Source organism: Bradyrhizobium sp. USDA 3397, assembly GCF_054060965.1.
Window position 1 is genome coordinate 5,964,880 of record NZ_JBSSDS010000001.1, and the last position, 56,000, is coordinate 6,020,879.

General features: G+C 64.5%; 51 protein-coding genes and 3 pseudogenes (2 of these 54 only partly in view). 36 read left to right on the forward strand and 18 right to left on the reverse strand.

All coding sequences use genetic code 11. The annotated features are described in order from the left end of the window. Both ACVWYQ_RS27560 and ACVWYQ_RS27565 read right to left on the reverse strand, forming a co-directional pair. Positions 1-1,423: the 5' portion of a pyridoxal phosphate-dependent decarboxylase family protein gene (locus ACVWYQ_RS27560; protein WP_404545763.1), read on the reverse strand. It extends 8 nt beyond the left edge of the window; only the first 1,423 of its 1,431 coding nucleotides appear in the window; the start codon lies at positions 1,421-1,423; its stop codon lies off the left edge, out of view. A gap of 1,251 nt (positions 1,424-2,674) precedes the next feature. Further along, a complete protein-coding gene (locus ACVWYQ_RS27565; RefSeq protein ID WP_246732191.1) occupies positions 2,675-3,283 on the reverse strand; it encodes a TetR/AcrR family transcriptional regulator in 609 nt (202 codons plus the stop codon). Positions 3,284-3,546: 263 nt separating this feature from the next. On the opposite strand from ACVWYQ_RS27565, the gene ACVWYQ_RS27570 reads away from it, so the two are divergent. Both ACVWYQ_RS27570 and ACVWYQ_RS27575 read left to right on the forward strand, forming a co-directional pair. Continuing rightward, positions 3,547-4,461 (forward strand): SDR family oxidoreductase, encoded by a 915-nt coding sequence (locus tag ACVWYQ_RS27570; RefSeq protein ID WP_404545765.1) that lies wholly within the window; start codon positions 3,547-3,549, stop codon positions 4,459-4,461. Positions 4,462-4,475: 14 nt separating this feature from the next. Further along, on the forward strand, positions 4,476-5,135 hold the full coding sequence (locus tag ACVWYQ_RS27575) for an SRPBCC family protein (RefSeq protein ID WP_404545767.1): 660 nt from the start codon (positions 4,476-4,478) through the stop codon (positions 5,133-5,135). 254 nt (positions 5,136-5,389) lie between these two features. Here the strand turns inward: ACVWYQ_RS27575 and ACVWYQ_RS27580 are convergent, their stop codons facing one another. After that, entirely contained in the window at positions 5,390-6,337 is a 948-nt protein-coding gene (locus tag ACVWYQ_RS27580; RefSeq protein WP_404545769.1) for a LysR family transcriptional regulator, read from the reverse strand. A gap of 202 nt (positions 6,338-6,539) precedes the next feature. Between ACVWYQ_RS27580 and ACVWYQ_RS27585 the strand changes: the two genes are divergently transcribed. From ACVWYQ_RS27585 to ACVWYQ_RS27630, 10 genes are all read left to right on the forward strand, one after another. After that, entirely contained in the window at positions 6,540-7,487 is a 948-nt protein-coding gene (locus ACVWYQ_RS27585; protein WP_275498098.1) for an MBL fold metallo-hydrolase, read from the forward strand. 310 nt (positions 7,488-7,797) lie between these two features. Next, the gene (locus tag ACVWYQ_RS27590) at positions 7,798-8,220 is read left to right on the forward strand and encodes a hypothetical protein (protein WP_404545770.1); all 423 of its coding nucleotides are present in this window, start codon (positions 7,798-7,800) and stop codon (positions 8,218-8,220) included. A gap of 108 nt (positions 8,221-8,328) precedes the next feature. Then, positions 8,329-10,206: a molecular chaperone HtpG gene (gene htpG / locus ACVWYQ_RS27595; RefSeq protein ID WP_456726570.1), complete on the forward strand. Its 1,878-nt coding sequence runs from the start codon at positions 8,329-8,331 to the stop codon at positions 10,204-10,206. Between the two features lie 177 nt (positions 10,207-10,383). After that, complete coding sequence (locus tag ACVWYQ_RS27600; RefSeq protein ID WP_271545764.1) at positions 10,384-10,659, forward strand: DUF3551 domain-containing protein; 276 nt, start codon at positions 10,384-10,386, stop codon at positions 10,657-10,659. A 210-nt stretch (positions 10,660-10,869) separates the two neighbouring features. After that, entirely contained in the window at positions 10,870-12,675 is a 1,806-nt protein-coding gene (locus ACVWYQ_RS27605) for a long-chain-acyl-CoA synthetase (protein WP_404545773.1), read from the forward strand. Between the two features lie 143 nt (positions 12,676-12,818). Beyond that, positions 12,819-13,064 (forward strand): acyl carrier protein, encoded by a 246-nt coding sequence (locus tag ACVWYQ_RS27610; RefSeq protein ID WP_015688794.1) that lies wholly within the window; start codon positions 12,819-12,821, stop codon positions 13,062-13,064. After that, entirely contained in the window at positions 13,051-14,433 is a 1,383-nt protein-coding gene (locus ACVWYQ_RS27615) for a class I adenylate-forming enzyme family protein (protein ID WP_404545776.1), read from the forward strand. Before ACVWYQ_RS27610 ends, ACVWYQ_RS27615 begins: the two co-directional genes overlap by 14 nt. Then, a complete protein-coding gene (locus tag ACVWYQ_RS27620; RefSeq protein WP_157282950.1) occupies positions 14,426-15,148 on the forward strand; it encodes an SDR family NAD(P)-dependent oxidoreductase in 723 nt (240 codons plus the stop codon). Before ACVWYQ_RS27615 ends, ACVWYQ_RS27620 begins: the two co-directional genes overlap by 8 nt. 126 nt (positions 15,149-15,274) lie before the next feature. After that, entirely contained in the window at positions 15,275-15,484 is a 210-nt protein-coding gene (locus ACVWYQ_RS27625; protein ID WP_456726571.1) for a hypothetical protein, read from the forward strand. A 341-nt stretch (positions 15,485-15,825) separates the two neighbouring features. Then, on the forward strand, positions 15,826-16,977 hold the full coding sequence (locus tag ACVWYQ_RS27630) for a DUF3095 domain-containing protein (RefSeq protein WP_456726572.1): 1,152 nt from the start codon (positions 15,826-15,828) through the stop codon (positions 16,975-16,977). On the opposite strand, the gene ACVWYQ_RS27635 is transcribed toward ACVWYQ_RS27630, so the two are convergent. The 3 genes and pseudogenes from ACVWYQ_RS27635 to ACVWYQ_RS27645 form a co-directional block, all read right to left on the reverse strand. After that, on the reverse strand, positions 16,974-17,408 hold the full coding sequence (locus ACVWYQ_RS27635) for a DUF2147 domain-containing protein (RefSeq protein ID WP_157282941.1): 435 nt from the start codon (positions 17,406-17,408) through the stop codon (positions 16,974-16,976). The two genes, ACVWYQ_RS27630 and ACVWYQ_RS27635, sit on opposite strands and share 4 nt — an antisense overlap. Positions 17,409-17,517: 109 nt before the next feature. Further along, on the reverse strand, positions 17,518-18,903 hold the full coding sequence (locus ACVWYQ_RS27640; protein WP_271545754.1) for an MATE family efflux transporter: 1,386 nt from the start codon (positions 18,901-18,903) through the stop codon (positions 17,518-17,520). Positions 18,904-18,985: 82 nt separating this feature from the next. After that, a pseudogene (locus tag ACVWYQ_RS27645) lies at positions 18,986-19,511 on the reverse strand (GNAT family N-acetyltransferase). 244 nt (positions 19,512-19,755) lie between these two features. On the opposite strand from ACVWYQ_RS27645, the gene ACVWYQ_RS27650 reads away from it, so the two are divergent. From ACVWYQ_RS27650 to ACVWYQ_RS27700, 11 genes and pseudogenes are all read left to right on the forward strand, one after another. After that, positions 19,756-20,352, forward strand: coding sequence for a superoxide dismutase (locus tag ACVWYQ_RS27650; protein ID WP_027573470.1), 597 nt, complete (start codon positions 19,756-19,758; stop codon positions 20,350-20,352). Between the two features lie 236 nt (positions 20,353-20,588). Beyond that, complete coding sequence (locus ACVWYQ_RS27655; RefSeq protein ID WP_271545750.1) at positions 20,589-21,200, forward strand: permease; 612 nt, start codon at positions 20,589-20,591, stop codon at positions 21,198-21,200. Beyond that, positions 21,197-21,697, forward strand: a complete 501-nt coding sequence (locus ACVWYQ_RS27660; RefSeq protein WP_271545748.1) for a hypothetical protein — start codon at positions 21,197-21,199, stop codon at positions 21,695-21,697. The genes ACVWYQ_RS27655 and ACVWYQ_RS27660 overlap by 4 nt, the downstream gene beginning before the upstream one ends. A 55-nt stretch (positions 21,698-21,752) precedes the next feature. Then, positions 21,753-21,995: a hypothetical protein gene (locus ACVWYQ_RS27665; protein ID WP_157282926.1), complete on the forward strand. Its 243-nt coding sequence runs from the start codon at positions 21,753-21,755 to the stop codon at positions 21,993-21,995. A 2-nt stretch (positions 21,996-21,997) separates the two neighbouring features. Continuing rightward, on the forward strand, positions 21,998-22,753 hold the full coding sequence (locus ACVWYQ_RS27670) for a metal ABC transporter ATP-binding protein (RefSeq protein ID WP_157282923.1): 756 nt from the start codon (positions 21,998-22,000) through the stop codon (positions 22,751-22,753). A gap of 6 nt (positions 22,754-22,759) precedes the next feature. Continuing rightward, positions 22,760-23,629: a metal ABC transporter permease gene (locus ACVWYQ_RS27675; protein WP_271545744.1), complete on the forward strand. Its 870-nt coding sequence runs from the start codon at positions 22,760-22,762 to the stop codon at positions 23,627-23,629. 2 nt (positions 23,630-23,631) lie between these two features. After that, entirely contained in the window at positions 23,632-24,495 is an 864-nt protein-coding gene (locus tag ACVWYQ_RS27680) for a metal ABC transporter solute-binding protein, Zn/Mn family (protein WP_456727212.1), read from the forward strand. 56 nt (positions 24,496-24,551) lie between these two features. Continuing rightward, a complete protein-coding gene (locus ACVWYQ_RS27685) occupies positions 24,552-25,601 on the forward strand; it encodes a CobW family GTP-binding protein (RefSeq protein ID WP_036036600.1) in 1,050 nt (349 codons plus the stop codon). Continuing rightward, entirely contained in the window at positions 25,601-26,620 is a 1,020-nt protein-coding gene (locus ACVWYQ_RS27690) for a WD40 repeat domain-containing protein (RefSeq protein ID WP_271546503.1), read from the forward strand. Before ACVWYQ_RS27685 ends, ACVWYQ_RS27690 begins: the two co-directional genes overlap by 1 nt. A 30-nt stretch (positions 26,621-26,650) precedes the next feature. Beyond that, positions 26,651-27,368, forward strand: a pseudogene (locus ACVWYQ_RS27695) (MgtC/SapB family protein). 100 nt (positions 27,369-27,468) lie between these two features. Continuing rightward, the gene (locus ACVWYQ_RS27700) at positions 27,469-27,801 is read left to right on the forward strand and encodes a hypothetical protein (protein ID WP_198399690.1); all 333 of its coding nucleotides are present in this window, start codon (positions 27,469-27,471) and stop codon (positions 27,799-27,801) included. A 132-nt stretch (positions 27,802-27,933) separates the two neighbouring features. On the opposite strand, the pseudogene ACVWYQ_RS27705 reads toward ACVWYQ_RS27700, so the two are convergent. The 5 genes and pseudogenes from ACVWYQ_RS27705 to ACVWYQ_RS27725 form a co-directional block, all read right to left on the reverse strand. Next, positions 27,934-29,378: pseudogene (locus ACVWYQ_RS27705) on the reverse strand (homospermidine synthase). Positions 29,379-29,436: 58 nt separating this feature from the next. Then, a complete protein-coding gene (locus ACVWYQ_RS27710; protein WP_271546501.1) occupies positions 29,437-29,826 on the reverse strand; it encodes a RidA family protein in 390 nt (129 codons plus the stop codon). Between the two features lie 147 nt (positions 29,827-29,973). Then, positions 29,974-30,561, reverse strand: coding sequence for a GNAT family N-acetyltransferase (locus ACVWYQ_RS27715; protein WP_271545740.1), 588 nt, complete (start codon positions 30,559-30,561; stop codon positions 29,974-29,976). 134 nt (positions 30,562-30,695) lie between these two features. Continuing rightward, positions 30,696-31,838, reverse strand: a complete 1,143-nt coding sequence (locus ACVWYQ_RS27720; protein ID WP_157282899.1) for a type III PLP-dependent enzyme — start codon at positions 31,836-31,838, stop codon at positions 30,696-30,698. A 673-nt stretch (positions 31,839-32,511) separates the two neighbouring features. Continuing rightward, positions 32,512-32,766 carry a hypothetical protein gene (locus ACVWYQ_RS27725; RefSeq protein WP_035997726.1) on the reverse strand — a complete coding sequence of 85 codons (255 nt, stop codon included), beginning with the start codon at positions 32,764-32,766 and terminating at the stop codon, positions 32,512-32,514. Positions 32,767-32,902: 136 nt separating this feature from the next. Between ACVWYQ_RS27725 and ACVWYQ_RS27730 the strand changes: the two genes are divergently transcribed. From ACVWYQ_RS27730 to ACVWYQ_RS27745, 4 genes are all read left to right on the forward strand, one after another. Next, entirely contained in the window at positions 32,903-34,984 is a 2,082-nt protein-coding gene (locus tag ACVWYQ_RS27730) for a M3 family metallopeptidase (RefSeq protein WP_271545736.1), read from the forward strand. Then, on the forward strand, positions 34,984-35,622 hold the full coding sequence (locus ACVWYQ_RS27735) for a DUF1007 family protein (RefSeq protein ID WP_157282893.1): 639 nt from the start codon (positions 34,984-34,986) through the stop codon (positions 35,620-35,622). Before ACVWYQ_RS27730 ends, ACVWYQ_RS27735 begins: the two co-directional genes overlap by 1 nt. Then, entirely contained in the window at positions 35,619-36,743 is a 1,125-nt protein-coding gene (locus tag ACVWYQ_RS27740; protein WP_198399689.1) for a nickel/cobalt transporter, read from the forward strand. The genes ACVWYQ_RS27735 and ACVWYQ_RS27740 overlap by 4 nt, the downstream gene beginning before the upstream one ends. A 170-nt stretch (positions 36,744-36,913) precedes the next feature. Further along, entirely contained in the window at positions 36,914-37,351 is a 438-nt protein-coding gene (locus tag ACVWYQ_RS27745; protein WP_404545795.1) for an acyl-CoA thioesterase, read from the forward strand. Between the two features lie 7 nt (positions 37,352-37,358). Here the strand turns inward: ACVWYQ_RS27745 and ACVWYQ_RS27750 are convergent, their stop codons facing one another. Continuing rightward, positions 37,359-37,757 carry an MAPEG family protein gene (locus ACVWYQ_RS27750; RefSeq protein WP_456726573.1) on the reverse strand — a complete coding sequence of 133 codons (399 nt, stop codon included), beginning with the start codon at positions 37,755-37,757 and terminating at the stop codon, positions 37,359-37,361. 83 nt (positions 37,758-37,840) lie between these two features. Between ACVWYQ_RS27750 and hemH the strand changes: the two genes are divergently transcribed. The 4 genes from hemH (at position 37,841) to ACVWYQ_RS27770 (ending at position 41,667) form a co-directional block, all read left to right on the forward strand. Continuing rightward, positions 37,841-38,878, forward strand: a complete 1,038-nt coding sequence (gene hemH / locus ACVWYQ_RS27755) for a ferrochelatase (protein WP_404545797.1) — start codon at positions 37,841-37,843, stop codon at positions 38,876-38,878. Between the two features lie 10 nt (positions 38,879-38,888). Then, the gene (locus ACVWYQ_RS27760) at positions 38,889-39,866 is read left to right on the forward strand and encodes an ABC transporter substrate-binding protein (RefSeq protein ID WP_404545799.1); all 978 of its coding nucleotides are present in this window, start codon (positions 38,889-38,891) and stop codon (positions 39,864-39,866) included. Positions 39,867-40,208: 342 nt separating this feature from the next. Continuing rightward, positions 40,209-41,198, forward strand: coding sequence for an SPFH domain-containing protein (locus ACVWYQ_RS27765; protein ID WP_157282875.1), 990 nt, complete (start codon positions 40,209-40,211; stop codon positions 41,196-41,198). 25 nt (positions 41,199-41,223) lie between these two features. After that, positions 41,224-41,667 carry an NfeD family protein gene (locus tag ACVWYQ_RS27770; protein ID WP_157282872.1) on the forward strand — a complete coding sequence of 148 codons (444 nt, stop codon included), beginning with the start codon at positions 41,224-41,226 and terminating at the stop codon, positions 41,665-41,667. Between the two features lie 158 nt (positions 41,668-41,825). On the opposite strand, the gene ACVWYQ_RS27775 is transcribed toward ACVWYQ_RS27770, so the two are convergent. Then, positions 41,826-42,152 carry a winged helix-turn-helix transcriptional regulator gene (locus ACVWYQ_RS27775; RefSeq protein ID WP_404545802.1) on the reverse strand — a complete coding sequence of 109 codons (327 nt, stop codon included), beginning with the start codon at positions 42,150-42,152 and terminating at the stop codon, positions 41,826-41,828. A gap of 71 nt (positions 42,153-42,223) precedes the next feature. On the opposite strand from ACVWYQ_RS27775, the gene ACVWYQ_RS27780 reads away from it, so the two are divergent. Then, the gene (locus ACVWYQ_RS27780) at positions 42,224-42,775 is read left to right on the forward strand and encodes a carboxymuconolactone decarboxylase family protein (protein WP_456726574.1); all 552 of its coding nucleotides are present in this window, start codon (positions 42,224-42,226) and stop codon (positions 42,773-42,775) included. Between the two features lie 159 nt (positions 42,776-42,934). Here ACVWYQ_RS27780 and ACVWYQ_RS27785 read toward each other — a convergent pair whose 3' ends face one another. Continuing rightward, positions 42,935-43,942, reverse strand: coding sequence for a KpsF/GutQ family sugar-phosphate isomerase (locus ACVWYQ_RS27785; RefSeq protein ID WP_404546432.1), 1,008 nt, complete (start codon positions 43,940-43,942; stop codon positions 42,935-42,937). A 191-nt stretch (positions 43,943-44,133) separates the two neighbouring features. Between ACVWYQ_RS27785 and ACVWYQ_RS27790 the strand changes: the two genes are divergently transcribed. Further along, positions 44,134-45,873, forward strand: a complete 1,740-nt coding sequence (locus ACVWYQ_RS27790) for an outer membrane beta-barrel protein (RefSeq protein WP_404545806.1) — start codon at positions 44,134-44,136, stop codon at positions 45,871-45,873. A gap of 12 nt (positions 45,874-45,885) precedes the next feature. After that, positions 45,886-46,152 (forward strand): hypothetical protein, encoded by a 267-nt coding sequence (locus ACVWYQ_RS27795; RefSeq protein WP_271545717.1) that lies wholly within the window; start codon positions 45,886-45,888, stop codon positions 46,150-46,152. Between the two features lie 163 nt (positions 46,153-46,315). Here ACVWYQ_RS27795 and ACVWYQ_RS27800 read toward each other — a convergent pair whose 3' ends face one another. Together ACVWYQ_RS27800 and gltB are read right to left on the reverse strand one after the other, a co-directional pair. Continuing rightward, positions 46,316-47,767 carry a glutamate synthase subunit beta gene (locus ACVWYQ_RS27800; RefSeq protein WP_404545808.1) on the reverse strand — a complete coding sequence of 484 codons (1,452 nt, stop codon included), beginning with the start codon at positions 47,765-47,767 and terminating at the stop codon, positions 46,316-46,318. A gap of 145 nt (positions 47,768-47,912) precedes the next feature. Further along, a complete protein-coding gene (gene gltB / locus ACVWYQ_RS27805) occupies positions 47,913-52,658 on the reverse strand; it encodes a glutamate synthase large subunit (protein WP_456726575.1) in 4,746 nt (1,581 codons plus the stop codon). Positions 52,659-53,149: 491 nt separating this feature from the next. Between gltB and ACVWYQ_RS27810 the strand changes: the two genes are divergently transcribed. Next, positions 53,150-53,914 carry a hypothetical protein gene (locus ACVWYQ_RS27810; protein ID WP_404545812.1) on the forward strand — a complete coding sequence of 255 codons (765 nt, stop codon included), beginning with the start codon at positions 53,150-53,152 and terminating at the stop codon, positions 53,912-53,914. Positions 53,915-54,173: 259 nt separating this feature from the next. Here ACVWYQ_RS27810 and ACVWYQ_RS27815 read toward each other — a convergent pair whose 3' ends face one another. Continuing rightward, positions 54,174-54,944 carry an alpha/beta fold hydrolase gene (locus tag ACVWYQ_RS27815; RefSeq protein WP_404545814.1) on the reverse strand — a complete coding sequence of 257 codons (771 nt, stop codon included), beginning with the start codon at positions 54,942-54,944 and terminating at the stop codon, positions 54,174-54,176. A 156-nt stretch (positions 54,945-55,100) separates the two neighbouring features. Then, complete coding sequence (locus tag ACVWYQ_RS27820) at positions 55,101-55,565, reverse strand: Hsp20 family protein (RefSeq protein ID WP_035997846.1); 465 nt, start codon at positions 55,563-55,565, stop codon at positions 55,101-55,103. 216 nt (positions 55,566-55,781) lie between these two features. Between ACVWYQ_RS27820 and ACVWYQ_RS27825 the strand changes: the two genes are divergently transcribed. Then, on the forward strand, positions 55,782-56,000 hold the start of the coding sequence (locus ACVWYQ_RS27825) for an alpha/beta fold hydrolase (protein WP_275497831.1). The gene runs 729 nt beyond the window's last position; 219 of the gene's 948 nt are visible here — the first part of the coding sequence; the start codon lies at positions 55,782-55,784; its stop codon lies off the right edge, out of view.

A 56,000-nucleotide genomic window follows, 5' to 3' on the forward strand; every position in this document is an offset into this window, starting at 1 on the left:
ATTTTGGAACGGACGCGGCAGCCGCTTCCTGGATCGTGCGCCACACCGCCTCGATGTCGCTCGCCTCGGTGGATATCGTGCCGATCGAGACACGAACCATCCAGTGCCCGGCCGCGGTAGCGGGCGTGACATAGGCTTGGCCCGAGGCGTTCACCGCATGCGCCCATGCGCGCGTGAAGTCATCGAGACGTTGGGAAGGCACCGACATCGGGCGGTTCACAATACATACGGTCTGCAGCACGACGGGTGCGACGACGTCCCAACCCGGTGTTGCTTCGACTTTGGACCGAAGATCTTGGGCCAGGCTAATGTCTCGCCGCAACCTCGCCTGCAACCCGGAAACGCCCTGTTCCCGGATGGCGAACCATAGTTTCAACGCCCTGAATCTCCGTCCGAGCGGAATTCCGGTGTTACGCAGATTGCGCACCTTCCCGTCGGCCTGAGATTGGAGGAAGCTCGGATCGGCAGACATCACCCTGAGAAGGTGAGGCTCGTCCCGAACGAAATAGAGCGAACAATCGAACGGGACGCCGAGCCATTTGTGCGCATTGATAACGACACTGTCTGCGTCCTCGATGCCTTCCCACATCCACCGTAGCTCGGGTAAGATCATCGCATTCCCGGCCATGGCAGCGTCGATGTGAAGCCACAAACCATGCCTCCGCGCTATGGCAGCGATCTCGGAGAGCGGATCGATGGACACGGTCGCGGTCCCGCCCACTGCCGCGACGATCGCGCATGGCTTGAACCCGGCGTGAATATCCGCAAGGATTGAATCTTCGAGCGCCCCGGGACGCATTGCGAAATTGGCGTCGATATCGACCATGCGGACATTCTCACGGCCGAAGCCCGCTAGCAGCGCCGCCTTTTCGACGGAAGAATGAGCGCTTGCCGATGTGTAGATCGTCAACGGCTTGAGTTCTGCTTGCAGACCCTGGCGAACGAGCGAGAAGCCCGTCGTCTTCTCCCGGGCGCATAGCAGAGCAACCAAGGTGCTTGTCGACGCAGTGTCGTTGATCACGCCGAACCAGGCGGAAGACAAGCCAACCATCTGCCTGAACCAGTCGACCGTGACCTCCTCGATCTCCGTCACTGCGGGCGATGACTGCCAGGACAGGCCCAGCACCCCAAGTCCGCTGCTTACCAGGTCACCAAGGATGCCGGAGCCAAGTGAATTGGAGGGAAAGTAGCCGAAGAACCGCGGGTGTTGCCAATGCGAGATGTTGGGGAGAACCACTGAATCAAGATCAGCGATGATCTCATCGAACCCCTCAGCTTCTACCGGCGGGGAGGCTGGAAGCATCGCTTTCACGTCACCCGGCTGTGTCGCAGGTTGGACCGGATAGTCGGACATCTTGGCATGGTAGTCGGCCAGCCAGTCGATGATCTCATGGCCTCGTTTTCGGAATTCCTCGGGCGTCATTTAGGCCTCTTTGGTTGCTCGCTTCCGGATTGGCCGGGTGTTCAAAGCTATGGCAGAACGTATCTCGGATGGCTCCGCATATTGCAGTGATGGGATCTGCCAGCGCGATGGCCTGAGGCGTCGAACCCGGGATGCCGCTGACGTGGCCAGCGTGCGAATCCTCGCCATCGTCCCGGTACGAAGCACGCCGAATGCGGGGAATAAGGCGAACAGCAAAGTAAGACCGATCCACCTCATCAGTCGACCCGAGAGGAACGCTTGTATCGTGGGGGTCACCTCTTCTTGCAAGAAATCCACCGTCGCAACCAATATTGGCTTCGCGCCGGGGCAAACGAGGCTGCCTGAGACGATGCCGGCCAGATCGATATAGGGGTGGAATGAGATCACGTACAGGAGAGCAGCGATCCCGACATTCGTGAGAACTGGAGATCGGAGTGCCTTCACAACGCGTCTGGCGAAACGAGAGGAAATTGGAGCAACGTGGGTTTCTTCGTGTTTCGCGGGATCCGCCGGTCGAATGGACTTCAACGCCTCGGCCGGCCGGTAGGAGCTCCGGGATCGATCGAGCCGCGCGCGCGTTCGGTGCTGAACAATCGTTTCCAGTCTTACGGGCACCTCGGCCGACCACACCCGCGCACGTGGCCGAAGGTGGTCGGAGCCGCTGTGATGGATCGCGCGCCTGCCGCCGGCAAACGGCCGCTTGGCATCTCGCTCCCGTTCCCCTTGCGGAGCTGCAATATCCGTCCCATCCGGCGTGTCACATGTCATTCGATGACTCCTTGCTCGTCGACGACGGTCGGGATGCCTCGAGAGCGGTCATTTCAGAAATCTCGCACCAAACGTAAACTTATATTGCACTTGGTGTAATATTATTTGGGCGATTTCGTGGCCCGGCCCAGTCGTCGGCCAGCATGCCGATTGGTGCTGGCAACAAGTCGATTGCTGCGCTTATTTTCTGCTCAAGATCGCCGAAGCGAAGCAGCGATCCGCCGGTTTGCAAACAACGGGACGATGCCGGTGGCGGCGCTGGCGACCGGGACAATCAGCATTCCAATTGCGAGCCCGTTCGATATCTGCGCATTCGTCGCGGCGTCGCTGATCGAGCCGACGAGCAGTGGCCCGAGTGCCGGGCCGAAAAGGCCCGAGCCGATCAGAACGAGGCTCGCCTCTTTGCGAGGAGGAGACGCTCCACCATGGCTCGATGGAGAAGCAGCCCGGCGACCCTAGCGTCTCCCGGGCCATTCCTTCAGCTCAAAGAACGCTCTGCAAATTCGCGAATGACTCGCGGAGATAAGCTGCCGGCGGTCGCCTGCCGTTGTCGTTGCTCCAGGATTCGATCGCCAATCGAAGCGCTCCGACGGAGACCATGGCGACGTATCGAAGGGATTTCCGTCGCTTGGCCTGGGGCCATTTCACGCAAAGGGCTTCGAATATCGCCTGTTCCTGAGCGATATACTTCGCGTGGCTCGCGGAAATCAGCGCCGGGCTCGAGCGGATGACCCGATCGAGGGCGAGACTCTGCTGCGAATTGTAGTTGCCGGTCAATTTCAGCAAAGCGTTCTTGACGGTGTCGATGGGAGATTGATCCGAAGGCTCGGCGATCACGGCAGCTCTAATGAGCTGCGTGAAGTGGCTTTGCCACGCAAGCAAGATTTCTTCCTTCGACTTGAAGTAATAAAAGAACGTCCGCCGCGAAATGCCTGCCGCCTCCGCGATCGCCTCGAGGGTCGTCTCTTCATAGCCATTCGCCATGAACAGCTTGAGGCCTGCTTCCGCGATCCGAGCCAGCGTCTCACGCCGTTTGCGCTCGCGAAGACCCTCCTCCGCAACTTTGTCGTCCGCTGTCACTTTTGCCGGCAAGGATAGCCCCATTCAAAAAATCGCACCCAGTGCAATATATTACACGCTGCGCAAACAATGTGCAAGAAAAAATCGATGTGCCTGCCGTGACTTAGGCTGCCTTTACCATGCGATCGCGGCTCTCAACTGGTCGCCGCGTCCGCGGCCAGAGGTCGCGCAGCCCGCGTCCGCAATGGTCTTGTAATATCGCACGCAGTGCAATAAAAGCTACACCTGGTGTAATAGGCGCCGCGTGCCAAGCTTAGTGAACGTGCAGAGAAGCCATGCCGGATTGGTCCATCAAAGATATTCCCTCTCAGTTGGGGCGGTCAGCCGTCATCACCGGAACTGGGGGAATTGGCTTTGAAGACGCGTTGGCATTGGCGCGTGCCCGCTGTGAGATCATCATCGCAGGCCGTAGCCTGGAGAAGGGTTCGAGCGCCATTGCGCGAATCCGAGCCGCCTTTCCCGACGCCAAGATCCGCTTTGAAGAGCTCGACCTCGCGAGCCTGAAGTCGGTGAAGGATTTTGGCTGTCGGATGCGAGCCCAACGGTCGAGCCTCGACATGCTCATCAACAACGCCGCCGTCATGGCGCCACCTCTGCGGAAGGCGACGAGAGACGGCTTCGAGCTACAGTTCGGGACCAACTATCTTGGCCACTTTGCGCTGACGGCGCAGCTCCTTCCGTTGTTGCGCAACGGCAAGGAGCCGCGCGTCGTCAACCTTTCGAGCCTGGCCGCCCGGAGCGGCGTCATCGACTTCGACGATCTTCAGGCGGAGCGCGAGTACAGACCCATGCGGGTTTACAGTCAATCAAAGCTCGCGTGCCTCATGTTCGCGTTCGCGCTTCAGACCAGAAGCGATGTCTCTGGATGGGGAATCAGGAGCATCGCCGCGCACCCCGGCATCGCCCGCACCGAGTTGATTCCAAACGGCGCCGGACCTCGCAGTTTGCAGGGCCTCGCTCGATCCTTCCTCTGGTTCCTATTTCAATCGCCAGCTCAAGGGGCGCTGCCGACGCTGTTCGCGGCGACGTCTCCGCTCGCCGAACCTGGAGGCTATTTCGGTCCGGATAGACTGGGCGAGACGCGCGGCGTGCCGGCAGCCGCACGAGTGCCTCGGCAAGCCAAAGACGCGGCCGCGTCCGCGCGGCTCTGGGAGGTTTCCGAAAAGCTCACAGGCGTTCGATTTTCATGAGCTGTTCGGCTATCATGATCAGACGAAACGCTGCCTCGATTTGCGCCATCGTCTCATTGGCTCTGGGCGGGTGCGGCGCGTCCTTGGTCGGCGCCGATCCGGTGCCGTCTGCAGCGAGGCTCGACCAAGCACATGATGTCGCTCGGCCGGAATTGGAGCGCAGCGCGGACTTCGAGAAGGTCAGCGTCGAAACCGAGATCCAGGCACCCTTGACGTCCGTAACGGCCTGGTTCGCTGACCGTGGCGCCGCCGCATTCGGCTCGTTTCTTACCGGGACTGACAATGTGCCCGGCGTAGTGAGCACCGAGTCGTTGAGCGGTGGCTGGAGCAAGCCAGGCGACCGCCGCCGAATCGTATTCTCGGACAATAACAGTGCGCTGGAAGAGATTACGGACCGCAAGCCGCAGCTTCTGCAATATCAGATATGGAATCTTACCAACCGTACCGGGCGCTACATCAGGTATGCGGTGAGCGAGCTGGAGTTCGTCGGTAACGGCCAGGCCACCCGCGTGCGCTGGACCTATTCGTTCCGGCCCAAGATCTGGCCGGACGGCTATCTCATCCGCCCTTACGTCCAGAACGACTTTCGCAGGTTCATGGAGGTCGGCTTGCAAGCAATGCGAGACAAGGCAGTGACGGACCTCGCTCAAAAGCGAAGCGCGCGGTCGTCCTGAGCGCTCTTTTGAGTCTGACCGAGCGACCAACGAGCAATCTTCCGTTCGTCATTTGATTGAGCGCAGTAGCTTTGGAGGCCCCTGATGCAATGGATCGCCGCCTTCGACTTCGGCATTCGTCTGACCCTCGTGGCCTCTTTGCTCGCGGTCGGCGCGGTCTTCGTTTACTGAACGGCCGATCATTGGATCAGGAAGGATGCACCTGCCGATGAACAGGCATCCCGACAGCGCCGCAGGCATCCGTTTTCCAATGATCAAGACAAAGGCGTGTTTGACCGGACGGCCTTCAAGACGAGTCGACGGAGCCAGGCGTGGCCCGGCTCCGAATGCGTTCGCTCGTGCCATACCATCCGATAATCGAAATTGGGAAGCTCCAAGGGAGGTTCGATCAGGCGAAGGCGCGGGTCACCTGAGAAATTTTGCGCGGCACGGCGTGGGATCGTCAAAATGAGATCGGAGGTTGACGCCACAAGAGCTGCCGTGGCGAAATAGGGTAACCGCACCGCGATGTGCCTGATATGGCCAAGCGTTGCGAGCGCGGTATCGACCGGACCAGCTCTGCCCCCAACCACGGTCACGAGGATGTGGGAGAATGCGACGTAGTCGTCCAGACGCATCCGCCCTGCTTTGGACCGCCTGACGGCGGGATGGCCGGCGCGTACCAGGCATGCGAAGCGCTCCCGGAAAAGGTCTCGGGTACGAAGACTGGTTGGGAGCGGGTTATCGCTATAGAGCGCAAGGTCGATGTTCACCTCTCCAAGGCTTCTGAAAGTCTGCGCATCGACGGGCGTGATTTCAAGACTTGTCCTCGGCGCTTCGGAAGTCATGAGATGTGCAAGTCGCGGAAGGATGACCGTCGCTCCGTAATCCGTCGTGGCAATACGAAAGACGCGCTCACTCGAGGTCGGGTCGAACTCGGACCGGTTGGCGAGCACGTCGCTGACGCCCGCCAGAGCCTTCTGTATCGGTTCGAGAAGTTCGCCGCCGCGGACTGTGGGCCGCATTGTCGTTCCAGCTTTCACGAGCAGCGCATCGTCAAAGACCTTGCGCAGCTTCGCCAATGCTCTGCTGACGGCGGGCTGACTCATTTGGCTTCGTTCTGCAGTCTTGGTGACGCTGCGCGTTTCGAGCAGCGTCTTCAAGATCACCAACAGGTTGAGATCGACGCGATAGAGGATGTCATCGGTTGACGGACGATCCACGGGCTCCTCATCGAAGGGTCACTTCTGATGCACGTTTTCCAGTTAGTGAATAACGTTTATCGCGGTGGGCCACTTTCTGCAATTCGTCGCATCCCCTAGGTTCGTGGCGTCTCAGCCGCCCGGTAGCGTCTCCGGCGCTCGGCAATTCGAATGACAGAAGGAGTTTGTCTTGAGCGCCTACTCGATCAACCGCCGCAAGATCATGCTGACCGCTGCTGCGGCGCTCCCCGTGCTGGCAACCGGCGGTGGCGCCAAGGCGGCAGCACCGGGCAGTGCGGCGAACAATGCCGGATATTATCGATTTCGCGTCGGGGACATCCAGGCGACCGTGCTCAGCGACGGGCTCCTTTCTGGCCCGCCCAGGATCTACGCCAACGATGCGCCGGAAATGGAGCTTCAGGAGGCACTGATCCGCGCATTCCTCCCTACGGACGTGATGACGCTCAATCTCAACACGCTTCTGATCGAGACGGGCGGCCGTCGCGTTCTCATCGAGGCTGGCGCAGCGCAGACGATGGGACCGAACGGTGGGCGAGTGTTTGGCAACCTCGCGGCTGTTGGCTTGAAGCCGGAGGATATCGACGTCGTCGTCGTCTCGCACACGCATCCGGACCATGTCGGTAATCTACGAAACGCCAACGGCGGCAAATCATTCCCGCGTGCAACGGTGTATCTGCCCGAAGCCGATTGGAATTTCTTCGTCCGCGGCGAGCCCGACCTTTCATACATGCCTGTAAATGCGGAATTCCGCCGACGATTCGGTGAGGCCATCAAGCGCAGCGTAGAACCGATTGCGACCGACGCCGTGTTGTATCAGGCCGGAACGGAGATCGTGCCTGGGTTGACCACGCTGGCAGCGCAGGGGCATACGCCCGGGATGGCGACGTTCCTCGTTCATTCAGGGTCAAGCCAGCTCTTGCTGACCGCCGATCTCGCATATCATCCGGTCGTCAATGTTGATCGAAATTGGCGACCAGGCCCCGATCGTGACAAGGATGCCGCATTGCAGTCGCGCCGCCGTATTTTCGACCGCGCGGCAGCGGACAAGCTTCTCGTCCTGGGATTCCATTACCCCTTCCCCGGTCTCGGCCGAATACTGAGAACCGACGGCGGCTACGCTTGGGTTCCTGCGAATTGGCAGTTCGACTGAATTTCGAAGGAGGGGCGAAACCGCTGCTCCCGGCGGGGGCGGTGACACATGGGACGGATGTCCTGCAGAAAAAAGTAAGGCGCGACTGGCATCACCACAGTCGCGCCCTACGTCGCCGGCTTATGGGGCAGGGGGGAATAGCCGGCTGCTGAGATGACTCCTGCGCGCGAAAGTCGTTCCAGGGCTCGCGAATTATTTTGCCGGTCTGCGGCATTTTCCGCACACGGTTAAGTGATCGTTGCTGTTGAGAACCCCCGATCCTGCGGCGGCGTTGTTCCCGTGCCCGCCATGGGGCGAGGGATCGGCAGCCATGTCACAGATTCAAAAGGTTTTTTTGAGCGCAATTGCGGTCGTTGCCACCCTCGGTGCCGTGCAGCTGGCCTCCGGGCACGATCTCGCAGACCGCTGGCAGGCGGTCGCCGACCTCCCCAGCCACAGTTCCAGCGTCGCTGTGGGCCACGACGTCAACCGCACCGCCAAGGCAGACCGGCTCGCCGAGATCAAGCCGGCAGCTGTTCCCACCCGCACGGTCTCGATGCGGCTGAATGACCTCGCGGATACGTCGGTTCTGCTGCGGGTTCCCGCGGTCATCGAGACCGGCAATGCCAAGACGCCGGTGCTGCTCCAGAACCAGAAGAAGCCTCGCAACAAGCCGACGATCGCCTGTGAGCCGATGGTCAGCTCGCTGACCGAGGTCGCAAGGCTCCTCCAGCCCGGCCGCTGCGTGACCTGACCCACCCCGCCAGGGGTGGCTGGCAGACCCAGGCTTCACATCCTCTTGATCCGCCATTGCCTCGCGCTATATCCGGGTTCCCTCCCTTTTGTTTGACCGGGTAAGCGCATGACGACGTCAGATACGGCTGTGCATACGCAGCCTTTCCAGGCCGAAGTTTCCGAACTGCTGCACCTGATGGTGCACTCCGTCTATTCGGAAACCGACATCTTCCTCCGCGAGCTCATTTCCAACGCCTCCGATGCCTGCGACAAGCTGCGCTACGAGGCCATCGCCAGTCCCGCCCTGCTAGGCGAAGGCGGCGCACTCAAGATCCGCATCACCCCGAACAAGACGGCCAAGACGCTCACGATCGCCGACAACGGCATCGGCATGGAGCGGCAGGAGCTGATCGACCATCTCGGCACCATCGCCCGCTCCGGCACCAAGGCGTTCGTGTCCAAGCTGAAAGAGGCCAAGGACGGGCTCGGCCTGATCGGCCAGTTCGGTGTCGGTTTCTATTCCGCCTTCATGGTCGCCGAGAAGATCGTCGTGATCAGCCGCCGCGCCGGCGAGAGCGATGTCTGGACCTGGACGTCCTCCGGCGGCTCCGGCTTCGAGATCGCCCGTGCCAGCGACGAGGAAGCGGCGCGCCTGACGCGCGGCACCGAGATCGTCCTGCACCTGAAGGACGATTCCAAGAAATATCTCGAGACCTACGAGATCGAGCGTATCGTCACCGCCTATTCCGACAACATCCTGTTTCCGATCGAGCTGGTGCCTGAAGAAGGCGAGCCGCGCCAGATTAACTCGGCGAGCGCGTTGTGGCAGCGCTCCAAGTCGGAGCTGACGGCTGACGATTACAAGAAGGCCTATCAGCAGATCGCCTCTGCCTTCGACGATCCCGCGATGACGCTGCACTACCGCGCGGAAGGACGTTACTCCTACGCGGTGCTGCTGTTCGCGCCCTCGACCAAGCCGTTCGACCTGTTCGAGCCGAACCGCAAGGGCCGCGTGAAGCTCTACGTGCGGCGCGTCTTCATCACCGACGATGCCGACCTCTTGCCGGGGTACCTGCGCTTCGTCCGCGGCGTGGTCGACAGCGAGGATCTTCCACTCAACATCTCGCGCGAGATGCTCCAGAACAATCCGCAGCTGGCGCAGATCCGCAAGGCGGTGGCGACGCGGGTGGTGTCCGAGCTCGAAAGCCTCGCCGACAAGGACCCGGAGAATTTTGCCAAGATCTGGGACGCCTTCGGCGCGGTACTGAAGGAAGGCATCTACGAGGATTTCGAGCGTCGCGAAAAGCTGCTGTCGCTGTCGCGCTTCACCACCACGTCGGGCGAGAAGCGGTCGCTGAAGCAGGTCATCGCCGATTTCAAGCCGAACCAGACCGAGATCTATTATCTCGTCGGCGACAGCATCGAGCGGCTGAAGTCCAATCCGCGGCTGGAAGCTGCGACCGCGCGCGGCATCGAGGTGCTGCTGCTGTCGGATCCCGTCGACGCGTTCTGGACCTCGATGCCCTCGGATTTCGAAGGCAAGCCGCTGAAGTCGCTGAGCCAGGGCGATCTCAATCTCGATTTGATTCCGCGTATCGACGATAAGGACGAGGCGAAGAAGGACGAGCCGGCTGCGGACGAAGCAGCCACCATCGCGGTGATCAAGGCCGCGCTGGGCGAGCGCGTCAGCGACGTCAAGGTCTCGACGCGCCTGACCAGCTCGGCCTCCTGCCTCGTCGCCGACAGCCAGGGCCCGAGCCGCGAGCTCGAGCGCATCTTGTCGCAGCAGAACCGCGGCATGAAGACCAAGCCGATCCTCGAGATCAATTTGCGCCATCCGCTGGTCACCGCGGTCACCAAGGCGCAGGCCGCTTCGACAGTCGTCGACGATATCAGCCTGCTCCTGCTCGAGCAGGCGCAGATCCTGGACGGCGAATTGCCGGAAGACCCGGCAGCGTTCGCGGCGCGGCTGAACCGGCTGGTGCTGCAGGGGCTCGGCGGCTAACGCTGCCTCGCAGCATCATTTCGACCGCGCTTGACCTAGGTCGTCAGGTCGCTCGGCGCGCATCGCTTCCGGCGCTGCGCGTCTCGCTCACCTTGACGTCATCAGGTCTTAGGAACAGTCGCGGACGGCGAGATGTTGTGTCATATGATGCGACGTCACCAATTCGAGGATTTCCCCATGCGCTTGTCATTCCTCACTCTTACCGCGATCTCCACGCTGCTGGGCGCGGCGGATGCCAGCGCGCAGCGATACGATCCGGCCTATCCCGTCTGCATGCACCGCTACGTCGGTGGCCCTGGTGGCGGAGGAAGTGACTATTACGACTGCTCGTTTACCTCGCTGGAGCAGTGCCGCGCCACGGCCTCGGGCCTTGCCGCGACCTGCGACCTCAATCCCTATTACGCCTTCAACGAATCGCCGCCGCCCCGCCGACGTCCCAAGAAGGTGCACTGAGCCGAGCGGGACCAAAGCCGCGACGTCTGCATTCATCACTCTTTCGACCTGATCACACCCGCCAGTACGCTGCCGGCGGGTGCGATCTTGGTTGCGGGCTGTTGACAGTTAACCGCGCCCTAACCGAGTTTACCTTGTCTCTTAACGCCTGGGTCAGGGCGCTCGGGCTAAGCTGTCGGACACCGCAGACCGCCCGAAAGAGTAAGCAATATGACCACCGGCGTCATCGAGCAGCCGAAAGCCGCGCGCGCACCGTCGGCTTCCAAGATCTGGTTGAGGGCGATCGAGCTCACGGCGCGGATCGAAACGCTGCCGGGCCGTCTGTTCGCCGACGTCGTCGACGATTGGGCGCAACGCCAGCCGAACCGCGTCGCTCTGGTGGCGGACGAGGCAAGCCTCGATTACGCAGGCCTCTCGAAGAGAATCAATCGCTACGCCCGCTGGGCGCGCTCGGTCGGCCTGTCCAAGGGCGATACCGTTGCGCTGATCATGCCGAACGGCATCGACTATGTCGCGGCCTGGCTCGGCATCAGTCGCGTCGGCGGTGTGGTCGCACTGATCAACACCAAGCTCGTCGGGCAATCGCTCGCGCACTGCCTTGATGTCGCGAAGCCGATGCATGTCATCGTTGCGCATGTGCTGACGGGAATGCTGGACAGCGCGGCTCCGCATCTGAAGACGGGGGCAAAAGTCTGGACGCATGGCGATAGCCGCAGCGAACGTGCGATCGACGTCGCGCTTGCCGTTCTCGATGACGGCCCGCTATCGCCGGAGGAGCATGGCCAGGTCACCATCGACGACCGTGCGCTGCTGATCTACACCTCCGGCACCACTGGCCTGCCGAAAGCCGCCAGCATCAGCCACCGCCGCATCCTCAATTGGGGCTTTTGGTTCGCCGGCCTCACCGGCGCGACGCCGCAGGATCGACTCTACGATTGTCTGCCGCTGTTCCATTCGGTCGGCGGCATCGTCGCGCCGTGCAGCATGCTGGCCGCCGGCGGCTCGGTGGTGATCGCCGAGAAATTCTCGGCCTCGCATTTCTGGTCCGACATCGTCCGGCACGACTGCACGCTGTTTCAATATATCGGCGAGCTCTGCCGCTATCTGCTCAAGGCCGCGCCCTCGGAATACGAGAACCGGCACCGCCTGCGGCTCGCTTGCGGCAACGGTCTGCGCGGCGATATCTGGGAGGATTTCCAGGCGCGTTTCGCCATTCCACGCATCCTCGAATTCTACGCTGCGACCGAAGGCAATTTCTCGCTGTTCAACGTCGAGGGCCAGCCGGGTGCGATCGGCCGCGTCCCGGCGCTGCTCGCGCACCGCTTTCCTGCAAGTCTCGTCAAGCTTGACCCCGATAGCGGCGCGCCGCTGCGCAATGAAGAGGGCTTCTGCATCGCCTGCAGCCGCGGCGAGGCCGGCGAAGCCATCGGCCGCATCGGCACCGCGGACGAGGGCGGTGGGCGCTTCGAGGGCTACACCGATGCCGGTGAGACCGAGAAAAAAGTCTTGCGTGATGTCTTCGTCAAGGGCGATGCCTGGTTCCGCACCGGCGATCTGATGCGGATGGACGACAAGGGATTCTTCCATTTCGTCGACCGTATCGGCGACACGTTCCGCTGGAAGGGCGAGAATGTCGCGACCTCGGAGGTGAACGATGCCGTGCGCGATTTCACCGGCGTCGTCGATGCCACTACCTATGGCGTCAGCATTCCCGGCGCCGACGGCCGGGCCGGCATGAGCGCGATCGTCGTGAACGAGGGCTTTGACATCGCCGCGCTGCCCGCCCATCTCGCGCAGCGCCTGCCGGTCTACGCCCGCCCGCTCTTCATCCGCATCTCGCGCGAGCTCGACGCCACCGAGACCTTCAAGCAGAAGAAGGGCGAGCTCGCCCGCGAAGGGTTTGATCCGGCTGCGGTCTCCGATCCGCTGTTCATGCTCGACCCGACATCGGGCGCGTACGTTGCGCTGGACGCGGAGACGTATGCGGCCATCTCGGGCGGTACGATCAGGCTGTAGGGCAACCAAAATCGAGAGTTAGGTCCAATTTTATCTGAATTGTCCAAGAAGCCATTTACTTCTGTCGGGTAAACAGACCGCGATGGGGAGGCGGTCAGCAAGAGCCGCCGCAACAACGAGATCGATAACAAAGCGAGCCAACCATGTCGGTAAGGTCAAAGGTCATTGAAGCGATCCAGCAGATCGCCAAGGAGCAGCACGTCACGCTTCCCGCCCTCTCGGACGATCTGTCCCTGCATGAGACGGGCTTTGACTCGCTCGCCTTCGCCATCCTCGTCGCCCGCCTCGAGGACGAGACCGGCGTCGATCCCTTCACCATTTCCGAGGACGCAGCGTTCCCCGCCACGGTGGGCGATTTCGTGCGGGCCTACGAAAATGTCCCCGCGTGAGATCTTTGCACTTCGCGACCATCTTGGCGCGGAGCTGAAAGGCCGCGCGATCTCCGATGCACATGATGTCGTGTCGCTGACCGACATCCTGTCGCAGACGGTCTTGGGCGGCCGGCTGCACGACCTGTCCGGCCGCGCCGTGCTGCTCAAGCTGTCGGACCAGCTCCGATCCGGCCTAGCCATGATCGAGCTCGACGGCATCGCCCGCCGCATGCTGTTGTGTCCGCCCGACCTCAATCCGGCGCATCTCGACGCCTTGATCGCGGATGCGGGGATCGATGCCGTCGTCACCGACGAGCCCGATTGCTGGGCGGCGTCCGGCGTGCCGCTGGTCGTCACCGCGCACTTGCCGCCGCAAGCCGCGGCGCCTGCCAAGACCGAGCGGGGCACCGAATGGCTGATGTTGACTTCGGGCACCTCGGGCGTGCCAAAGATCGCCGGCCATACGCTGGAAGCCTTGACCGGTGCGATCGTCGCCGAAGGCCCGTCGCGCGGACCTGCACCGGTCTGGGCAACGTTCTACGACATCCGCCGCTATGGCGGCCTGCAAATCTTTCTCCGTGCCATCCTCTCCGGCGGCTCGTTGGTGCTGTCCGATCCCCATGAGGCGCTCGCCGATCACGTCGCGCGGCTGAAGGCGCGCGGTGTCTCGCATATCTCCGGCACGCCCTCGCACTGGCGCAAGCTCCTGATGAGCGGCTCGGCCGCGCAATTCGCCCCGGCTTACGTCCGCCTCTCCGGCGAGATCGCCGACCAGGCCGTGCTCGACGGCCTGAAGGCGGCATTCCCCCACGCGTCCGTCGGCCATGCCTATGCCTCGACCGAGGCCGGCGTCGGTTTCGCCGTCAATGACGGGCTGGAAGGCTTTCCGGCCGACTATCTCGGCAACCGCGACGGCGTCGAGATGAAGGTAGTCGACGGCTCGCTGCGCATCCGCTCAACGCGCACGGCCCATGCCTATATCGGCCGCAATGCGGCGTCGCTCACCGACGACGACGGCTTTGTCGATAGCGGCGACATCGTCGAGCTGCGCGGCGATCGCTATTATTTCGTCGGTCGTCGTGGCGGCATCATCAACATCGGCGGACTGAAGGTCCACCCCGAGGAGATCGAGGCCGTGATCAACCGCCATCCCGACGTGCGGATGTCGCGCGCGAAGTCGCGCAAGAGCCCGATCACCGGCGGCATCGTCGTCGCGGACGTGATCCTCGCTGAGGGCACCGATCCGGCGCGCGCAAAAGATATCCGCGACCAGATCCTGGATCTGTGCCGTGCCCAGCTCGCATCCCACAAGGTGCCGGCGGTGCTCCGCTTCGTCGAGGCGCTCGACGTCACCCCGGCCGGAAAACTGGCACGCACCGATGCATAACGTTCTCGTCACCGGCGGCAGCCGCGGCATCGGGCTTGCAATCGGCAAGCGTCTGGTTGCTGCCGGCTTCAACGTGATCGCGGCAGCGCGGCGCGAAAGCGACGAGCTCAAGGCGGCCATCGCTGCCGCCGACGGGCGCCTGCATTTCCGCGCCTGCGATCTTGCCGTGATCGATGCAATCCCGGCCTTCGCAAAGCTCGTGCGCGACGAATTCGGTCCGATCTACGGCCTCGTCAACAATGCCGGTCTCGGCACCGAAGGCCTGCTGGCCACCATGCACAATTCCGAGATCGAGGCGCTGGTGCAGCTCAACGTGCTGTCGCCGATCATCCTCACCAAATATGTGGCCCGGCAAATGATGGCCGACGGCGCGGGGCGCATCATCAACATCTCCTCGATCATCGCGACGACAGGCTATAACGGCCTGTCCGTCTATGGCGCGACCAAGGCCGCCGCGACCGGCTTCACCCGCTCGCTGGCCCGTGAGGTCGGCAAGCTCGGCATCACCGTGAACGCGATCGCGCCAGGCTTCATCGACACCGAGCTCACCCACAATCTCTCCGAGGAAGGCCGCAAGCGCATTGCGGGCCGCAGCGCGTTGCGCCGGCTGCCGGAGACGGACGACGTCGCGCGCATGGTGGAATACCTTTTGGGCGAAGGCGGCCGCAACGTCACCGGGACCGTGTTCACCATCGACGCGGGCAATACCGCCTAAGCGGAACCCGACTGCCACAATTGCGTTGACCACGCGCAATGACAGCTAGCCGGATTTGGTCGTAAGATGCCCCGCAATCGATTGGTTTACGTCAATCGATCTGCCCTAAACGACGGGGAGCAGTCGATGGCCACTTCAAACATGACCGCTTCAAGCCGGGTCCTGAAAGAGCCGGTGCGTGCGAAGTCGGATGAGGTCCGCTGCCCGCCGATGTCGCATCAGAATTCCGGCGATCACGGCCACGAGGCGTATCCGCAGCAATTCGTGCGCCTGATCGGCTGCCACGACGTCCCTGCATCCCAGCTGCGCAAGCGTCAGGACGAGAAGCTGCACTAGCCGCTCACGGCCGCTGCTTCGGCAGGTCAATCCGCTCGTGTGAAGATTCCGGCGGTTCTTCGGTGAGGCGGCGGATGCGGCGCTCGCGCATGGCAGAGTCCTTGCTGTTGAAGTCGGACACCTCGATTTTCCCATGCAACCCCTTGGGGCCGCGCGACGATAGCCGCTCTCCCCCGTGGTCGTTTGACGCCGATCAGTGATCGCGCCGGGGCATTGCAAGGCGGCCGCATCTTGTTGTCCGGGCCACTTTCGGCCAATGATCGAAAGGGGGCGCGAGCCAGCGAACCCGGATCGATCCTGCCACGTATTTTGTTTCGTATTCCAACCGTCCGGCAATCCCGATGAGCTCAGGCGAGTCCTTCTATGGCGGCATTCCCGTCTTCCGAGGCTTCACCAGCCTGATGGATCCTGCGCTCTATGCGCCGCTGCCGGACGACTGGAGCATCGGTGTTGCCGATATCGTCGATTCGACCAAGGCGATCGCGGCGCAGCGCTACAAGGCCGTGAACATGGCGGGTGCCGCCGTGATCGCGGCGGTGACCAATGCGCTGGAGGGGCGGGAATTCCCCTTCGTGTTCGGCGGCGACGGAGCCAGTTTCGCGGTGGCGCCTGACGATGTCGAACTTGCCCGCCAGGCGCTGGCTGCGACCGCGACCTGGGTGCGCGAAGACCTCGATCTGACCCTGCGCGTCGCCTTGGTGCCGGTCAGCGTCATTCGCACACACGGCCTCGATGTGCGCGTCGCCCGGTTCGGGCCGTCGGCCAACCTGTCCTATGCGATGTTTTCGGGCGGCGGGCTCGCCTGGGCCGACGCCGCGATGAAGTGCGGCGAGTTTGCCGTCGAGGAGGCGCCTGCCGGCACGCAGCCGGACCTTTCGGGCCTGTCGTGTCGTTTCGAGGTGATGCCGGCGGCGCGCGGCCTGATCCTGTCGGTGCTGGTGATGCCGGCGCGTGGCGTCGATCCGCAGGCCTTCCGCAAGGTGATCGAGGACATCATTCATCTCGTCGAGCGAAGCCCGGAGGGCGGCCGGCCGGTGCCGCCGCAGGGGCCCCCGCTGAAATGGCCGCCGCAGGGCGTGGAATTCGAGGCCCGCACCAGGCGCGGCGGTCCGCTGCTCGCGCGCAGAGCCAGCGTACTGGCCTATACGCTGTTCGCCTATCTCATCATGCGCTTCGATATCAAGATCGGCGGTTTCGTGCCCAGCCTCTACAAGCGCCAAGTGGTCGAGAACTCGGACTTCCGTAAATACGACGACGGCCTGCGCATGATCCTGGACTGCACGCCGCAGCTCGAGCGCGCCTTGAACGATCGTCTCAAAGCCGCCGCGCGCGAGGGCATCGTGCGCTACGGCCTCTACCAGCAGGACGCTGCGATGATGACCTGCTTCGCGCCGTCGGCGCTGCGCAGCGATCACGTCCATTTCATCGACGGCGCGCGCGGCGGCTATGCCTCGGCGGCGACGGCGTTGAAGGCGATGATGGCAGCGGGTTAGCGCCCCGCGCGCGTCCAGGTCTCACCGCCGCAGAGCGCGCCGACGCAGCCTTCGACCCGTAGCGCGTCCGCGCCGGTCAGGCTGACGTTGCTCGCATAGGTGCTGCCGTCGTCGGCATTGTAGATCTGGCCCGACCATTTGTTCGGTCCTGCCGGCTCCATGCCGCTGAACAATGGCAGGCCGATCATCGGACGCCTGGCCAGCGCGGGATTGGGATTCTTGCTGTCTGTGGCGGGCTGGCCGGTCGCGCTGTCCATGGGTTCGCGCAGCCAGACGATGTGGCCGCAGATGCCGCCGCCGCATTTGCTGATCTTGACGCGCGCATCGCCCGCCTGGGTGAGCCAGGTCCCTTCGGCGCTCTGCGCATAGGCGGAAGGCGCACCGATCAACGCAGCCAGAATGACGGTGAGAGCGGCGAATCTGAATGTCATGGAGAGGAGCCCTGGAATGGAGGCGCCTCCATAGCAGCAAATCGAGCGCGCGCAACGTCCGAGGGAATCACATTTCTGAGCTTACCTGCCTGCGCCTATTTATCTGCGATCATTTGCCCCAGCGCGCGAAGGCGACCGAGGCGGCGGTCGAGAGCCCGAACACGACCATGGCGCCGCCGACCAGCGCGAACAGGGTCCAGGCCGGAGCCTGCGCGGTCATCAGTCCGATACCGCCGATCGCGACGATCAGAAGCCGTGCCGTGGAGGCGAGCACGGGACCGCCGACGCGTGCGGCGCCTTGCGAGGAGAAGTAAAGCGACACGCCCATGCCGAAGAATACGAAGGCCGGACCTGCCCAGTGGAAATAGCTGTGCGCGGCGGCGGTGACGCCGGGATCGCGGGTGAAGAGCCCGACCCACAGCGACGGAGCGAGCGCAACGACGAGCCCGATCAGGCCCACCGTGAGTCCTGAGGCCGCAGCCGCGGTCCAGGCGACACGCCGCGCTCGCTTCACATGCCCGGCGCCGATCGCCATGCCGACCATCGGCACCGAGGCGATGCCGAAGGCGAAGGTGATTGGGATCAGCAGAAATTCCAGCCGCGAGCCGATGCCGTAGCCGGCCAGCATCTCGGTGCCGAAGGTCGCGAGGATCTTCGTGAAGATCAGAATGGTGAGCACGGTCTGGAGCGGCGACAGGCAGGCCACCGCGCCCACTTTGAGAATGTCCAGGAACATCGCGCGCTCGAAATGGAAGGCGCGGAGATTGAGCGGCAGCCGGCTGCGGCCTGACATCAGATACCAGAGGAAGAACAGTGCCGCGCAGCTGAACGCGATCAGCTGGCCGCTCGCCACGCCCGGCATGCCGAATTGCGGCACGCCGAACAGGCCGAGCCCCAGCGTGCCGCCGAGCACGATCTGCAGCACGCTCGCCCCGATCAGAATCATCGAAGGCAGGCGCATGTCGCCGGTACCGCGGATCACCGAGGCCAGCGTGTTGACGAGCCAGATCGCGACCGCGCCGGAGAACAGCACCTGCGAATAGCCGCTGGCCTCTTCGAGCACGCGCTCGCGTCCGCCGAGCAGCGAGAAGAAGGAGCGGCCGAAGGCGAGCATCATCACCGTGAAGAACAGCCCGCCGCAAAGGCCGATGATGGCGGCATGCAGCGCCAGCGTCGCGGCGCGGTCGCGATCCCCTGCGCCGAGCGCGCGGCTGATCGCAGAGGAGACGCCGCCGCCCATCGCGCCGGCGCTCATCATCTGCGTCAGCATCGCGAACGGAAACACCAGCGCGATCGCAGCAAGGGGGATGGTGCCGAGCCGGCCGATATAGGAGGTCTCGGCTACCGCAACCAGCGTGCTCCCGACCATCGCGATCATGTTGGGGATCGCGAGCCGCAGCAGCGTCGGCAGGATCGGCGCGGTCAGGAGGCTGGCGATGGGGGAGGCGACCGGCGCAACCGGCGGGACGGCATCTGCTGGGGCGTCGATCGTCATGTCCACCGGGCGGAAAATTAAATGATGACCGACATATTATAAGAGAATGAGCCGGCCGGCGCAGCCCTGGCTCACGCAGGGCTCACCATGGCAGGCCGCATAGGTCGATGGTGCCCAGCGTCGGCGCGCACGATGTGGAAGACATAGGGCGCCATGTAGGTGAACCGGATCCGCCCTTCCGGCTGTTCGCAATAGACCTCGCCTTTGAACGGCAGCCAGCTCCGGGCCTCGTAGAACGCGAAATTGTGCGGCTCGCAGAACAGTAGGGCGAACCGAACCGCCTCGTTGGCGCGCATGGTATGCACCGCCGCGTCGATCGCCATGGTCGCATAGCCACGGCCGCGCTGATCCTCGCGCGTGGAGACGCCGCCGATGCCGCCGATATGAACCTTCTGTCCATTCCAGGTGATGGTGCGGAAGTAGATGCCGACATGGCACACGAGACCATCCTCGGGCGTCTCGACCAGCACGCGGAGATCGGCATTGGCCCATTTGACACGAGCCCAGGGCTTGCCTGCGACGAATTGCGGTCCCCAGACCGCCTGAAGTAGCGGCTCGGCGATCGGCCACGAGGCGTCGCCGTTCAATATGTCGATCTCGATGCTCATGGCCTCGTCCTCCACAGCTCCGCTTCGTGGCGCGTTTGTTCTGTCTTAAGCGCCTCAAAGGCAATGATATTTTACAGCGAACCGCAGGTCTGATCACGGCGGCCGGTTGCGACGAATTTGTGCATTCAAGCAGGACGCGCCAAGTCACGCCTTTTCGCAAATTCTGAGGTATTTAATGGCCGCGGAACCTTCTATAAGGGGTGACCGTTAGAACTCGTTCCCCACCAGTTGCGGACAAGAAGCCATGACCTTTACGCTGCCCCCACTCCCTTACGCCTATGACGCCCTCGGCCAGTACATGTCGAAGGAGACGCTGGAATATCACCACGACAAGCATCATCAGGCCTACGTCACCAACGGCAACAACGCGCTCAAGGGGACCGAATGGGAAGGCAAGTCCCTTGAGGAGATCGTCAAGGGCTCGTTCGGCAAGAATCCCGCGGTGTTCAACAATGCCGGCCAGCACTACAACCACATCCACTTCTGGAGCTGGATGAAGCCCAATGGCGGCGGCACCAAGCTGCCGGGCAAGCTCGAGAAGAAGATCAACGAGGACCTCGGCGGCTTCGAGAAGTTCAAGACGGACTTCCAGGCAGCCGGCGTCGGCCAGTTCGGCTCCGGCTGGTGCTGGCTCCAGGTCAAGAATGGCAAGCTCGAGATCTCCAAGACCCCGAACGGCGAGAATCCGCTGGTGCACGGCGCCACCCCGATCCTCGGCTGCGACGTCTGGGAGCACTCCTACTACATCGACTATCGCAACCGCCGTCCCGATTATCTCAAGGCGTTCGTCGAGAACCTCGTGAACTGGGAATACGTGGAGTCCCTATTCGAGAAGGCGTGAGCCCTGCTCCGTCATCCCGGGGCGATGCGTAGCATCGAACCCGGGATCTCGAGATTCCGGGTTCGGCTTCGCCGCCCCGGAATGACAGAAACAAAGGCGGTCGCAGGCGCGACCGCCTTTTTGCTGTGCGGAATTGCCCTGCGCGGCGCGCGCATGGGTCTGTCGTCACACCGTTTGCATCCCACCGGCGGCGCCCTTAATCAGGACGGGCATCACCTTCGAGCGACTCTAGCCCGTTGTCAGAACCTTCCCCGAACAATCCGGCGCCTGGCGGCGACGCGGAATCCGAGCCGCGGCCGGGCCGGGTCCGCAAGCCGATCGGCTGGTCGACCATCATCATCGCAGCTCTGGTGGCGGTGAGTGCAGCACTGGTCTGGCGGCGGGACGGCACTGACGGCGTTCTGGACATCCTCACCCACGATCTCTCGTTGTTCTCCGGCATCCTGCCGCGCGTGCTCGCCGGCTGCCTGTTAGGGGCCTTCATCTCGGAAATCCTGCCGCACGAGAAGGTCTCGCGCTCGCTCGGGCCGAAATCCGGCCTGATGGGCCTGCTGATCGGCACCGCCTTCGGCGCAATTCTGCCCGGCGGTCCCTTCACGGCCTACCCGGTGGCTAGTGCGCTGCTCGCGGTCGGCGCCGATTTCGGCGCCACCATCGCCATGGTCGTGAGCTGGACGCTGATCGGCTATGGCCGGGCGGTCGCCTGGGAAATCCCGATCATGGGCACCGATTTCACGCTGTGGCGGATCGTGATCTCGCTGCCGCTGCCAGTGCTCGCCGGCGCCCTCGGCCGCTTCGTCTATGTCAGGCTCTATCCGAAGCCGCTCGCGAAGGACGACGAGAGTTGAGCGCAGCGCTTCTGATCGACGTCCTGCTGTGGGGTTCGGTGCTCGGCGTCGGACTGATCGCCTTTCGTCGTGGGCGCCCGGTGCTCGTGGCCTCCTTGCGCGAAGGTACGATGGATTTCGTCAACATCGTGCCGCGGATCGCGCTTGGCGTGATCGGCTCCGGCTACATCGCCGCCATCATCCCGCAGGAGGTGATCACCAGCTGGCTCGGCCCGGATAGCGGCTGGCTCGGGGTTGCCACCGCTGTGGTCGCCGGCGCCGCCACGCCCGGCGGCCCCGTGGTCGGCTTTTCCATTGGCGCGGTGGCGCTGAAGTCGGGCGGCGGCGTGCCGCAGGTGGTCGCCTACGTCGTCGCCTGGGCGCTGTTCGCCTTCCAGCGGGTGATCCTGTGGGAGATCCCGTTCATGCCGGCCCGTTTCGTCTGGTTCCGCTGCGCCGTGTCGGTGCCGTTCCCGTTCGTGGCGGCCGCTATCGCCATGGTGATCGGCAAGCCGTGAAGCGGAATGGCAGCCCGCCGTGGACAGTCGTAATGTTATAATATAACGTCCGCAAATGGCTCCCGCCGCGTCTCACGCCCACCAGCACGACCATGCTCATGGCCATTCCCATGGTCACGGCCATGGACATTCGCACGGGCACGATCACGCCCACGCCCATGTCCACGATGCGGCCTCGCCGCATCCGGCCCAGGCCGCGCCCTGGTCGATCCTGCGCATGACCATGGCGGGCCGCCTCGCGGCCGCGCTCGCCGTCTGTGCCGTGCTGTGGGGCATCGTCTTGCTGGCGATGAGGTGACGATGGCCGCGTTGCACTTTCACAACGTCACGCTCGGCTATGACCGGCACCCCGCCGTGCATCATCTCAGCGGCGAGGTCGCGCCGGGCGCGCTGGTCGCGGTGATCGGCCCGAACGGGGCCGGCAAGTCGACGCTGCTGCGCGGCATCGTCGGCATCCTGAGGCCGCTCGACGGGACGATCCATCTCGGCGGGCTCGATGCCCGCGACATCGCCTATCTGCCGCAGAGCGCGGAGATCGATCGCAGCTTCCCGATCTCGGTGCTCGATTTCGTCGGCACCGGGCTGTGGCGCGGCACAGGCTTGTTCGGCGGCATCGGCAAGGCCGCGCGCGACAAGATTCTCCGGGCAATCGGAGCCGTTGGCCTCAGCGGTTTCGAGAACCGCCCGATCGGCACGCTCTCCGGCGGTCAGATGCAGCGCGTGCTGTTCGCCCGTGTGCTGCTCCAGGATGCCAGCCTGATCGTACTCGACGAGCCCTTCAACGCCATCGACAGCAAGACCACCGCCGATCTGCTCGCGCTGGTGAGGCGCTGGCATGGCGAGGGTCGCACCGTGCTCGCCGCACTGCACGACATGGAGATGGTGCGCAATCATTTCACCGAAACGCTGGTGCTGGCGCGCGGCCCCGTCGCGTGGGGCCCGACGGCGGAGGTGCTGACGCCGGAAAATCTGCTGGTCGCGATGCGGATGTGCGAGGCCTTCGACGACAGCGCGGCGGCCTGCGCGGCCGATGATATCAGCTCGCGGGCGGCCTGATATCCGATGCTCTATGACGCGCTGATCGGTCCGTTCACCGAATTCGAGTTCATGCGGCGCGCGCTCGCCGCGGTGATCGCGTTGGCGCTGGCGGGGGCGCCGATCGGCGTGTTCCTGATGCTGCGGCGGATGAGCCTTGTCGGCGACGCCATGGCACATGCGATCCTGCCCGGCGCCGCAATCGGTTTCCTGCTCTCCGGCCTCAATCTGTTCGCGATGACCGCTGGCGGCCTGATCGCCGGCTTTGCCGTCGCGATCCTCGCTGGCGTCGTCGCACGCTCGACCGGGCTGAAGGAGGACGCCTCGCTCGCCACCTTCTATCTCGCTTCGCTTGCGCTCGGCGTCACCATCGTCTCGATCAAGGGCACCAACATCGATCTCCTGCACGTGCTGTTCGGCAACATCCTCGCAATGGACGATCAGACCCTGCTCGTGGTCGCCTTCAACGCCACGGTGACGCTGCTGGTGCTCGCGGTGATCTACCGCCCGCTGGTGATCGAGAGCGTCGATCCCCTGTTCCTGCGCACGGTGAGCCGGGCCGGGGGCCCGGCCCATCTCGCCTTCCTCGCGCTGGTCGTCATCAACCTCGTCAACGGCTTTCAGGCGCTGGGCACGCTGCTGGCGGTAGGACTGATGATCCTGCCTGCGGGCATCGCAAGGTTCTGGTCGCGCGATCTCACCGCGATGATCTGCATCGCCGTCATTGCTGCTGCGGTCTCCGGCTATGCCGGCCTCGTGCTCTCATTCCAGACCCGCGTGCCCTCGGGCCCTGCGATCATACTGGTGGCGACGGTGCTCTACATCGTCTCCATCCTGTTCGGCCGCGTCGGCGGCATCGTCCGGCAGCTGTTTCCCGGCCGGCATCTGGAAGCATGACGATGCGGATCATCCTGGTCTTTGCACTGTTGCTGATCGCCTCGCCGCTGCAGGCCGCGGAGCGGCTCAACGTCGTCGCGAGCTTCTCGATCCTCGGCGATTTCGTCCGCAATGTCGGTGGTGACCGCATCAACCTGACGACGCTGGTCGGGCCCGACGGCGATGTCCACGTCTATGCGCCGACCCCTAGCGATGCCAAGCGGGTCGCGGCGGCGAAGCTCGTCATTGTCAACGGGCTCGGGCTGGAGGGCTGGCTGCCGCGCCTCGTGCAATCCTCCGGCAGCAAGGCGAAGGTCGTGACTGCAAGCGCCGGCATCACGCCGCTAAAAATGGGTGCGGCCGCTGATCCCCACGCCTGGCAGTCCATCCCGAACGCCAGGATCTACGTCACCGACATTGCAAGCGCGCTCGCCGCGGCCGCTCCTGACGACGCGGAGTTCTTCCGCGGCCAGGTCAAGGCCTATCTGGAAAAGCTCGAAACACTGGACCGCGAGGTCCGCGACGCCGTCGCAAAAATCCCGCCGGAGCGGCGCAAGGTCATCTCCACCCATGACGCCTTCGGCTATTTTTCCGCCGAGTACGGTATCCGGTTCATCGCCCCCCGGGGCGTCTCCACGGAGACCGAGCCGAGCGCGCGAGATATCGCCGCCATCATCGGCCAGATCAAGGCCCAGAAAATCCCCGCCGTGTTCCTTGAAAATATCAGCGACGATCGCCTGATCCGGCGGATCGCCGCCGAGACCGGCGCCAAGGTCGGCGGGACCCTGGTTTCGGACGGTTTGACCGGCGAAAAGGGCCCTGCACCCACTTACATTGACATGGTCAGGCACAATATAAAGGCCCTGACCAGCGCGCTTGACCATTAGGGCAGGGGCCACCCCGCCTCGCGTCGCGCGAAAAAGCCTTGAAGTCCGGAGTTGTTATGTCTGACGCGACCTCCCAAAAGATTCCCGTGACCGTGCTGACCGGCTATCTCGGCGCCGGCAAGACCACGCTCCTCAACCGCATCCTGTCGGAGAACCACGGCAAGAAATACGCCGTCATCGTCAACGAATTCGGCGAGATCGGCATCGACAACGACCTCATCATCGGCGCCGACGAGGAAGTGTTCGAGATGAACAACGGCTGCATCTGCTGCACCGTACGGGGCGACCTCGTCCGCATCATGGACGGCCTGATGAAGCGCAAGGGCAAGTTCGACGCCATCATCGTCGAGACCACTGGCCTCGCTGATCCCGCGCCGGTCGCGCAGACCTTCTTCGTCGACGAGGATGTGCAGAAAAACGCCCGGCTCGATGCGGTCGTGACGGTCGCCGACGCCAAATGGCTGTCCGACCGGTTGAAGGATGCACCCGAGGCCAAGAACCAGATCGCCTTTGCCGACGTCATCGTTCTGAACAAGACCGACCTCGTCAACAAGGGCGAGCTCGCCGAGGTCGAGGCCCGTATCCGCGGCATCAATCCGTATGCGAAGCTGCATCGCACCGAGCGCTGCGCGGTGGCGCTGGCCGACGTGCTCGACCGCGGCGCGTTCGATCTCGACCGCATCCTCGACATCGAGCCTGATTTCCTGGAGGCCGACGATCATGACCACGATCATGATCATCACCATCATCACGGCCACGATCACCATCACCATGATCACGGTCACGGCCTGAAGCACTATCACGACGAGGAGATGCAGTCGCTCTCGCTCAAGACCGACAAGCCGCTCGATCCCAACGTGTTCATGCCCTGGCTGCAGAACCTGGTGCAGGTCGAGGGCGGCAAGATCCTGCGCTCCAAGGGCATCCTCGCCTTCCACGACGACGACGACCGCTACGTCTTCCAGGGCGTCCATATGATGCTGGAGGGCAACCACCAGCGGAAGTGGAAGGAGGGCGAGCCGCGCGAGAGCCGCCTCGTCTTCATCGGCCGCGAATTGCCCGAAGAGGCGATCCGCAAGGGTTTCGAGAGCTGCATCGTCTCGTGATGAAAGAGTTTACGCCCGCGCCCGAGTCCGCTTCGATCGTTTCCGTCACCGACCGCGTCAAGCCGATTGCGCTCGGCATGGCAGTGACCTCGGTGCATTTCCTGAAGGATCGCGCCGCCTTCGTCGGCGGCGAGGAGAACGTCGCATTCGTCGATGCCAATTGCGAGATCACCACGGTTGCCGTGCATAGCGGCGGCATTCTCTCGACCGCCTCCGACGGCAAGCGCCTCGTCATGGGCGGCGACGACGGCAAGGTCGTCTCGCTCGATGCCAAGGGCGAGGTGACGCTGCTCGCCACCGATCCCAAGCGGCGCTGGATCGACGCGGTGGCGCTGCACGCCGACGGCGCCTTCGCCTGGTCGGCCGGCAAGACCGCGACCGTCAAGAGCGGCAAGGCCGAGGAGAAGTCGATCGACGTGCCCTCGACCGTCGGCGGCCTTGCCTTCGCGCCGAAGGGCCTGCGGCTCGCTATCGCGCATTACAACGGCGTGACGCTGTGGTTTCCGAACATGGCGGGATCGGCCGAATTCCTGCCCTGGGCCGGCTCGCATCACGCGGTCACCTTCAGCCCCGACAACAAATTCCTGGTCACCGCGATGCACGAGCCGGCGCTGCACGGCTGGCGGCTCGCCGACAACAGACACATGCGCATGACCGGCTATCCGGGCCGCGTCCGCTCGATGTCGTGGAGCGCCGGCGGCAAGGGGCTGGCGACCTCGGGCGCCGACACGGTGATCATCTGGCCGTTCGGCAGCAAGGACGGTCCGATGGGCAAGGAGCCCGCGATGCTCGCGCCGCTGCAGGCGCGCGTCTCCGCGGTCGCCTGTCATCCCAAGAACGACATTCTCGCCGCCGGTTACAGCGATGGTACGGTGCTGATGGTCCGGCTGGAGGATGGCGCGGAGATCCTGGTCCGCCGCAACGGCACGCCGCCCGTGGCCGCGATCGGCTGGAATGCGAAGGGCACGCTGCTGGCTTTTGCCGACGAAAATGGGGACGGCGGTCTGCTCGAGCTTTAATCTGTCATGGTTCCCGCCGTATAGGGAACCATGCGATTTCTGACGACCTTCCAGCTTGCCGACTTTGGCGACACCCTGGTCAGCCTGATCACGGCTTTCGTGCTGGGCACGCTCATCGGCGCCGAACGGCAATACCGCCAGCGCACCGCCGGCCTGCGCACCAACGTGCTGGTCGCGGTGGGCGCTGCTGCCTTCGTCGATCTCGCCATGCAGCTGGACGGCGCCGACGGCGCGGTCCGGGTGATCGCCTATGTCGTCTCCGGCATCGGCTTCCTGGGGGCCGGCGTCATCATGAAGCAGGACATGGACGTGCGCGGGCTCAACACCGCGGCGACCCTGTGGGCCTCGGCCGCGGTCGGCTCCTGTGCCGGCGCCGACATGATCGCACAGGCGGCCGCACTGACCGTGTTCGTCATCGCCGGCAACACCATGCTGCGCCCGCTGGTCAACGCCATCAACCGCATCCCGCTGAACGAGAAGGCGCTGGAGGCGACCTACTATTTCAAGCTCGCGGTTGCGGCCGACGCCTTGCCCGACATGCGCGACCGCCTCGTCGACAAGCTCGAAGCGGCGAAATATGCCGTGGCCGATATCGAAGTCGCCGAGATCAGCGAGGATATTCTCGAGATCGCCGCCAAGCTGGTTGCGACCGCGGTCGACCCGAACGAGCTGAACGCCGTCGTGACCGATCTGCAGCATCTGCCGGGGCGTGCGGCATGCAACCTGGGAAGTCAGCACGACCGAGTAGCGCGGCGTTTTGGCGCGTGCCGGTGGGTTCCGCGCGTTTTCGGTTCCGGAACCGGCGCGCCCCAGTTTCGTTGATCCCGCGAACAAAGGCGGTGATCGACATGCCCGGCCGAGATGACAAGCGCACACTGAAGCTCAACCTGGCAATCGCTGGTGCACTGTTCGCAGCAGGCGTTGCGGTGTCGGTGATGTCCCTGGCGCAAATCCGCGCCGAAAGCCGCATGCAGCTGGCGCAGGCGACGCCCCCGCTCCAGGGCACCCCGTCCGACGAACAGAGCAAGGTGCCCGCGGAGGCGAAGCCCGGCGGTGATCGCCCGACGACGCCGGCCCCCGAGCCGGCACGGCCGGATCCGCAGACTCAGGGCGCGGCGACCAGGCCAGCGCTGCCGCCAGCGCCGGCCGAGAAGATCGCGCCGCCCATGGAGAAGAAGTAGTTTTTTTCCGGTCATTCCGGGGCGCGCGAAGCGCGAACCCGGAATCCATTTACCCGCAGAGTCTGCCGCCCGATGGATTCCGGGCTCGACGCCACGCGTCGCCCCGGAATGACGGGCGGAGAGAGCCCCGCCTCACCGCACCAGTATATTCCGGAACTGCCAGGGATCGCTGCTGTCGATATCCTCCGGGAACAGTCCCGGACGATCCGTCAGCGGCGTCCACTCAGTATAAAAGCCCTTCACCGGACCGAGATAGGGCAGCTGAATTTCGAGCAGGCGCTCGAAATCCATTTCGTCGGCCTCGACGATGCCTTCGTTCGGGTTCTCCAGCGCCCAGACCATTGCCGCCGAGCACGGCGGAGGTCACCTGCAGGCCGGTGGCGTTCTGGTAGGGCGCGAGCTCGCGGGTCTCTTCGATCGACAGCTGCGAGCCGAACCAATAGGCGTTCTTGTCATGGCCGAACAGCAGCACGCCGAGCTCGTCGATGCCGTCGACGATCTCGTTCTCGTCGAGGATGTGGTGCTTCTCCTGCATCTTCCCGGCGCGGCCGAACATTTCATGCAGCGACAGCACGGCATCGTCGGCCGGATGGTAGGCATAGTGGCAGGTCGGCCGGTAGATCGCCTTGCCCGACGCATCGCGCACGGTGAAGTAATCGGCGATCGAGATCGACTCGTTATGGGTGACCAGGAAGCCGTACTGGGCTCCGCGGGTCGGGCACCAGGTGCGCACGCGCGTGTTGGCGCCGGGCTGCATCAGGTAGATGGCGGCGCCGCAGCCGGCTTCATGGGTGTGCGCATTCTCGGGCATCCATTTCTCGTGGGTGCCCCAGCCGAGCTCGGATGGTTGCATGCCTTCGGACAGGAAGCCTTCCACCGACCAGGTGTTGACGAAGACGTCAGGCTCCTTCGGCTTCTTCGAGCGCTGGGTGTCGCGCTCGGCGATGTGGATGCCCTTGATGCCGGCCTGCCGCATCAAATCCGCCCATTCGCCCTTGGTCTTCGGCCGGGGTGCATTGAGCTTCAGATCGGCGGCGACATTGAGCAGCGCCTGCTTGACGAAGAAGGAGACCATGCCGGGATTGGCGCCGCAGCAGGACACGGCCGTGGTCGAGCCGGCGGGACGGGCCTTTTTGGCGGCCAGCGTCGTTTCGCGCAACGCATAGTTTGAGCGCGCTTCCGGACCCTTCGAGGAATCGAAATAAAAACCGAGCCAGGGCTCGTTGACGGTGTCGATGTAGAGCGCGCCGAGCTCGTTGCAGAGCTCCATGATGTCGGTCGAGCCGGTATCGACTGACAGATTGACGCAAAAGCCCTGGCCGCCGCCCTCGGTGAGCAGCGGGGGTCAGCACCTCGCGGTAATTGTCCTTGGTCAGGCCCTTCTGGATGAAGCGGACATTGTGCTTCTCACAAAGCGCCTTGCGGCCCTCGTCCTTGGGATCGAGCACGGTGATGCGCGACTTGTCGTAGTCGAGATGCCGCTCGATCAGGGGCAGCGTGCCTTTGCCGATGGAGCCGAAGCCGACCATGACGATGGGTCCGGTGATCTTCGCGTAGATCTGCGAGGGAGGGCTCATGGGATGGATTCTCCGGAACGTGCTGGCAGTGAGGATGGATCAGGCGCTGCGGCGCTTGTCAGATGCTGCGGCGCTTGGCGGTGACTTCGATCTCGACCTTCATCTCGGGCCTGGCGAGGGCAGAGACGACCAGCAACGTCGCCGCCGGCCTGATGTCGCCGAGGACCTCGCCGCAGACGGCGAAGTGGGCATCGATATAGCTGGCGTCGGTCACGTAATAGGTCGCACGGACGATATCGGCCATCTCGAATCCGCCCTCCTGCAGGGCGGCTGCGATGGTCTTGAAGCAGTTGCGTGACTGGCTCGTGACATCTGATGGCATCGTCATCGTGGTGTAGTCATAGCCGGTGGTTCCCGCGACGAAGGCGAACTCGCCGTCGATCACGGCACGGCTGTAGCCGACAGTCTTCTCGAGCGGGGAGCCGGTGGAGATCAGGCGACGGGACATGGTCATGGGCCTCGACTGAAGGGGTGTTTCGCGGGGTTAAAGGGCGTTTCCGGCGCCTGCGCAACCCCAAAGGAACGGGCCTCGCGCAGGCGCGGCAGGGCGTTGCTGGCTCGATGCGGCTGCGGTTGTACCTACCCCAGCGATCCCTCAGGCCGCGTGCGCCTCAGGCGCGCGAACCGACCTCCGTTTGGGCAGGGCCGCGCCGGTCGGGACAATCATCCCGGCGGCGCCATCGAGCGCGCCATCAGTGAACTCGATCGCCAGCAGGCGGTTGCGCTCGAACGGGCCGGGCAGCGACAGCCCGGCGGTCTTCTCGGCTGTGAAGCCGAAGCGGGCGTAATAGGGGGCATCGCCGAGCAGGATCACGGCGTGATGCCCGCGCGCCCGGGCGGCAGCCAGCGCTTGATGCATCAGCGCGGCGCCGATCCCGAGCTCGCGGCAGGCAGGGTCGACCGCCAGCGGTCCGAGGACCAGAGCGGGCCTGCCTCCGGCGCTGACATGCCACAGCCGCACGGTTCCCACGAGCTTGCCCTCGCGCATCGCCGACAGGGCAAGGCCTGCGGCGGGCGCGCGTCCGTCGCGCAGGCGCTGGCAGGTGCGGCCATGGCGGTTCTCGCCAAAGCAGGCATCGAGCAGCGCCTCACGCGTCGCGACGTCTCCAGCACGTTCCGCACGGATCACGAACGGAGCGGCTTTCGAGGTGAGGGCAATTTGCGGCTTCCGATGAGCAGTCATGGCACGTCAGTCCCCGCTTGAAGCGGCGTGCGCACAGCACGCCTGTCCAAGACGTCGTCAGAAATCGAGATGTTGGATGAGGAGCCGGCGGACCGGCTCCCGGGTTCGTCAGGCCTCTGGAAAACAGAGGCGGATCAGATGTGGTACGTCCGCAGCGGCGGAATGCCGTTGAACGCCACCGACGAGTAGGTCGACGTATAAGCCCCGGTGCCTTCGATCAGCACCTTGTCGCCGATCTCGAGCGTCACCGGAAGCGGATACGGGGTCTTCTCGTACAGCACATCGGCGCTGTCGCAGGTCGGACCTGCGAGCACGCACGGGGTCATGTCCGCGCCGTCGTGACGGGTGCGGATGGCGTAGCGGATCGACTCGTCCATGGTCTCGGCGAGACCGCCGAACTTGCCGATGTCCAGGTACACCCAGCGCACCTCGTCCTCATCGCTCTTCTTCGAGATGAGCACGACCTCGGATTCGATGATGCCGGCGTTGCCCACCATGCCGCGGCCCGGCTCGATGATGGTCTCCGGGATCTGGTTGCCGAAGTGCTTGCGCAGCGCGCGGAAGATCGAGCGGCCGTAGGTCACCACCGGCGGCACGTCCTTCAGGTACTTGGTCGGGAAGCCGCCGCCCATGTTGACCATGGACAAGTTGATGCCGCGCTCGGCGCAGTCGCGGAACACCTGCGAGGCCATCGCCAGCGCACGGTCCCACGCCTTCACCTTGCGCTGCTGCGAGCCGACATGGAAGGAGATGCCGCACGGCTCCAGGCCCAGGCGCTTGGCGGCGTCGAGCACCTCGACCGCCATCTCCGGGTCGCAGCCGAACTTGCGCGACAGCGGCCACTCGGCGCCGGCGCAGTCATAGAGGATGCGGCAGAACACCTTCGCGCCGGGGGCGGCACGAGCGACCTTCTCGACCTCGGCGGCGCAATCGACCGCGAACAGGCGAATGCCGAGCGCGAAGGCGCGCGCGATGTCGCGCTCCTTCTTGATCGTGTTGCCGAAGGAGATGCGGTCGGGCGTCGCACCCGCAGCCAGCGCCATCTCGATCTCAGCGACCGTGGCGGTGTCGAAGCAGGAGCCCATGGACGCCAGCAGGGCCAGCACTTCCGGCGCCGGGTTCGCCTTGACGGCATAGAACACGCGGCTGTCGGGCAGCGCCTTGGCGAAGCTCTGGTAATTGTCGCGCACGACCTCGAGGTCGACGACGAGGCACGGCTCGGTGTCGAGGCCTTCGTTGCGGCGGTTGCGCAGGAATTCCTGGATACGTTCGGTCATGGCACTCTCCAACGGTCCCAGCGACGGGAGCCGTATCAACGTGACGTCTGATGAGAGTGCTTCGGCCGCATCGCGCGATGGAGGCGCGCCGAGGCCAAAAAACTCAAACCAGACTGTGCTGCCGTGGATTGGTTGGGAGAGTTTCCCGCCCGCTCACCTGGCAATGAAGGACAAGCCTTTTCAGTAGCCCGCGCCGGCGTTGGACTGCCGGTAGAGACCAAAAAAGCCCGATCCGTCGTTGCTTTAAGTCGCGTCCCCCGTTGAGAGCGGGGTGCGCCGGTTCGCCTCCGGCTGCCAGTCACGGTTGCAAAGAGTGAAGTCACCTTCGACATGGCATCTCTTTGAGAGAGATGCTGGGCGCTCCGGGTTTGCTTCGGTCGCTCGACGTTTCAGTCTCGACTTCCGCACTTCCGAAGAGCCCCTCGGCTTCTTCACCCCTTGGCGGCTGTCCGGCCTCTTGTCCGGATACCTACCGACTGACACACGACCACAGGCACGTGCGAAATTGGGCAAGTCCGCACATAAGCGTTTTGACTCTGGTTCGCAAGAATTTTTTTAGGCTGCGGACAGGATTGCCTAACATCTGCTTGCGCGCTGTTGCGCGAGCGCCGCGGAAGATGAACGCGCGTTAAGTTTTCGCCGCGCTGCGCGTGCTGCCCGTGCGCGAGACGCGTCAGCCGCGCTTGGTGAAGGGCTCGATGCGCTGAGCGCCGCGGATGAAGGCGGTCATCACGAGCACGCCGAGTGCGAACAGCACGGCCTGCAGGATATGGGCGCCCTGGTCGCCGAGCCCGAACAGGATCGCGAGCGCCCAGCCGCCGGCAAACGCCGCGCCGAACACCTCCGCGCCGATCAAGATGGCGGCGCTGATGACGGTGATGACGCTGGACCAGACAATCTGGCGGGACGATGAAGAAGGCGCGTTCATGGCTTCAGAGGGTCCTGGCTTCGAGGGCCGCAATCTCCCCGAAAAGGAGGCTGGGGGCAAGGGCAAACGGCCCAAAAAAGCCCCACGCGTGCTATAGCTGGCCGCAACAATCGAGCCACGAAATCCGGGACTTGTGATGTCAGAACCCCGCCAAACTACGGACGCCGAGACCAATCCGCTGCTGAAGGCCTGGGTGACGCCGTTCGCGACCCCGCCTTTCGACGAGATCAAGCCGGAGCATTTCCTGCCGGCCTTCGAGCAGGCCTTCGCCGACCACGCCGCCGAGATCGCGGCGATCACCAACGATCCCGCGGCACCAGATTTCGCCAACACCATTACGGCGCTGGAGCGCTCAGGCAAGCTCCTGAGCAAGGTCGCGGCGGTCTTCTACGACCTCGTCTCGGCGCATTCCAACCCGGCCATCCTCGAGATCGACAAGGAGGTTTCCTTGCGGATGGCGCGGCACTGGAATCCGATCATGATGAACGCCGTGCTGTTCGGCCGCATCGCCCATCTGCACGAGAACCGCGCGGGTCTCGGTCTCACGCCCGAGCAGCTCCGCCTCTTGGAACGTACTTACACCCGCTTCCACCGCGCCGGCGCCGGCCTCTCCGAGGAGGCCAAGACCCGGATGGCCGAGATCAACGAGCGGCTGGCCCAGCTCGGCACCGGCTTCAGCCACCATCTGCTCGGCGACGAGCAGGACTGGTTCCTGGAGCTTGGGGAGGCCGATCGCCAGGGCCTGCCGGAGAGCTTCGTCGCCAGCGCCAAGGCTGCGGCGGAAGAGCGCGGCATGGCAGGCAAGGCCATCGTCACGCTGTCGCGCTCCTCGGTCGAAACGTTTCTGAAGAGCTCCGCCCGGCGTGACCTCCGCGAGAAGGTCTACAAGGCCTTCATCGCGCGCGGCGACAACGGCAACGCCAATGACAACAATGCGACCATTGTCGAGATCCTGAAGCTGCGCGAGGAGAGCGCCGGGCTGCTGGGCTATCCGACCTACGCCGCCTACCGGCTCGAGGATTCCATGGCCAAGACGCCGGGTGCGGTGCGCAGCCTTTTGGAGCGAGTCTGGAAGCCCGCGAGGGCGCGGGCGCTCGCCGACCGCGACGAGATGCAGGCGCTGATCGCGGAGGAGGGCGGCAATTTCAAGCTCGCCCCCTGGGACTGGCGCTTCTACGCCGAGAAGCTGCGTCTGCAGCGCGCTAATTTCGACGATTCCGCGATCAAGCCGTATCTCGGTCTCGACAACATGATCGCCGCCGCCTTCGACTGCGCCACGCGCCTGTTCGGCGTCACCTTCGAGGAGCGCAGGGACGTTCCGGTCTGGCACCCCGACGTCCGGGTCTGGGAGATGAAGGGGCCGGATGGGAAGCACAAGGCGCTGTTCTATGGCGACTACTTCGCCCGACCGTCCAAGCGCTCCGGCGCGTGGATGACCTCGCTGCGCGACCAGCAGAAGCTCGACGGCGACGTCGCGCCGCTGGTTCTCAACATCTGCAATTTCGCCAAGGGCGCCGGCGGCGAGCCGTCGCTGCTGTCGCCCGACGATGCCCGCACCCTGTTCCACGAGTTCGGCCACGGCCTGCACGGCATGCTCTCCAACGTGACCTATCCCTCGCTGTCGGGCACCTCCGTGTTCACCGACTTCGTCGAGCTGCCGTCGCAGCTCTACGAGCACTGGCAGGAGCGGCCCGAGGTGCTGCAGAAGTTCGCCCGCCACTACCAGACCGGCGAGCCGCTGCCGGACGACCTGCTGCAACGCTTCCTCGCCGCGCGAAAATTCAACCAGGGCTTTGCCACGGTCGAGTTCGTCTCCTCGGCGCTGGTTGATCTGGAATTCCACACCCAGCCGGCTGCCGCCGCGCAGGATGTCCGCGCCTTCGAGCGGCGCGAGCTGGAGAAGATCGGCATGCCCGAGGAGATCGCGCTGCGTCACCGGCCCACGCAATTCGGCCACATCTTCACCGGCGACCACTACGCCGCCGGCTATTACAGCTACATGTGGTCGGAGGTGATGGACGCCGACGCCTTCGGCGCCTTCGAGGAGGCCGGTGACATCTTCGATCCCGCCGTGGCCAAGCGCCTGCACGACGACATCTATTCGTCGGGCGGATCGGTCGATCCGGAAGCCGCCTACGAGGCCTTCCGCGGCCGTCCGCCGGAGCCGGATGCGCTGCTCCGCCGCCGCGGCCTGCTCGAAGACGCCAGGGCAGCCTGATGAGCATGCGCGCCCTGTTCGGATGCCTGCTCGCCGCCGCGATGACGCTCGCCGCGGGCGCGGCGAGCGCTCATCCGCATGTCTGGATCACCGCGACCAGCGAATTGCTGTATGCCGCCGATGGCAGCATCACCGGCGTGCGCCATGCCTGGACCTTCGACGACATGTTCTCGGCCTATGCGGTGCAGGGGCTCGAGAGCAAGACCAAGGGCACCTACACGAGTGAGGAGCTCAAGCCCCTGGCGCAGACCAATGTCGAGTCGCTGAAGGAATACGCCTACTTCACCTTCGCAAAAGCCGACGGCAAGAAGGAGCGGTTCCAGGAGCCGGTCGACTATTTCCTCGACTACAAGGACACGGTGCTGACCCTGCACTTCACCTTGCCGCTGAAGAACCCGGTCAAGCCCAGGCAGCTGGTGCTCGAAGTGTTCGACCGCTCCTTCTTCATCGACTTCCAGATGGCCAAGGACAGTCCGGTCAAGCTGGTCGGTGCGCCTGCGGGCTGCCAGATGAAGCTGGAACGGCCGAACGACGGCACCGCGAGCGCGCAGAAGCTGAACGAACAGACCTTCCTGAACGGTGAGAACTCGAATTTCGGCATGATGTTCGCCAACAAGATCACGGTGGATTGCCCTTGAAGCCGCAACTCTCTCCGCTCGCACGCGGGCTGCTCACCTCTGCCGCTGTGCTGCTGGTCGTGGCTGTGACTGATGCAGCGCTTCACGATCTTCTCGCGCAAAACCCTTTCGGCGCACCGCGACCGGCGCAGGCGGCCGAGCCTGAAGCGAGCGGCCTCATCGGCTGGCTCCTGGCCAAGCAGTCGGAATTCTATCGGCAGATGTCGGCAACCATCCGCGCCGCGAAGTCCGATGGGTCGGCGGTGTGGACGCTGCTCTTCATCTCGTTCGCCTATGGTATCTTCCACGCCGCCGGTCCCGGCCACGGCAAGGCCGTGATCGCGTCCTATCTGGTCGCCAACCGCGAGACGGCGCGGCGCGGCATCGCGCTGTCCTTTGCCTCGGCCCTGATGCAGTCGCTGGTCGCGATCCTCATCGTCGGCATCTCGGCCTGGGTGCTGAATGCGACGGCCAAGACGATGTGCAAGGCGGAAGGCGTGATCGAGATTGCGAGCTACGCCCTGATCGCGCTGTTCGGCCTGCGCCTGGTCTGGGTCAAAGGCCGCACCTTCATCGGCGCGTTTCAGGCCGCCCAGCCGGTGCCGGCGATCGCAGGCGTGCCGCACGACCATGATCACGATCATCACCATCATCGTGATAGGCATGATCATCATCACCACGATCACGGCCATGATCACCACCATGGCCACGGCCACGCTCACCATCACCATGGGCACGACCACGTTCATGACGAGCATTGCGGCCATTCCCACGGACCGACGCCAAGCGAACTCGCCGGCCCCGGCGGCTGGCGGCGCGGCTTCGCTGCGATCCTGACCGTCGGCATCCGCCCCTGCTCGGGCGCGATCCTGGTCCTGGTGTTCGCGCTGGCGCAGGGCCTGTTCTGGGCAGGGATCGCTGCGACCTTCCTGATGGGATTGGGCACCGCGATCACGGTGGCGGCCATTGCTGTCGTCGCCGTCTCCGCCAAGGACATCGCCGCGCGCCTCAGCGCCGGCCGCGACGGCGGTGGCGCGCTGTTCATGCGCGGCATCGAGTTCGGCGCCGCGGGTCTGGTCCTGCTGTTCGGCGTCGGCCTCCTGTTCGGCTACATCGCCGCCGAACGGACCACGTGTTTCTAGGGGCATCTGCACTTCGCGGCGCTAATTGAGAATGACGGTTTGCGCGCCTTGCTCCGTCATTGCGAGCGCAGCGAAGCAATCCAGAAAGCTCTCCGCAGCGGCAGTCTGGATTGCTTCGTCGCAAGGGCTCCTCGCAATGACGGGCATATATCTCGGTCGGGGGAGTTAAGATGTCGCGCGAAAATTTCTGGTTCTTCCATCCGTTCCGGGTGCGCTATTCCGAGATCGACGGCCAGGGCGTCGTCTTCAACGCGCATTATTTGACTTATTTCGACACCACCATCACCGAATATTTCCGCGCGCTGGGCTTCGACCAATATGCGGATGCAAAGGCGAGCGGCATCGATTTCCACGTCGTCAAATCGCTGATCGAGTACAAGGCGCCTGTTAGGTTCGACTGGGAGCTCGACGTCGGCGCGCGCGTGGCGCGGATCGGCAATTCGAGCCTCCTGTTCGAGCTCGCCATCTTCCGGAAGGGCGGCACTGAGGCGCTGGTAACCGGCGAGATCGTCTGGGTCTACACCGACCAGAAGACCCATCGTCCGGTCACGATCCCGGCATCGATGCGGGCGCTGATTGGAACGCGCGAGCGGCATCTGTCGGCGTGAGGCCGTTTCACACCGGCAGAAACCGTTTCAACGCCGGCATGAAGAAGATGCCGAGATTGATCGCAAAGCCGATGCTCCAGAGGATCGAACGCAGCGTCGGCCGGTTGCCAAGATAGGTCAGCACATAGGCAATCCGAACGATCAGGAACAGCGCCGCGAGCTCGTCGATCAGACGCTGCGGCGCTTCCCTGTATTCGGCGAGCAGCACCGCGAACGCAAAGAACGGAAACGTCTCGATGCCGTTCTGGTGCGCGCCGAGCGCGCGTTGCGACAGGGCGTCCTCATAGAAGGCGGGGGCGCGCGGCCGGGAATTGTCGAAGTGGCGAAACCTGATCCATTTGACCGAGACGATCGTTGACAGATAGAGCAGCAGCGCTCCGAAGACGCACCATTCCGCGAGTGTCATCCTGCCTCCCCCCGCTTGGGTGCGACCCTAGCGAACCCCGGCTCATCTTGACAAGTTCGGACCAACGCGCGACCCAACCGGTCATGAACAGCGTCCTCCCCCTCGAGACCGCGAAACCGGCCACCCGATCCGCCCTGCCGCGCGTCGGCGTGCTCCTGATCAATCTCGGAACGCCTGATACGGCCGATGCTCCCGGCGTGCGGGTCTACCTCAAGGAGTTCCTCAGCGACGCCCGCGTCATCGAGGACCAGGGCCTGATCTGGAAGCTGGTGCTGAACGGGATCATCCTGCGCAGCCGTCCGCGCACCAAGGCGCTCGACTACCAGAAGATCTGGAACAATGAGCGGAACGAGTCGCCGCTGAAAACCATCACCCGCTCGCAAAGCGACAAGCTCGCGGCCGCCTTGTCGGACCGCGACAACGTCGTCGTCGATTGGGCGATGCGCTACGGCAATCCGTCGATCAAGTCGGGCATCGCCGCGCTGATCGCGAAGGGCTGCGAGCGTATCCTGGCCGTGCCGCTCTATCCGCAATATTCGGCCTCGACCTCGGCGACCGTCTGCGACGAAGTCTTCCGCGTGCTCGCGCAGCTGCGGAACCAGCCGACTCTGCGGGTGACGCCGCCCTACTATGACGACGAAGCCTATATCGAGGCGCTCGCCGCCTCGATCGAGGGCCATCTGGCGACGCTGTCCTTCAAGCCGGAGCTGATCGTGTCATCCTTCCACGGCATGCCGAAAGCCTATGTCGACAAGGGCGATCCCTATCAGCAGCACTGCATCGCGACGACCGAGGCGCTGCGCCGCCGGCTCGGCATGGACGAGACCAAGCTGCTGCTGACCTTCCAGTCGCGCTTCGGCAACGACGAGTGGCTGCAGCCCTATACCGACAAGACCATGGAGCGGCTTGCCAAAGAGGGCGTGCGCCGCATCGCGGTGGTGACGCCGGGCTTTTCCGCCGACTGCCTGGAGACGCTGGAGGAGATCGCGCAGGAGAACGCGGAGATCTTCAAGCACAATGGCGGCGAGCAGTTCTCCGCGATCCCCTGCCTCAACGACAGCGGACCGGGCATGGACGTGATCCGCACCCTGGTGCTGCGCGAGCTCCAGGGCTGGATCTGATGGGCGTCCCATGAACCGCCGCCGGTGCCTGGCGCTTCTTGGGATGCTCGCGGCGCTGCCGGCCCCGGCCCTGGCGCAGCAGCCGAACGCGACACGGCGGCTCGGCGTGCTCTCGGTCACGGCTGCCGACGATGCGATCGGCCAGACGCGCAGCATGGCCCTGATCGAAGCGCTCGCCGGCCAAGGCTGGAAGGAGCGCGACAATCTCAAGGTCGATTGGCGCAGCGGCGGCGGCGACCGCGCCCGCATCGCGCAGTTCGCCGACGAGCTGATCGCGCTCAAGCCCGACATCCTGCTTGCGGTCGGCACACCCTCGGTCGAAGAGCTGCGCCGGCGCACCACGACGATCCCGATCGTGTTCGCCGTCGTCACCGATCCCGTCGGCCAGGGCATTGTCGAAAACCTCGCGCATCCCGGCGGCAACCTCACAGGCTTTACCGATTACGATGGTCCGCTGGCCGGCAAATGGCTGGAGATGCTGACACAGGTCACGCCGAAGGTGTCCCGCGTTGCGGTCGTCTTCAATCCCGCCACCGCGCCATTCGCGCCCCTGATGCTGCGCACCATCGAGGATGCCGGCCGCGCGCTCCATATGACGGTCGAGCCCGCGCCGGTGCATGACGCGGCCTCGATCGCGGCGCTGGCCTCGCGCAAGTCCGATGGGCTGCTGGTCCTGCCGGACTTCTTCACCATGGCCAACCGCGCGCAACTGCTCTCGGCGATCGCACAGGCGGGCGTGCCCGCGGTGTTCTGGAGCCGCACCTTCGTCGACGAGGGTGGGCTGATGTCCTACAGCACCGACAGCGTCGAGCAGCTTCGCCGCGCCGCGGACTATATCGACCGGATCCTGAAGGGCGCACGGCCGGCCGACCTGCCGGTGCAGAATCCCACCAAGTTTGAGCTCGCGCTCAACCTGAAGGCGGCGAGAGCGCTCGGCGTCACGCTTTCCCCGGGCCTGCTTGCAATTGCGAATGACGTGATCGAATGAACCCGTCCATGACGGACGCCTCGCCCGAATTCGTTAATTTCCGCTGCTAGAGCATGAACCGGAAAAGTGTGAAGCGGTTTTCCGAAAAGATCATGCTCAAACAATAACCTAAAGCGCGATGACGATTCATCCTGATCGTATCGCGCTTTAGGCCTGCGCCCGCGCGCTTTCAAGAGCCTGTCGCAAATACATATCGCGACCGTTCTCTGCTGTGCGTCTTGTGTGGAATTGCTCCGATACCGACGTGAATTGCGACCGCTGAACCGGTAGGATCGTGATCCCGACCAATGACAGCGCCGGAAAGGGCTTTTTCCTGACTTCCTGTCCCGGCTTGGAGGAGATATGAGCGGCTTCGACATTTTCGCGATTGTTCTGGTGTTGCTCGTCATCGTCACGCTGGTCGCCGGCGTGAAGACGGTGCCGCAGGGCTATGACTGGACCATCGAGCGGTTCGGCAAATACACCCAGACGCTGAGCCCCGGGCTCAATTTGATCGTGCCCTATTTCGATCGCGTCGGGCGCAAGATCAACATGATGGAGCAGGTGATCGACATTCCCGAGCAGGAGGTGATCACCAAGGACAATGCCACCGTGACGGTGGACGGCGTCGCCTTCTATCAGGTGTTCGATGCCGCCAAGGCGAGCTACGAGGTCGCCAACCTGAACCAGGGGATTACGGTGCTCACCATGACCAACATCCGCTCGGTGATGGGCTCGATGGACCTCGACCAGGTGCTGTCGCACCGCGACGAAATCAACGAGCGCCTGCTCCGTGTGGTCGACGCCGCGGTCTCGCCCTGGGGCGTCAAGGTCAACCGCATCGAGATCAAGGACATCGTGCCGCCCGCCGACCTGGTCGAAGCCATGGGGCGGCAAATGAAGGCCGAGCGGGTCAAGCGCGCCGACATTCTCGCGGCCGAAGGCCAACGCCAGTCCGAGATCCTGCGCGCCGAGGGCGCCAAGCAGGGCCAGATCCTCCAGGCGGAAGGCCGCCGCGAGGCCGCCTTCCGCGATGCCGAGGCGCGCGAGCGGTCGGCGGAAGCCGAGGCCAAGGCCACGCAAATGGTCAGCGAGGCCATCGCCAAGGGCGATGTCGCTGCGCTAAACTATTTTATCGCCGACAAGTATATCAAGGCATTCGGGCAACTGGCCGACTCGCCGAACCAGAAGGTCATCATGCTTCCGGTCGAAGCGATGAGCATGCTGGGCTCGCTCGCCGGCATCGGCGAAATTGCGAAGGCCACGTTCGGGGAGAGCGCGGCGACCGCCGCCCGCCGCGGGGGATCGGTACCGTCGTCGGGCCCGACACCGCCGTTCGTGCCGCAGCAGTAACGGGACTATTCACAGAGGTCGTGTCATGACCGACATGTTCGTATCGCTCGGCAACTGGAACTGGCTGATCCTCGGCTTCATCCTGATGGCGCTGGAGGTGCTGGCGCCCGGCATCTTCCTGTTCTGGCTCGGGCTCGCTGCGCTGCTGGTCGGCCTGATCTCGTTCGCGGCTGCGATCTCCTGGCAGATCCAGCTCGTGATGTTCGCGATCTTCGCCGCCGCCGCCGTGCCGATCTGGCGCCGTCTCGCCAAGCCGAAGCCGGAGGCTAGTGCCAGCCCGTTCCTCAACAAGCGCAGTGAAGCCTTGCTCGGCCGTGAGTTCACGCTGGAGAAGCCGATCATCGACGGCACCGGCACCGTGCGCATCGGCGACACGGTATGGCGCGTGGCTGGGCCCGATACGCCGGCGGGCACGCGGGTGAAGGTGGTACAGGTCGACGGCGCCAACCTGACGGTCGCCGCGGCGTAGCCCCTTCTTCACCTCTCCCCGCTTGCGGGGAGAGGTCGGATTGCATCGCAGATGCAGTCCGCGTCAGGGGGTACAGGTCCCTCGAGAATCTCAAGCGTGGAGAGAGGCCCTCACCCCGACCCTCTCCCCGCAAGAACGGGGAGAGGGAGAGCGCCGTCTCACCTCCTCCATCGCTCCGCAAACCTGTGCAGCGGCATGAAGGTCTCGCACAATTCCCGGCCCAGCGGTGTCAGTCCGTAACCTCCGCCGTCGCCCAGCTCCACGAAGCCCGCCTCGCGCAGCTCGGTCAGCCGGGCCTGCAGCACCGTGGGCGAGGCCTCGTCGCAGGCGCTGCGCAGGACGCGCGAGGTGAGGGGCTCTCCGCGCAACTCCCACAGGATCCGCAAGGCCCAGCGCCGGCCGAGCAGGTCGAGCAAAGCCATGATCGGCCGCCCGGTACGCGAACCGCGGACGCTGCGTTCTGCTGTTGTCGCCCGTTTCGCCATGGTCACCTCTTGCGTCCTGCTACGGATAATGTAGCGTAATGCTACGGTAAATGTAGCAACGGAAACCGCTCATGTCCCAGCCCTCACCGCGCATCGCGCCGCTCTCGCCGCCTTATCCCCCGGACATCCAGGCGCAGTTCGACCGCATCATGCGCGGTACGCCGCCGCTGGTGCTGTTCCGGGTGATGGCGGGCCATGGCCGGGCCTGGGACAAGTTTCGCGCCGGCGGGCTGCTTGATCCGGGGCCGCTCTCGCTGCGCCAGCGTGAGATCGTCATCGACCGCACCTGTGCGCTGAACGGATGCGAATACGAATGGGGCGTGCATGTCGCAATCTTTGCCGGGCTGGCAAAGCTCACCGCGGACGAGGTGCGCGCCACGGTGCTGGGTGATACGAATTCGGCCCTTTGGTCGCCGGCCGAGCAGGCGCTGATCGCAGCCGTCGACGCGCTGCATCATCGCGCGACACTCGCGGACGAGGAGTTCGCCGCGCTGTCGACGCATTACGATGAAGCGCAGATCCTGGAAATCATGTTGCTATGCGGCTTCTATCGCACGGTGTCGTACTTGGCGAACGGGCTGCGCTTGCCGCTGGAGCAGAACGCGGCGCGGTTTCCGGCGTAGGTCTCGCAATGACGAGGGAGGCAGGTACGTGCCGCACTCTCAGTGTCATTCCGGGGCGCGCCACTTGGCGCGAGCCCGGAATCCATAGCGAGACAAACTCTGCGGCACGATGGATCCCGGGCTCATCGCTGCGCGATGCCCCGGGATGACGCGCAAACCCTACGCCACCCCCGCGCGCAGCAGATCGTGCAGATGCACGATTCCCACCACCTTGTTCGCTTCCGTCACCAGCAGCGTGGTGATCTTGCGGGTGTTCAACACCTCGATCATCTCGGTCGCGAGCATCGAGGGCGGCACGGTCTTGGGCTGCTTCGTCATGATCTCGTCGACGGTCACCGTCAGCAGGTCGGGCCGCATGTGGCGGCGCAGATCGCCGTCGGTGATGATGCCGACGGCCTCGCCCGCATCGTTGACGATGCAGACGCAGCCGAGCCCCTTCGCCGACATCTCGACCACGGCCTCCGACATCTCGGTGCCGAGTGGCTTGAGCGGAATCTCAGCGCCCGTGCGCATGTAGTCGCGGACGAATTTCAGCATCGCACCCAGCTTGCCGCCGGGGTGGAAATGCGCGAACTCCAGCGCGGTGAAGCCGCGTCCCTCCAGCAGCGCGATCGCGAGCGCATCGCCGATCGCGGCCTGCATCAGCGTCGAGGTGGTCGGCGCCAGATTGTGCGGGCAGGCCTCGCGTGCCTTCGGCAGCTCAATCACGAGATCGGCGGCCTGGCCGAGCGAGGACGAAGCGTTCGAGGTCACCGCGATCATGGGGATCGCAAAGCGCGCCGAATAGTTCACGAGGTTCTTCATCTCCGGCTGCTCGCCTGACCAGGACAGCGCCAGGATGACGTCGTCGGGCGTGATCATGCCGAGGTCGCCATGACCGGCTTCTGCGGCGTGCACGAAGAAGGAGGGCGTGCCGGTCGAGGCCAGCGTCGCGGCGATCTTGCGGCCCATATGGCCTGACTTGCCGAGCCCGGTGACGATGACGCGGCCCTTGGCATTGCGGATCAGCTCGACCGCCTTCGCGAACGGCTCGCCCAGCGGGCCGCGCAGCGCGCTAGCGAGCGCGTTGATGCCGCCGCTCTCCGTCTCCAGGGTGCGGAGCGCGGATTCGACGCTGTCAGGAATGGAGCCGGATGATTGGGTCATCAGCGGTTTCGAGCTCGGCATGGTCTGGTCCAGGGAGGAGGGGCGTTCGCCCATTGGCGCCTGCTTAGCACGCCCCGATCAGCGAGGCGACGCGCGCCCCGACGCCCTCAACCGGTCATTAACCATAATTGTTTTAACTCCATTAACGATGGTTCTCGCCAGTCGGCGGGGATGATCGAGAAAGTGTTTGATTTCGTTGGGGTAATTCCATCGTGGGGTCGTCTCCAGGCAGGGGCCGGAGCAAGGTCGCGCATTTCCTGCGCGCCGCTTTGCCGTGCCTCGCGCTGACCGCCCTCGCAAGCGGCCCGGCGGGGGCCCAGGGCCTGACGCCCGACCTGTTCAATCCCAACCGCGGCGCCTTTGCCTCGCCTGACACGCTGCCGACCCGCCGTACCGCTGGCGTGCCGCAGGCGCCCTCCGACGCCTTGCCGAGACTGCCTGATCCCAACGCCGACCCGCGCCAGCGCCAGCAGACGCCGGCGAGCTCGCGTGTCGGTCAGGTCCCGACCTACGGCCTGCCGGCCGCCACCGGCGCGAGCGGATCCGGCTATGACTCGCTCAACCGCAAGCGGCAGCAGCCCAAGCTCTATCCGGGCCAGCCGAAGCCGAAGCGCGTCGGTCCCGGCTCGCCGCCGCCACCCGCAACGCCGGCCACGACGCTCGGCCCACCGCGCATTGCGCCGCCGCCGTCCGAGACCGCGCACAAGGTGCCGGTGCCGGCGGCAATGGCGGGCAATGTGCCCGGCCAGCCGCTGCGCCGTCGTCTCAAGGCCGATGACGATCCGTTCGGCGCGGTCGGCGATTACGCCGGCAGCTTCCTGATCAAGGGCGGGCTCGAGCTCTCCGCCGGCTACGACAGCAATCCGACGCGCCTCAACAGACCGGTCGGGTCGCCGGCCTATGTCATCGCGCCCGATCTGCTCGTGGTGTCGGATTGGGAGCGCCACGCACTGGTCGCCGATCTGCGCGGCTCGTTCTCGGGCTACACCAACGACATGCCGGCGACGATCAACGGCCTCGCCTCGCCATCGCCGGTCGAGGCCAATCGGCCCGATTTCAACGGCCATGTCGACGGCCGGCTCGACGTCACCCGCGACTTCAAGCTTCTCTCGCAGCTGCGTTTGCGGCTCGCCACCGACAATCCCGGCAGCCCCAACGTGCAGGCCGGCCTGCAGCGATACCCGGTCTACGCCGCCTACGGCACGACGCTCGGCTTCGACCAGACCTTCAACCGCTTCCAGGTTGCGGCCGGCGCCACCATCGATCGCACCGCCTACACCGATTCGAAGCTCACCGACGGCTCGACCTTCAGCAACGACGACCGCAACTTCAACCAGTACGGCGGCGTCGGCCGCTTTTCCTACGACCTCAAGCCCGGCCTGAAGCCCTTCGTCGAGGTCCAGGGCGACAGGCGCGTCCACGACCAGGCGGCCGACCGCAACGGCTATTTCCGCGATTCGAACGGAGGCTATGCCAAGGTCGGCTCGTCCTTCGAGTTCTCGCGCATCCTCACCGGCGAGATCTCGGTCGGCTATTCCGCGCGCAGCTACACCGACCCGCGCCTCAGCCAGCTCGCAGGGCTTCTGACCACGGGCTCGCTGATCTGGAGCGCCAGCGGCCTCACCACGGTGAAGTTCTTCACCGACACGCAGATCTCGGAGACCACGGTCCCCGGCTCATCCGGAGTTTTGGTGCGCACCTACTCGGCCGAAGTCGACCACGACTTCCGCCGCTGGCTCACCGCGGTCGGCAAGTTCACCTATGGCACGCTCGACTACCAGGGCCAGAACCGCAACGACAAGACCTACTCGTTCGAAAGCAATTTGATTTACAAGCTCAACCGCAACATCTGGGTCAAGGGCACGCTGCGCCACGACATCCTGAATTCGAGCCAGCCGGGATCGAGCTCGCAGGGCACGGTGGTGCTGCTGGGGGTGAGGCTGCAGAATTAGAGGAAAGCCGCCATGGCCGCTCGAATTACCTTGGACATCAATTCGGCTGGCGAATTCGAGCTATGGCTTAACCCGGAAGGCCGAGACCTTCTTGTGAAGCAGCTACTGGCTCTGAGCGAAACTAACGAGCACTTTCACTTGATGCCAAGTGAAGTCCCATCGGACATTGAAGTTTCGACGCGCCCCTATCGACCGGACGATAAGATTCTCGAATACGGCAAGGTGCTGTTCCGACTTGACGAGTGGGACGCGGAGCACTTTCCGCACGTCTTGGGTTGAGGCCTGCCCTCTAACTATTCACTTCGCTGTCATGCCCCGGCTTGACCGGGGCATCCAGTACGCCGCGGCCTGTCCGCATCAAACCGGCGTCTCTGGAATACTGGATCGCCCGGTCAAAGCCGGGCGATGACACTGTTTGCTGATCTGGCGGCAGAGCAAAAACTCACCGCGGCAAATCCGTCTTCCCCATCAAAAACGTGTCGATCGACCTCGCGCACAGCCGGCCCTCGCGGATCGCCCACACCACCAGCGATTGCCCACGCCGCATGTCGCCGGCGGTGAACACGTTCGGGCGCGAGGTCTGGTAGTCCAGCGTGTTGGCCTTGACGTTGCCGCGCGGGTCGAGGTCGACCGCGAGCAGCTTCAACAGGCCCTCGTGCACGGGGTGGACGAAGCCCATCGCGAGCAGGACGAGCTCGGCATCGAGCTCGAACTCGGTGCCGGGAAGCGGCTTGAACTTGTCGTCGACGCGGACGCAGTGCAGCTTCTTGACCTGGCCGTTCTCGCCAGAGAACTTCTGGGTCAGCACGGCGTATTCGCGCACCGCGCCTTCGGCCTGGCTCGACGAAGTTCGCATCTTCAGCGGCCAGTTCGGCCAGGTCAGGGCCTTGTTCTCGCGCTCGGGGGGAGCGGGCATGATCTCGAGCTGGGTCACCGAGAGCGCGCCCTGGCGCAGCGAGGTGCCGATGCAGTCGCTGCCGGTGTCACCGCCGCCGATGACGACGACATGCTTGCCGCCGGCCAGGATCTCCTGGACGCCGCCAAGCGGCTCCTCGGAGACGCGGCGGTTCTGCTGCGGCAGGAAGTCCATGGCGTAGTGGATGCCGGCGAGCTCGCGGCCGGGGATCGGCAGGTCGCGCGGAGCTTCCGCGCCGCCGGTCAGCGCCACCGCATCGTACTCGTTGAGCATCTCGCGCGGATCGACATTGCCGTCAGCGCCGACATGGCTGTTGTAGTGGAAGGTGACGCCTTCGGCCTCCATCTGCGCCACGCGGCGGTCGATGACGCCCTTCTCCATCTTGAAGTCGGGGATGCCGTAACGCAGCAGGCCGCCGGCCTTGGCGTACTTCTCGTAGAGGTGGACGTCATGGCCGGCGCGCGCCAGCTGCTGCGCGCAGGCCATGCCGGCCGGACCCGAGCCGATGACCGCGACTTTCTTGCCGGTCTTGACGGTGGCGACTTCCGGCTTGAGCCAGCCATTGTCCCAGGCGCGGTCGACGATCGCGCATTCGATGGTCTTGATGGTGACGGGGTTGTCGTCGATGTTGAGCGTGCAGGACGCCTCGCACGGCGCCGGACAGATGCGGCCTGTGAACTCCGGGAAGTTATTGGTCGAGTGCAGGTTGCGCGAGGCCTCTTCCCAATTGCCCTGGTAGACGAGGTCGTTCCAGTCGGGGATCTGGTTGTTGACCGGGCAGCCCGGCGTGCCCGGCGCGACCGAGCCGGTGCCGTGGCAATAGGGAATGCCGCAATTCATGCAGCGCGCGGCCTGGTCGCGCACCTCCTTCTCGGAGAGCGGAACGACGAATTCCTTGTAATGCTTCACGCGCTCGGCGACCGGGGTGTACTTGCGGTCGTGCCGTTCGATTTCCAGAAAACCCGTGATCTTGCCCATTAAACCCGAAGTCCCTGCCGCTTAAATTCGTCTTGTTGTTTCCTCACCGTCATTGCGAGGAGCGAAGCGACGAAGCAATCCAGTCTGTTTCCGCGGAGAGTTTCTGGATTGCTTCGCTTCGCTCGCAATGACGAGGTGTAATGCCTTACGCCCCGATCGCGATTTTCGGCTCGGCGTCCGCGTTGGCGGCCATCTCGCGCAGTGCGCGCCGGTACTCGACCGGCATCACCTTGCGGAATTTGGGCAGCCAGTCCTTCCAATTGACAAGGATCTCGGCGGCGCGCTTGGAGCCGGTTGCCTTGGCGTGGCGCGAGATCAGGACGTGCAGCCGCTCGACGTCGGAGGCGAGCAGGTTCCTGAACACGTCGACCCGGCCATGCGCCTCGAGGTCGCCGGCATGGTGATAGGTGCCGGCGTTGATCAACTCCTCCGACAGCACCGGCTCGAGCTCGACCATGCTGAGGTTGCACAGCTTGTCGAAGTCGCCGGCCTCGTCCAGCACGTAGGCGATGCCGCCGGACATGCCGGCCGCGAAGTTGCGCCCGGTCTTGCCGAGCACGACCACGATGCCGCCGGTCATGTATTCGCAGCAATGATCGCCCGCGCCCTCGACCACGGCGACCGCGCCCGAGTTACGCACGGCGAAGCGTTCGCCGGCGATGCCGCGGAAGTAGCACTCGCCCTCAATCGCGCCGTACATCACGGTGTTGCCGACGATGATGCTTTCTTCCGGCACGATGGCCGAGTTCCTCGGCGGCTTGACGATGATCTTGCCGCCCGAGAGGCCCTTGCCGACATAGTCGTTGCCTTCACCTTCGAGCTCGAAGGTGACGCCGTGGGCGAGCCAGGCGCCGAAGGCCTGACCTGCGGTGCCCGTGAGGCTGACATGGATCGTGTCGTGCGGCAGGCCGGCATGGCCGTAGATCTTGGCGACCGCGCCGGACAGCATCGCGCCTGCGGAGCGGTTGGTGCTGTTGATGGCGGCCTCGATCTTCACCGGCGCGCCGCGATCGAGCGCTGCCTGCGCCTTCTCGATCAGCGTGCGGTCGAGCACCGCCTCCAGATGATGGTTCTGGCGCTCGGAGTGATAGATCTTCTGACCCTTCTCTTCCTTCTGCTTGACGAAGAGCTTGGAGAAGTCGAGCCCCTTGGCCTTCCAGTGCGCGACCAGCTTGGTCTGGTCGAGCAGCTGCACCTGGCCGACCATCTCGTTGAAGGTGCGGAAGCCGAGCGAAGCCATGATCTCGCGGACTTCCTCCGCGACGAAGAAGAAGTAGTTGATCACGTGCTCGGGCTGGCCGGTGAAGCGCTTGCGCAGGACAGGGTCCTGGGTCGCGACGCCGACCGGGCAGGTGTTGAGATGACACTTGCGCATCATGATACAGCCGGCCGCAATCAACGGCGCGGTAGCGAAGCCGAACTCGTCGGCGCCCAGCAACGCGCCGATCACGACGTCACGGCCGGTGCGGAAGCCGCCGTCGACCTGGACCACGATGCGGCTGCGCAGCCGCTCGCGCACCAGGGTCTGGTGGGTTTCGGCGAGGCCGATTTCCCACGGCGACCCCGCATGCTTGATCGAGGTCAGCGGCGAAGCACCCGTGCCGCCCTCGAAGCCCGCGATGGTGACATGGTCGGCGCGCGCCTTGGCAACGCCCGCGGCCACAGTGCCGACGCCGATCTCCGAGACGAGCTTGACCGAGACGTCGCCCGTCGGGTTGACGTTCTTGAGGTCGTAGATGAGCTGCGCCAGGTCCTCGATCGAGTAAATGTCGTGGTGCGGCGGCGGTGAGATCAGGCCGACGCCCGGCGTCGAGTGCCGGACTCTTGCGATGGTCGCGTCGACCTTGTGGCCGGGCAGCTGGCCGCCTTCGCCGGGCTTGGCACCCTGCGCCATCTTGATCTGCATCATGTCGGAGTTGACGAGATACTCCGTGGTGACGCCAAAGCGGCCCGAGGCGACCTGCTTGATCGCCGAACGCATGGAATCGCCGTTCGGCATCGGCTTGAAGCGGTCGGCTTCCTCGCCGCCTTCGCCGGTGTTCGACTTGCCGCCGATCCGGTTCATGGCGATCGCGAGCGTGGTGTGCGCCTCGCGCGAGATCGAGCCGAAGCTCATCGCACCCGTGGCGAAACGCTTGACGATCTCCTTGGCCGGCTCGACCTGGTCGAGCGGGATCGGCTTGCGCTTCTCTTCCTCCGCGTTCTTGATCCGGAACAGGCCGCGCAGCGTCAAAAGGCGCTCCGACTGTTCGTTCAGGATCTTGGCGAAGGCGCGGTAGCGCTCCTGCGAATTGCCGCGCGCGGCGTGCTGCAGCAGCGACACCGACTCCGCGGTCCAGGCATGGTCCTCGCCGCGGCTGCGATAGGCATATTCGCCGCCGACATCGAGCGCGGTCTTGTAGACCTGCGCCTCGCCGAACGCGTCGGCATGACGGCGCACTGCTTCTTCCGCGATCTCCCCAAGGCCGACGCCCTCGACGCGGGTATGCGTGCCGGCGAAGAACTTGGCGACGAAGTCGGCCTTGAGGCCGACCGCGTCGAAGATCTGCGCGCCGCAATAGGACTGATAGGTCGAGATGCCCATCTTGGACATCACCTTGAGCAGGCCCTTGCCGATCGACTTGATGTAGCGCTTGACGATCTCATAGTCGTCGAGCGAGCCGGGCAGGCGGTCCTTCATCGCGGTGATGGTTTCGAACGCGAGGTAGGGATTGATCGCTTCGGCGCCGTAGCCGGCAAGGCAGGCGAAGTGATGCACTTCGCGCGGCTCGCCGGATTCGACGACGAGGCCGACCGAGGTGCGCAGGCCGGTGCGGATCAGGTGATGATGCACGGCGGCGCAGGCCAGCAGCGAGGGGATCGGCACGCGGTCGGTGCCGACCATGCGGTCGGACAGGATGATGATGTTGACGCCCTCGCGCACTGCGCTTTCGGCGCGCGCGCAGAGCTCGTCCAGCACCTGGTCCATGCCCGCCGCGCCGAGGCCGGCGTGGAAGGTGGTGTCCAGCGTGCGCGACTTGAAGTGCGACTCCGCCACCTCCGAGATCGAGCGGATCTTTTCCAGGTCCGCGTCGGTCAGGATCGGCTGGCGCACTTCGAGGCGCTTGGTCGTGGCCATGCCCTGCAGGTCGAACAGGTTCGGCCGCGGCCCGATGATCGAGACGAGGCTCATCACCAGCTCTTCGCGGATCGGGTCGATCGGCGGGTTGGTGACCTGTGCGAAGTTCTGCTTGAAGTAGGTGAACAGCGGCTTGGCCTTGTCCGACAGCGCCGAGATCGGCGTGTCGTTGCCCATCGAGCCTGCGGCTTCTTCGCCCGTGGCCGCCATCGGCGTCATCAGGATGGTGATGTCTTCCTGGCTGTAGCCGAACGCCTGCTGGCGGTCGAGCAGCGACAGGTTGGAGCGCACGCCCGTGGTCGGCACCTTCGGCAGGTCTTCGAGCACGATCTGGGTCCGCTCCAGCCACTCCTTGTAGGGATGGCTGGCGGCGAGCGAAGCCTTGATCTCGTCGTCCGGGATCAGGCGGCCTTGCTCGAGGTCGACCAGCAGCATCTTGCCCGGCTGCAGCCGCCACTTGGTGATGATCTGGTCCTCAGGGATCGTCAGCACGCCCATCTCGGACGCCATGACGATGCGATCGTCCTTGGTGACGAGATAGCGCGCGGGCCTCAGGCCGTTGCGGTCGAGCGTGGCGCCGATCTGGCGGCCGTCGGTGAAGGCGATCGCGGCAGGGCCGTCCCACGGCTCCATCAGCGCGGCATGATATTCGTAGAAGGCGCGGCGCTTCTCATCCATCAAGGGATTGCCGGCCCACGCCTCCGGAATCATCATCATGACGGCGTGCGGCAGCGAGTAGCCGCCCTGCACCAGGAATTCGAGCGCGTTGTCGAAGCAGGCGGTGTCCGACTGTCCTTCATAGGAGATCGGCCAGAGCCGGTTGATGTCCTTGCCGTAGAGCTCGGAGCTGACCGAGGCCTGGCGCGCCGCCATCCAGTTGACGTTGCCGCGCAGCGTGTTGATCTCGCCGTTGTGCGCGATCATGCGGTAGGGATGCGCCAGCGACCAGGCCGGGAAGGTGTTGGTCGAAAAGCGCTGGTGCACGAGCGCGAGCGCGCTCTCGAAGTCAGCCTCGTGCAGATCGGGATAGTACTTGCCGAGCTGGTCGGCGAGGAACATGCCCTTGTAGATCACGGTGCGGCAGGACATCGAGCACGGGTAATAGCCGGCGAGGCCGCGGTCGCGGCGCTGGTAGATCGCCTGCGAGATCGACTTGCGCAGAATGTAGAGCCGGCGCTCGAACTCGTCCTCGGTCTTGGCGGTGCCGTTGCGGCCGATGAACACCTGCATGCAGGCGGGCTCGGTCGGCTTCACGGTGACGCCGAGCGAGGAATTGTCGGTCGGCACGTCGCGCCAGCCCAGCAGGGTCAGACCCTCTTCCTTGATCTGGTCGGCGACGATGCTCTTGATCACGTTGCGCCAGGCGGTGTCGCGCGGCATGAACAACGCGCCGATGGCGTACTCGCCGGGCGCCGGCAGCTTGAAGCCGAGCTCTGAGGCCTTGCGGCTGAAGAAGGCGTGCGGGATCTGCACCAGAATGCCGGCGCCGTCGCCAGCGCGCGGGTCGGCGCCGACGGCGCCGCGATGCTCGAGGTGGCAGAGGATGCTCAGCGCGTCCGAGACGATCTCGTGCGACTTCTTGCCTTTGATGTTGGCGATGAAGCCGACGCCGCAAGAATCCTTCTCCAGGCTCGGATCGTACAGGCCTTCGGCCTTGGGGCGCGAATTGTGCTCTTGAATCGGTGAGGTGATCGGATCGGTCGTTTTCGAGGCGACCGTCGCCGACAGCTCTTCTGCCACGATGTTTGCGCGCTCGAATTGCGACCCGTTCATTGTTCCTATCCTCTCCATGCGGCAAGCTGCCTCACCGCCATCTTCGGCGCACCTTGGGCGTTCCGCGGCACCCGCTCCTGGGCCACCGCTCGTCCGTTGCGAGCCGCATTTTCTTAAATTCAGGCCTCGGCGTTCTTCGTCCCCGAGAACGGCTTGGCCTGTTGCCTTCTTGGTGCTCGAGAGCACCAACTTTCGTTGCAATCCCTATGCCGGAACCGCAAGCAAAATTGAGACAGTCTTCCTGTCCTAACCATCACCTTGCCAAATTTTTGTCTAGCACACAAGCGCGCGGAAGTCCCGATTCCGCAGAAGTCAATCGATCGCTTTCCAAAAGTTGCGCAGCCCCGGTTTTGAGGCAAACACGCCCTTATCCGGCCCCGCGGGCGCCGAAATCCCCAACGAAGCTTCGGATCAACCCTTCGGAAGGCGCGCCACGCCGCGAGAAGCGAAACAGGGCGGCCACCGGAGGGCCTGACAGGAGCGTCTGGATCATGAAGTTTTTCACAGGATGTGTGGCGGCCGCCGCGTTGGTGCTGGCTGCCAGTGCGGTCCATGCCCAGGTTCCCGCGGGCGGTATCGCTCGAGGGGCCGTCATCGCGGTCTCGGATTTCGACGGGCCTTACGCGCCGCCGGAGGCCGCCCCGCCGCCGCGTTATGGCTATGGCTATGGCTACGGCTACGAAGAACGCGGCCCGGCACAGGCCTTGCTGCCGTCGACGGAGGTCTACGCGGTGCTGCGCGAAAACGGCTTCTTGCCGCTCGGTATCCCGCGCCTGCGCGGCAGCGTCTACACCATTGCGGTGATCGACCGCCGTGGCGACGATGGCCGGCTGGTGATCGACGCCCGCGACGGGCGGATCATCCGCTTCATGCCCGCCACTGATGCCTATGGCATGGCGCCTTCCTATGACGAACGCGCGGCTTATGGGCCGCAAACCGCACTGCCGCCGCCGACCGTGATCCGCAGCGGCCCGCCGCGCCCGCCGGCGTCGATACCGCATGTGGCAAGCCGCGCCGTGCCGCTGCCGAAGGCTGCCCCGCGGCGTGCCGAGACGCCGGTCGCCGCGAAGCCGGCCGAGCCTACCGCGCAGCAGGCTCAGGCAGTGCAGGCCCAGCCGGCGCAGCAGGCCGCCGTGGTGCAAGCCAAGCCGGCCGAAGCCGCTCCGCAAGCAATCGCACCAACCGTCGGTCAGGCCAGGCCGGCTCCGACGATCCTGCCGACACAGGACATGCCGGCCGCGCAGGGGCTGGATTAGGGCGACCGGAGTTTGGCGCGACACCGCTCATCACACCGTCGCTGTCGTCCCCGCGAAGGCGGGGACCCATACCGCGTGATCTATCGGTGGGGATGAGGTGCGAGTACCGGACTCCGAGTCTTCGCCAAACCGCTCCCTGGGGTTATGGGTCCCGCCCCCGTGCGCAATTGCGCACTAGGCGGGGACGACATCTGGGAGAGAGTTGGCCAAGACAAAGGCGCCTGAGCATTCAGGCGCCTTTTCCATTTCGACGATCGCTTCAGCTCCGCGGATATCCCGCCGCATCCAGGATCAGATTCGCCACCTCCTTCGGATGCGACACCAGCGAGAGGTGGCCGGCATCGAGCTCGATCGTGGTCGCGTTCATGCGCTTGGCGAGGAAGCGCTCGAAATCGGGGTTGATGGTGTAGTCGTTCTTCGACACCGCGTACCAGCTCGGCTTGGAGCGCCACGCCGCCTCCGTGGTGCGGCCGGCGAAGATCGAGGCCGCCGTCGGCCATTGCACGGCGTAGAGCTCCTTGGCCTGCTCCGGCTTCACGCCGTTGGCGAAGTACTTCAGGAAGGCGTCTTCCGAGAGCTTGGTGTAGCCGTCGCGCTCGACGATGCCGGCGCGCGCCGGGCCGGCCGGAAACTGCTTCGACAGCGCCACGAAATCCTCGTTGGCATCGGGCGCGCGTGCGGCGACGTAGACGAGGCCGGTGACCTTCGGGTCGGTGCCGACCTGGCTGATCACGGTGCCGCCCCAGGAATGCGCGACCAGCACCGTCGGCCCGTCCTGCTCGGCCAGCGCCCGCTTGGTCGCCTCGACGGAGTCGCTGAGCGAGGACAGCGGATTTTGCACGGCCGTCACATGCAGGCCTGCAGCCTGTAGGATCGGGATCACCTCCGACCAGCTCGAGCCGTCGGCCCAGGCGCCGTGCACCAGCACGACGTTCTTCGCCTTGACCGTCTGCGGTGTCTGGGCATGAGCAAAGTTGAGGGGAGCCGCCAACAGGCTCGCGGCGACGAAAAGGCTGCGCCAGAGTGACATGATCTTCTCCGTGTTTTTGGTTCGATGCCCAAAGGACGGAGAGCGAGGCGACGGTGTTACGCCTTCACCGTTCTGTGATGCATTGCAACGAAAAAAACGCCCCGGGGCACCGGGGCGTTTTCGCAACCTGAAAGTCGCTGGGTTTGGTCGCCTGGCTCAGGCGGCCTGCGCGGCGGAGTTCTCGATCACCTGCGCCTTGGCGCCGGCGTTGATCGCGATCTGGCGCGGCTTCTTGGCCTCGGGAATCTCGCGGACGAGGTCGACGTGAAGCAGCCCGTTCTCGAGCGAGGCGTCCTTCACCTGCACGAAGTCGGCAAGCTGGAAGGCGCGCTCGAAGGCACGCGCGGCGATGCCGCGGTAGAGCACTTCGGATTTCGAGTTCTCGTTCGCGACCTTCTCGCCCTTGATCGTCAGCGTGTTTTCCTTGGCGACGATGGAGAGCTCATCCTTGGCAAAGCCCGAAACCGCAACGGTGATGCGGTAGGCATTCTCGCCGGTGCGCTCGATGTTGTAGGGGGGATAACCGGGGCTGCCGTCGGAGCTGGCCTGGTCGAGCAGGTTGAAGAGACGGTCGAAGCCGACAGTGGAACGATAGAACGGAGTGAGGTCGTAGCTACGCATGGTCAAGTCCTCCATTGAGCGACTGTTGGTAACCCGCCCGCCAATCGGGCCGGGCTTTAGTCTGTGTGCAGCCTGATGTTCCGGTTCCGAAACACTGGTAGCGGCCTGCACGAAGGTGATATGGGTGGAACGAGACGGCGTTCAAGAGGGCGGGACAGGCGCCTTTTCGGCGCTTTGGCCCCTTGATTTGCAGCACTTCCCGCCCAAGCACGCCCAATGACGCTGGTCTCGATTCCCGCCAATCCGGTCCCCGAAAACGTCGTCAGCGGCACCATCAAGACCCCTGATGGCGTCGAGCTGCGCTTTGCGCGCTGGGCGCCGCCCGCGAACCGCAAGGGCACGGTCTGCGTCTTCACCGGGCGCAGCGAGCAGATCGAGAAGTATTTCGAGACCGTGCGCGATCTGCGCGACCGCGGCTTTGCGGTGGCGATGATC

What these genes read in the sequence shown, in the direction of transcription:
- ACVWYQ_RS27570 (WP_404545765.1), top strand. Translation starts at nt 3,547, where the DNA reads ATGCCGGATTGGTCCATCAAAGATATTCCCTCTCAGTTGGGGCGGTCA.
- ACVWYQ_RS27585 (WP_275498098.1), top strand. Translation starts at nt 6,540, where the DNA reads ATGCTGACCGCTGCTGCGGCGCTCCCCGTGCTGGCAACCGGCGGTGGC.
- ACVWYQ_RS27670 (WP_157282923.1), top strand. Translation starts at nt 21,998, where the DNA reads ATGGCCGCGTTGCACTTTCACAACGTCACGCTCGGCTATGACCGGCAC.
- ACVWYQ_RS27785 (WP_404546432.1), bottom strand. Translation starts at nt 43,942, where the DNA reads ATGCCGAGCTCGAAACCGCTGATGACCCAATCATCCGGCTCCATTCCT.
- ACVWYQ_RS27650 (WP_027573470.1), top strand. Translation starts at nt 19,756, where the DNA reads ATGACCTTTACGCTGCCCCCACTCCCTTACGCCTATGACGCCCTCGGC.
- ACVWYQ_RS27760 (WP_404545799.1), top strand. Translation starts at nt 38,889, where the DNA reads ATGAACCGCCGCCGGTGCCTGGCGCTTCTTGGGATGCTCGCGGCGCTG.
- ACVWYQ_RS27640 (WP_271545754.1), bottom strand. Translation starts at nt 18,903, where the DNA reads ATGACGATCGACGCCCCAGCAGATGCCGTCCCGCCGGTTGCGCCGGTC.
- ACVWYQ_RS27600 (WP_271545764.1), top strand. Translation starts at nt 10,384, where the DNA reads ATGCGCTTGTCATTCCTCACTCTTACCGCGATCTCCACGCTGCTGGGC.
- ACVWYQ_RS27630 (WP_456726572.1), top strand. Translation starts at nt 15,826, where the DNA reads ATGAGCTCAGGCGAGTCCTTCTATGGCGGCATTCCCGTCTTCCGAGGC.
- ACVWYQ_RS27735 (WP_157282893.1), top strand. Translation starts at nt 34,984, where the DNA reads ATGAGCATGCGCGCCCTGTTCGGATGCCTGCTCGCCGCCGCGATGACG.
- ACVWYQ_RS27745 (WP_404545795.1), top strand. Translation starts at nt 36,914, where the DNA reads ATGTCGCGCGAAAATTTCTGGTTCTTCCATCCGTTCCGGGTGCGCTAT.
- ACVWYQ_RS27770 (WP_157282872.1), top strand. Translation starts at nt 41,224, where the DNA reads ATGACCGACATGTTCGTATCGCTCGGCAACTGGAACTGGCTGATCCTC.
- hemH (WP_404545797.1), top strand. Translation starts at nt 37,841, where the DNA reads ATGAACAGCGTCCTCCCCCTCGAGACCGCGAAACCGGCCACCCGATCC.
- ACVWYQ_RS27765 (WP_157282875.1), top strand. Translation starts at nt 40,209, where the DNA reads ATGAGCGGCTTCGACATTTTCGCGATTGTTCTGGTGTTGCTCGTCATC.
- ACVWYQ_RS27780 (WP_456726574.1), top strand. Translation starts at nt 42,224, where the DNA reads ATGTCCCAGCCCTCACCGCGCATCGCGCCGCTCTCGCCGCCTTATCCC.
- ACVWYQ_RS27725 (WP_035997726.1), bottom strand. Translation starts at nt 32,766, where the DNA reads ATGAACGCGCCTTCTTCATCGTCCCGCCAGATTGTCTGGTCCAGCGTC.
- ACVWYQ_RS27620 (WP_157282950.1), top strand. Translation starts at nt 14,426, where the DNA reads ATGCATAACGTTCTCGTCACCGGCGGCAGCCGCGGCATCGGGCTTGCA.
- ACVWYQ_RS27730 (WP_271545736.1), top strand. Translation starts at nt 32,903, where the DNA reads ATGTCAGAACCCCGCCAAACTACGGACGCCGAGACCAATCCGCTGCTG.
- ACVWYQ_RS27675 (WP_271545744.1), top strand. Translation starts at nt 22,760, where the DNA reads ATGCTCTATGACGCGCTGATCGGTCCGTTCACCGAATTCGAGTTCATG.
- ACVWYQ_RS27800 (WP_404545808.1), bottom strand. Translation starts at nt 47,767, where the DNA reads ATGGGCAAGATCACGGGTTTTCTGGAAATCGAACGGCACGACCGCAAG.
- ACVWYQ_RS27685 (WP_036036600.1), top strand. Translation starts at nt 24,552, where the DNA reads ATGTCTGACGCGACCTCCCAAAAGATTCCCGTGACCGTGCTGACCGGC.
- ACVWYQ_RS27750 (WP_456726573.1), bottom strand. Translation starts at nt 37,757, where the DNA reads ATGACACTCGCGGAATGGTGCGTCTTCGGAGCGCTGCTGCTCTATCTG.
- ACVWYQ_RS27605 (WP_404545773.1), top strand. Translation starts at nt 10,870, where the DNA reads ATGACCACCGGCGTCATCGAGCAGCCGAAAGCCGCGCGCGCACCGTCG.
- ACVWYQ_RS27690 (WP_271546503.1), top strand. Translation starts at nt 25,601, where the DNA reads ATGAAAGAGTTTACGCCCGCGCCCGAGTCCGCTTCGATCGTTTCCGTC.
- ACVWYQ_RS27820 (WP_035997846.1), bottom strand. Translation starts at nt 55,565, where the DNA reads ATGCGTAGCTACGACCTCACTCCGTTCTATCGTTCCACTGTCGGCTTC.
- ACVWYQ_RS27665 (WP_157282926.1), top strand. Translation starts at nt 21,753, where the DNA reads ATGGCTCCCGCCGCGTCTCACGCCCACCAGCACGACCATGCTCATGGC.
- ACVWYQ_RS27700 (WP_198399690.1), top strand. Translation starts at nt 27,469, where the DNA reads ATGCCCGGCCGAGATGACAAGCGCACACTGAAGCTCAACCTGGCAATC.
- ACVWYQ_RS27615 (WP_404545776.1), top strand. Translation starts at nt 13,051, where the DNA reads ATGTCCCCGCGTGAGATCTTTGCACTTCGCGACCATCTTGGCGCGGAG.
- ACVWYQ_RS27635 (WP_157282941.1), bottom strand. Translation starts at nt 17,408, where the DNA reads ATGACATTCAGATTCGCCGCTCTCACCGTCATTCTGGCTGCGTTGATC.
- ACVWYQ_RS27610 (WP_015688794.1), top strand. Translation starts at nt 12,819, where the DNA reads ATGTCGGTAAGGTCAAAGGTCATTGAAGCGATCCAGCAGATCGCCAAG.
- htpG (WP_456726570.1), top strand. Translation starts at nt 8,329, where the DNA reads ATGACGACGTCAGATACGGCTGTGCATACGCAGCCTTTCCAGGCCGAA.
- ACVWYQ_RS27815 (WP_404545814.1), bottom strand. Translation starts at nt 54,944, where the DNA reads ATGTCACTCTGGCGCAGCCTTTTCGTCGCCGCGAGCCTGTTGGCGGCT.
- ACVWYQ_RS27715 (WP_271545740.1), bottom strand. Translation starts at nt 30,561, where the DNA reads ATGACTGCTCATCGGAAGCCGCAAATTGCCCTCACCTCGAAAGCCGCT.
- ACVWYQ_RS27720 (WP_157282899.1), bottom strand. Translation starts at nt 31,838, where the DNA reads ATGACCGAACGTATCCAGGAATTCCTGCGCAACCGCCGCAACGAAGGC.
- ACVWYQ_RS27810 (WP_404545812.1), top strand. Translation starts at nt 53,150, where the DNA reads ATGAAGTTTTTCACAGGATGTGTGGCGGCCGCCGCGTTGGTGCTGGCT.
- gltB (WP_456726575.1), bottom strand. Translation starts at nt 52,658, where the DNA reads ATGAACGGGTCGCAATTCGAGCGCGCAAACATCGTGGCAGAAGAGCTG.
- ACVWYQ_RS27625 (WP_456726571.1), top strand. Translation starts at nt 15,275, where the DNA reads ATGGCCACTTCAAACATGACCGCTTCAAGCCGGGTCCTGAAAGAGCCG.
- ACVWYQ_RS27710 (WP_271546501.1), bottom strand. Translation starts at nt 29,826, where the DNA reads ATGTCCCGTCGCCTGATCTCCACCGGCTCCCCGCTCGAGAAGACTGTC.
- ACVWYQ_RS27775 (WP_404545802.1), bottom strand. Translation starts at nt 42,152, where the DNA reads ATGGCGAAACGGGCGACAACAGCAGAACGCAGCGTCCGCGGTTCGCGT.
- ACVWYQ_RS27590 (WP_404545770.1), top strand. Translation starts at nt 7,798, where the DNA reads ATGTCACAGATTCAAAAGGTTTTTTTGAGCGCAATTGCGGTCGTTGCC.
- ACVWYQ_RS27575 (WP_404545767.1), top strand. Translation starts at nt 4,476, where the DNA reads ATGATCAGACGAAACGCTGCCTCGATTTGCGCCATCGTCTCATTGGCT.
- ACVWYQ_RS27680 (WP_456727212.1), top strand. Translation starts at nt 23,632, where the DNA reads ATGCGGATCATCCTGGTCTTTGCACTGTTGCTGATCGCCTCGCCGCTG.
- ACVWYQ_RS27795 (WP_271545717.1), top strand. Translation starts at nt 45,886, where the DNA reads ATGGCCGCTCGAATTACCTTGGACATCAATTCGGCTGGCGAATTCGAG.